The organism is Phaeobacter sp. JH20_29 (genome assembly GCF_048056175.1).
GTDB lineage: Bacteria > Pseudomonadota > Alphaproteobacteria > Rhodobacterales > Rhodobacteraceae > Phaeobacter > Phaeobacter bryozoorum.
On the sequence record NZ_JAYMWO010000011.1, the window covers coordinates 224979 to 267927 of the forward strand.

Below are 42949 nucleotides of genomic sequence, written 5' to 3' on the forward strand. Positions count from 1 at the left end.
CTGAGGTGATCCCGGTCACCTCGGGGCGTGGAACGCTGAAAGATGCCATGAATGACGCGCTGCGCGACTGGGTGACCAACGTCCACGACACCTTTTACTGCATCGGGACGGTGGCTGGCCCACACCCCTATCCGGCGATGGTGCGCGACTTCCAGGCCGTGATCGGCAAAGAGGTCCGCTGGCAGCTCGCGGAGCAGGAGGGGGAGGGTCGCCTGCCTGACACTGTGATTGCGGCCATCGGTGGCGGATCGAACGCCATGGGCCTGTTCTACCCCTTCCTTGATGACAAATCGGTCAACATCATCGGGGTCGAGGCCGGCGGCATGGGTGTTGACGAGAAGATGCAGCATTGCGCATCTCTAACTGGCGGTCGCCCGGGGGTGCTTCACGGCAACCGAACCTACCTGTTGCAGGACGACGACGGGCAGATCCTTGAGGGCTTTTCGATCTCTGCCGGACTGGACTACCCGGGGATCGGGCCGGAACACGCCTGGCTGAATGATATCGGCCGCGCCAACTACGTCTCCATCACCGATAAGGAGGCGCTGGAAGCGTTTCAGCTGTCCTGTGCGCTGGAGGGGATCATCCCGGCGCTTGAGCCAAGCCATGCACTGGCGCATGTGATGAAGATCGCACCGGATCTGCCAAAGGACCATATCATCGTGATGAACATGTGTGGTCGTGGCGACAAGGATATCTTTACCGTCGCCCGTCACCTCGGCTTTGACATGTCTGACACCGAAGGCCGCGACAGCGACTGAACCTGCCACAATGCGCGAATAATCAAGAAAAAGGCGCCTCGCATCGCGGGCGCCTTTATTCGTGGCTCTAGGCTCGCAGGCGGTCCGCTGCGCCTAATAGGTTTCCCCTGATGCAGCATGGTTTTTCAGCACGCTGAGCGGAACGATCTCCAAAGCACGCTTATGTGTCGCCGCAAGGTTGACCTGTGGTGCGCAACCTTCGTCAGCCGCCTGAAGGAAACGCGCGGCACAAAGGCACCAGCTGTCCCCGGCCTTCAGCCCGGCAAAGCCGAATTCGGGGCGCGGTGTGGAGAGGTCATTGCCGACGTATTTGGAATAGGCCAGAAACTCATCCGTCATCACCGCGCAGACCGTATGGCTGCCCTGATCCTGCGCGCAGGTGTTGCAATGGCCGTCACGAAAGAACCCGGTCATCGGAGCGGTGGAACAGGAGGCCAGGGCTCTCCCGAATACGTTTATGCTGTCGTCTTGGTCCATGGTCGGATCCTAAAGAGATTTGGCAAGGGCCCGCAGTATTTTGACGTTTTCATCAGCGACACCGGGATCACGGAACCGCCGATCAGCGCTGGTTACCACAATCACCACCTCGCGGGCCTGATTGATATAGATATACTGCCCGTAGACCCCTCTGGCCAGAAATTCGCCCGGTACGGCATTCTTGGGGATCCACCATTGAAACCCATACCCGATACGACCGGCCTTTGTCGGCGCCGATGGCCGGGTGGAGGCGGTGATCCAGGCCTGCGGAACCACCTGCATGCCGTTGTAGCGGCCGTTCTGGGCAATCATCTGACCAAAGCGTGCATAGTCGCGCGTGGTCTGGTTGATCCCTCCCAGCACAAAGGCAACGCCCTCGCCATCCGTCAGATAATAGCCCGCCTGTTCCAGGCCGAGATGCCGCAGTATTTTCTCTGACAGAAGGTCCGGGACGGTGCGGCCCGTTGCCCCGCGGATGACCATTCCCAGCACATGGGTGTCGATGGAGACATACTGCCAGGCCTCGCCCGGGGCTCCGATTGTTTCGGTCAGGCCGGCGGCGAACTCATCCAGCGTGCCGCCAAGCGCCAGCGTGCGCCCCATACGGTTGATGTCGGAGTTATAGTCCAGATAATCCTCGTTGAACTTAACTCCGCTGGCCATATTCAACACATTGCGGATGCTGGCCCGCTCATAGGCACTGCCCTTCAGCTCGGGCGCATACTCGATGACAAGATCATCGAGCGAGCGGATCTTATCCTCCTGCAACAGAATGCCCAGCAGCGCCGAGAGGTAGCTCTTGGCCATCGACCAGGAAATCCGCAGATCACCCGGTTCGGTCCCCTGATAGTAGCTTTCGTGACGAAGCTGACCGCCCTTCAGTACCAAGAGAGACGTAACCGTCCGCTCATTGATCCAGTCTTGGGCGCCGGCTGGCAGCGTCATTTCAACGCCGCGCGGCAGGGGGCTGACCGCAGTGTCGCCACGATCAAGGGGGACCGTCAGGAATGCCGCCTCCATATTTGAGAAATTAGAAACGATACGATCTGCATCAAACAGCGTGTTCACGGCCATCAGACGGCTCAGCGACTCTCGCTGCCAATAGGCAAGGGCGGCCGCGCAGATCAGTAAGGTTATGAGAAAATAGGAAAATAGCTTTAAATATCGACGCATAAAAATCCTCCTCGGGCGCGGCTGAGCCTAGCCAGCCGGAGCCTGCCCGCGCAAACAGGACGCAACGGAAACTTTGATTACTTGAACTTGTTCAGCAGCCGCTCCATGGCGGATGGCTGGGGTTGATTGCCGGTGTCAGTTCTATCGGCTTGTGAAGGCTGGGAGGGCTGCGACTTGGCCGTGTCTCCGGATTTTGCCGCTTTTTCCGAAGGTACGGCAGCTTTCTGTCCCTTTGGCGCCGGCCCGGCGCTCGAGCTGCGCGGTGGAGCCACGCGCAGGGCAACGGCATTCATGAATTTTCCGCCATCTCCCGCCGCCAAATGGGCGGCGCCGTCGGAGATACCGCGCATTAGATCATCGAGCCAGACCTCATCTGCCTTCGCGAAATCGCGTAGCACATATCCTGCAACGGCGTCCTTGTGACCCGGGTGACCGATACCGAGCCGCACGCGACCGTAATCTGCACCGATATGAGAATGGATCGAGCGCAGCCCATTATGGCCTGCATGGCCGCCGCCCTGTTTCACCCGCGCCTTCCCCGGTGCAAGGTCCAGCTCATCGTGCAGGACAATCACATCGACGGGGGCGAGTTTATAGAACCGCATAGCTTCGCCGACGGACTGACCGGACAGGTTCATAAAGGTCTGCGGTTTCAGCAGCAGGACCTTGGTTCCGCCAAGCACACCTTCACTGATCTGGGCCTGGAACTTTGATTTCCAGGGCGAAAACCCGTGGTCGCTTGCAATCTGATCCAGCGCCATAAAGCCGATATTGTGCCGGTTGCCTGCATATTTCGCGCCGGGGTTTCCGAGGCCAACAAAAAGTTTCATGGACAATTCTACGATGTGTTTGGTGTGGGGCTCTATCTCATCAGGCTACATGGCGCGTTTGCGAACAAAAATCCAGCCCCTGACGCGATTCGACATCCGTTTGAAAGGTGGCGACCTGCCAAGACTGCCGCCCATATCTACAAAAAAAAAGCGAGGCCAAAGATGGCCTCGCTTCGTCGTTCCGGACCTTTCGGTCGGAGCTTATTCTTCTGCGGCCACTTCGGCTTCGTCTTCAGACGCTTCGTTGTCAGCGGACTTCAGGCCCGACGGAGCGGAGATGTTGGCTACAACGAAATCGCGGTCGATGGTCGGCTTTGCGCCTTCCGGCAGTTTGATTGAGGAGATGGTGACGGTGTCGCCAACATTCAGACCGTCAAGATCAACAACCAGCTTCTCGGGGATGTCGCCAGCGGTCACAACCAGCTCAACCTCGGGACGGACGGCGGTCAGAACGCCGCCACGCTTGATGCCGGGGGCTTTGTCTTCGTTGATGAACTCCACGGGAACGAAGAGATTCACCTTCGAGGTGCGACGCAGACGCATCAGGTCGAAGTGTGTCGGCAGGTCCTTGACAACGTCACGCTGAACGTCGCGGCAGATCACGCGCACGTCTTCCTGGCCTTCCACTTTCAGGTTCCACAGGGTGGACTTGAAGCGGCCGGCTTTCAGTTTTTTCAGCAGTTCGTTGAAGGGGATCTGGATCGACATCGGTTCGGCATCGCCACCGAAAACAACACCAGGAACCATGCCAGCACGACGTGCTGCACGAGCGGCGCCCTTGCCCGACCCCGTACGTTCTTGGCAAACAAGATCAGGAATCTGACCAGCCATGATAATTCTCCAATTTGATAATGGGGGTGCCTCCAAGGCTGTCACCCCGCGTGAAGCCGTGCGCATAGACCGGATTGGCTGATATTGCAAGTCGCAAACCGGAAATACGGCTGTCGCCGCGCCGTATGTTACTGCCAGCGCCCGCCGAAATCTTCGGGGATCAGCAGGTTGTGACGACCCAGATTGGCGACAGATTTCTCACCGCATAGCGCCATTGTTGTATCCAGCTCCTTGTGCAGCACCTCCAGTGCCCGGGTGACGCCGGCCTGTCCCATAGCGCCGAGCCCGTAAACAAAGGCGCGCCCGATCATGGTTCCCGTCGCGCCAAGGGCAAGTGCCTTCAGGATATCCTGACCGGAGCGAATGCCGCTGTCCAAATGAACCTCGATCTGATCGCCTACAGCCTCTATGATTGCAGGAAGCATCTGAATGGAGCTCAGTGCGCCATCCAGCTGGCGGCCACCATGATTGGAGACCACGATCGCGTCGGCACCAACTTTTGCTGCCATCCTGGCATCTTCTACATCTAGAATTCCCTTCAGGATGACCTTGCCATCCCAAAGCTCGATCAGCTTGGCAATCTTGCCCCAGTCGAGCGAGGGGTCGAACTGTTCCGCTGTCCAGGCACCCAGTGACGAGGCGTCCGAAATACCGTCCACATGGCCGACGATATTGCCGAAGTTACGCCGTTTGGCGCCCAGCATCTGCAGGCCCCAGGTCCATTTGGTCATCAGGTTGGCGATGGTCTTCGGGGTCAGCTTCGGCGGTGCGGAAAGGCCGTTTTTCAGATCCTTGTGCCGCTGGCCAAGAATTTGGAGGTCCAACGTGATTACCAGTGCGGAGCATTTGGCGTCTTTTGCACGCCGGATCAGACGACGGACATAATCCTCGTCCTTCATCGTATAAAGCTGAAACCAAAAGGGTTTTGTCGTAGCCTCGGCCACGTCCTCGATCGAGTTGATGGACATTGTCGACAGCGTGAACGGCACGCCGAAAGCCTCGGCAGCGCGGGCTGCTTTTATCTCGCCATCGGCATGTTGCATACCGGTCAGACCAACCGGCGCGAGGGCAACAGGCATCGACACTTCCTGCCCGATCATCCGGCTTGCGGTGCTGCGGCCAGCCATATCGACCGCCACCCGTTGGCGCAGTCGAATCTTTTCAAAATCGCTGGTGTTGTCGCGAAAGGTCTGCTCGGTCCAGCTGCCACTTTCTGCATAATCATAGAACATGCGCGGGACACGCCGTTCATAGATGCGTTTCAGATCGTCGATATTGGTAATGACTGGCACGGTGTCATCCTCGCCCTTGTTTGGTAATAATTTATTACCAATCCATCGGGTGAGATGCAATGCAGGATGCTCGCGCGCGGATGTGAACGGCAAAAAAGCCGCACCCGATGGGATGCGGCCTGATGATTGTTGGCGGCGATCAGCTGATTGCGATCAGGCAGCGTGTGCCCCGTCAGAGAGAGACTTTACGAAACTGAGGACCTCGGCGACGGATTTGCCTGCGCCAATCTGGCCGACAATGGCAGAGCCGACCACCGCGCCATCGGCGACGGAGGCGATGGCCTTTGATTTTTCAGGCGTATTGATGCCAAAGCCGACGATAACAGGCAGATCGGTATTGGCTTTGATCCGCGCCACTTCCGGTCCGACATTGGTCGCTTCGGCTTCGGCTGCACCTGTGATCCCGGTGATCGAGACGTAATAGACAAAACCGGAGGTGTTTTGCAGGACGCGGGGCAGGCGCTTGTCGTCGGTGGTAGGAGTGGCCAGTCGAATGAAATTCAGCCCTGCCTCCTGCGCGGGGAGGCACAATTCGCTGTCTTCTTCCGGCGGCAGGTCAACCACGATCAACCCGTCGATGCCGGCTGCCTTGGCGTCTTTGAGGAACTTATCAACGCCCCGGCTATAGATAGGGTTGTAGTATCCCATCATCACAATGGGTGTGGTGTCGTCTTCGGCGCGGAACGCACGCGCCAGCTCAAGTGTGCGCTCAAGGGTCATACCGGCTTCCAGCGCGCGCTGTCCGGCCAGCTGAATGGTCGGGCCATCGGCCATCGGATCGGTAAAGGGTAGGCCCAGTTCGATCACATCGACGCCCGCCGCGGGCAGCCCCTTTACCAGTTCAAGCGAGGTGTCGAAGTCAGGGTCACCCGCCATGACATAGGCGACAAAGGCCTTTTTGCTGGCAGCTTTCAGTTCGGCGAATTTGGCATCAATGCGGGTCATGATCGGGCCTTTTGAATGTGTCCGCTTCGGTGTGCCGAATGTTGCGGCGGAAATCAATCCCGCTCGCCTTATTGCCACGCTGCTCCTCCGCCAGGCGGGCGCCTGCCTCTAGCCTTTGAAGGGGACGTGCCAGCGCAGCAGTAGCGAATTTACCCCGGGGTTGATATCGGCTGTGGATGCGTTTGATTTATGGGTCAGCGCCAGCGACAGCGATTTGCCATTTGCGAATTCCTTGCCAAGGGCGATTGCGCTGCGAATTTCAAATGTTGAGCCCAGATCGTTGAGCCGGACACTCTCGGCGTAGGCACCGGGCATTACGCTGGTTTCAATGAACCAGCCGCGCTGGAGATGCCACGTGCCGACCGCACCTGCGCCGATGAACAGATCGCCAGTGGTTTGCACATCAAGTGCCGCACCAAAGGCTGCGTCGAAGTTGCCACGCTGCCAGAACGCATCATGCTGGTACTCCACCGAGATCAATGCGCTATCCTCTGCCCCTTCACGGGAAAAGCTTGAATATCCTGCACCAAAGATCCAGTCGGCGGCAGCCGAAGGGAGGGCGCTGGCAAGCGTCAGGGCGCAGGCGAGGGGCGTCGCGATAACGAAGGTGCGTAATGTCATTGTCAATAGTCTCGTTTTGGTCAGCCTAGCTGAAATGAGCCGTTAAATCATAAGAATGTCCACCTTCTGGCGGGGCAAAGGGATCACATTCCGATCAAAGGAACGCGAGTGTCGCCAATTGGTTGCACCTTGTTTTGAAATTTTCCTTGTTCAGAACCTCCGCATCTGGACTGGGTCTTCACGGCTCTTTGCACCAGCCTCGACCGGGGCGCTTGGCGGAGGGGGCGGGAGATGCGCGCTTGCGTCACTTCGAAATGCTGCCTAGAAGCACCTCCCAAGTGGCATCAGGAGGCCGAAATGGGCTTTAAAATGGGAATCGTGGGTCTGCCGAACGTCGGCAAGTCGACCCTGTTCAACGCATTGACGAAAACCGCATCGGCGCAGGCGGCGAACTTTCCGTTTTGCACGATCGAACCGAATGTCGGTGAAGTCGGCGTGCCCGATGCCCGGCTGGACAAGCTGGCGGCCATTGCGGGCTCTAAACAGATCATCCCGACGCGGATGACATTTGTTGATATCGCAGGCCTGGTCAAAGGCGCTTCGCAGGGCGAGGGTCTGGGCAACCAGTTTCTCGCCAACATCCGCGAAACCGATGCCATCGCCCATGTGCTGCGCTGCTTTGAAGATGGCGATGTGACCCATGTTGAAGGGCGCGTTGACCCGGTTGCCGATGCCGAGGTGATCGAGACTGAACTGATGCTGGCCGACCTAGAAAGCATTGAAAAACGCCGCGCCAATCTGGTGCGTAAGCTGAAGGGCAACGACAAGGAAGCTCAGCAGCAGGACCGCCTTCTGGCGGCGGCACAGGCGATGTTGGAAGATGGCAAACCCGCGCGCCTGGTCGAGGTCGATGCAGAGGATGCCAAGGCCTGGAAAATGCTGCAACTGCTGACAACCAAGCCAGTGCTTTATGTCTGCAACGTCGGCGAGTCGGAATCGGTCGAGGGCAACGAGCATTCGGCCAAAGTGGCGGACATGGCTGCGGCTCAGGGCAACAGCCATGTGATCATCTCGGCCCAGATCGAAGAAGAAATCAGCCAGCTGGAGCCGGAGGAAGCAGAGATGTTCCTCTCCGAAATGGGGCTTGCCGAGGCTGGTCTCGACCGGCTGATCCGTGCAGGCTATCAGCTGTTGCACCTGGAGACCTATTTCACCGTCGGCCCCAAGGAAGCACGCGCCTGGACGATCCGGTCCGGTACTGCGGCACCGCAGGCGGCGGGCGTCATCCACGGCGATTTCGAGAAAGGTTTCATCCGCGCTGAAACCATCGCCTATGACGATTTCATCGCCCATAACGGCGAACAGGGTGCCAAGGAAGCGGGCAAGATGCGCGCCGAGGGCAAAAGCTACATCGTCAAGGATGGCGATGTGCTGCACTTCCTGTTCAACACCTGATCTTTCTGCTCTCCGCGACAATATTGGTGCCCGTCTCCCAGTGAAGGCGGGCATTTTCTTGATACAGCTGTTGTCTATTCCTGAAAGTGGCAGGCTTGAGTTGCCGCTAACGGAAATGCTAAACCCGCACGATTAATTAGTCGGAAGGATAAAAATGACAAAGCTGATCATCGACACGGATCCCGGTATCGACGATGCCATGGCGATTTTCTACGCGGCCGCGGCCCCGGATATCGAGCTACTCGGGCTGACGACAATCTTTGGCAATGTGACCACCAAAACGGCCACCCGTAACGCGTTGCGTTTGCTGGAAGCTGCGGGTCTGGACCTGCCTGTCGCCCATGGCGCCGAGACCCCGCTGGTGCTGCCGCCGTTTACGCCCTCTGCCCATGTGCATGGCGCCGAAGGGTTTGGCGACATTCCGGCCAAGACGCCGAAAGGGCAAGCTCTGGAGGAGGATGCAGCTGACTTCCTGATCCGCATGGCGCGCGAGCACAAGGGTGAGCTGGTGATCTGTCCGATTGGTCCGCTGACCAATATCGCCCATGCGATTCAGCGCGACGCCGAGTTTGCAAAAAATGTGAAACGGATCGTGATCATGGGTGGCTCGCTGGAAGAGGGCGGCAATATCACCCCCCACGCCGAAGCCAACATCTATCACGACCCCCACGCGGCCGACGTCGTCTTCGGTTCCGGCGCGCAGGTCGAGATGGTCGGTCTGGATGTCACGCATCGCATTCTGTGCACCGCCGAGGATTTCTCCGCCATTGCCGCGCAATCCCCGGAGCTGGGTGGGATGTTGCAGGAAATGTCGGTCTTCTACCTGCATTTCTATGAAACCGTCGGCAAGTTTGACGGCTGCTCGCTTCATGATCCGGCCGCAGTCATTGCCTGCACGCATCCTGAGTTGTTCACGGCGCGCTCGGTTGCAATGGAGGTGTCCTGCGACGGTGAAACGTCAGGCGAAACCCGCCTTGCCACAGACAGCGACCGCAAGCCGATCGACGTCTACATGGCAGTTGACGCCGATGCGGTGAAAACTCTGTTCCTGAAGCGGCTTGCCATCCTGCCCTGAAGCGGTACTCGACGATGGTTTCCTTCGTCCGAACAGCGTCTCACATCGCCCCGCTGCAGCACGCCTGCGGCGGGGCGATTGCTGTTTTTGTCCCCCTGGTCAAGGGCTGCAATTTTTTTGCCGAAAACAGCATTTCGCCCTTGTTCTTGGCTTGGTTGCGCTGATAGACGGGTCAGCGGAGACGTGGCCGAGTGGTCGAAGGCGCTCCCCTGCTAAGGGAGTAGGCCCGGAAGGGTCTCGTGGGTTCGAATCCCATCGTCTCCGCCACCCATTCTTGATTTCATTGGATAATTTGGCGTTATTGGCTTCTTACCCGCCAATAAGCCCGCCAAACTGATTGCCCTTGGATGCAACACGTTGCGACAGTCACCAGCGGCAAGCAGTCGTGGTTGCATCACAGCCTCATGAATGAGAAAGCCCCGCGCTGGGCGGGGCGTATCTTGGGGGATTGTGGAAGGTCTCGCGCGCAGTCGGTTCAGCTCAGAACTTGTTCGGCGTGTTCTAGGACTGCGCTGTTGTAGTCTGGAACGGCCCAGTCGAAGTACGCCGCTATTTTCACGCGGATCGCTTGTCCCTTGGCGGTGGTGCATCCGGTGGCGAAAATTGCACTCTCCACCTTGTCGCGCTCGGCCAGTATTGGGTCGGACAAGTCTTCAAACTCACCATGGGAAACGTCGCTGCTGAACAGGCGGCTTTCAAGGGTTTTGTATTTCTCGGTGATGCTCTGCCATGTTCCATACAGTTCGCAGATATCGACCTCTGCCTTGCTCGCGTCTGCCATCTTTTTGAGGCCTGCAGTGATGCTGGCGAACATGTTGCCGTCCAGCCCATCGAACATCCCGCCTTTCAAATCTTCACCGACAAGGTTGTTCTCAAGCGCAAACTCAATCTGAGCGGCCATCCCGGCGGGCGTCGTGGCCGGTGTCGCCATCAAACGGCGCTCGATGGCGTCTTGTTCTTCGGTGAGCTGCTTTTCTTCGGCGCTGCCCTCTACCGTTTTGTTCCATCGCGCGGTGTTCTCACGCCATTGTGTGAGCCATTCGGGGTGCAGATCTTTGTTGTTCTCGGACATTGGCGAAATCCTTTCGCTTTGTGCTGTCATTATCTGACAGGCGTCGTGCTTCCTGACGCCCTGGGGTTATCCGGTGTAGGCCGGGGCGAGTGACCGCGCGCCGCTGATTGAGTGTTTGTGGTCGGTGGTCATTGCGTTACATTTTTTGTGCTGATAGCATATTTATACTACTGACAGCATGTGCTGTAACACTTAAAATGTGCTAATGGCACAATGAGAGGGCAATATGACACCTGAGCAGTTCAAAATGGCAAAGGCCGCACTGGGTTTGAGTAATCCAGAGCTTGCGGAAGCAACCGGCTTGCATCGCAACACTTTGAATAAAGTGGACAAGGGCGAGGGGAAGGAGACCACTATCCAGCACTTGCGATTGTCCCTTCAGGCCCAAGGTGTCCAGTTTTTGGAAAGTGGACAGGTCGCCTCTGGTCTAGGGGTGGCTCTTGTTCCTGCTGGTGAGACTTGAGGGTTGCTCGTGATTTTTCAACCGCAGCCTTTTGCTCTGTGATACGCCTCGATAACTTGCGAAGCTCATTTCCTTAAATGTCAGATTTTCGAAGGGGCAACAGATGAGGTTTTCCGTACGGGCGCTGATTGCGCCCGCATTACTTGGAGTTTGTGCAACTCCAGTTGCCGCAGTTACACTAGAACAGATCCTGAGAGCTTGCGCCTGGGAGGATGGAAGCGAAATTAAGGCTTACTGTTTTGGCTATATCCAAGGTGCTATCGATAGCGCCACGGCAGAGCGCATACGGGGCGCCACTTCCGCCACTGAAGGCGGGCCGCAAACAAGAAAAGAGCTGGAGGCCGCAATAGGGCTGTGTATTCCAGATGAAGTAACAGATGCCGATCTTGCACTTCTAGTTGTATCTGAACTTTCCCGCCCTGACGGTAATGTATCGGGCTTCCCTTCAGCTATCTTATTGGATGCAATTGAAAAGGAATATCCTTGCGCGGCGGAACAATAGTATCGCCAAAGAGTGGTTAGAAACTCCCGCGAAATAGATCCCAGCATTTCGGTTCAAAGTCCTAGGGCGTGATAGTTTCGCGCTGCGGTTTCGTGATGATGATAAGTTCCCGACCGGGGGAGTGTCGCGGCCAATCGCAGGTTGGTTCTGAGGCTGCATGTGTTTGGCCGACGAAGACCGGTTAGGCTGGTGGTGGGCGCAAGCTGATCTACCCCTACCGGCAAACCGGCAAGAACCGGCAAGAAGGTTGGTGGCTGATGATGTCGGATACTTCCTGCCGGTAGAGGGTGAACGTTTCGTTCACCCTAGGGCCTGCGCAAAATTGAGCATCCTATAGAGTGCCTCAAGAAAAGCGCTGCATTGATCCGCCAGTGCAGGCGTTGGCGGGCATCAATTGGGCGAACGCGCCGGGTATGGTGGAAAACCGGGGTAGGTGGGTCGAAACTTGGAGGCATCTGCAAGAAAAACGCAGATAGCCAATTTCCTAACCGTGTCCGAGCTGCGCCCGTCACTGTGTTCCGAACACAGTGAGGAGCAACGCACATATACCACCAAGCACGGAACCGAAGCGAAACCATCAGATCAAGTGTTTTCGTCAATAAAATATGGCATATTCGTTGTTTGATATGGGGTGTTATGATACCGTTACACGCAGGAGAATTGCCCGATGTTGGACCCAAACGAAGTAGGAATAACCGAGAACGTCAAAGCGTTTAGGCTGGCCCTTCGCGCGTCAGTCCGCTGGCAACTTGCCCTTTTGAAAGCAACACATCCAGAACCCGGAGCGATGCAATGACACTCGACACCCGCTTGCCCCTGATGGCCCAACAGCCGGATATCGTGAATGCGCTGTCTCAGTCTTCGATGGCGGCACAGCAGACCAACCAAGTGCGGGGCCAGAACGCGCTGCGCAACCTGTTCCAGACGCAGGGCGCGGATATCGCCGCCGGTCAGCCGCAGGCGCTGAATGCACTGGCCCAGCTGGACCCGATGCAGGCGGTCCAGATGCAGAGCGCACAGCAGAACATGCAGTCACGCGCGCAGATGATGGAGCAGCGCCGGATTGCCTTCAAGAGAGAGGGCGAGGCTTATGCGGCTTCGCTGGATGCCCGGACACGGGCCGCAGAGGCTGCGCGGGTGGAGCAAGGCTTGCAGCAGGGGATGCTTCTATACAAGCGAGGGGATCTGAACGGGATCAACCAGCTTTTTGAGACTGTTGGCGAGCCGCCGATTGAAAGCCTTGATGAATTCCCCGTTGTTGCCGCTCAATATGAGGGCCTCCTAGGGCAGCTGAAAGCGGTTCAGGAACTGACCGCCCCGCCGAAGCCCGCCGACGAATACGGGCGATACGCCGCAGAGGAGCGGGCCGCAGGTCGCCAGCCTCTCGACCGGATCCAGTATGCGCAGGCCAAGAGGGGCAGCGGGTTTTCCTTCACGGCACCAGATGGAAGCGTATTCTCGATGGGCGGTGCGACCAGCCCACAGGGGGCAGGAGTGACCGTGGACGGTGATGGTGGGCTGGTATCAAACCCTGAATACCAGTCCATGCCTGAGGGGGTCGATTTCTCGGATGCCACGGGTGCACCGGGGTTCATTTCTCAGCTGGGCAATACAATCAGCGATGCGCTTGGTACTGGCCTTATCGCGCCCAACAATGAGCGTGCCACGCAGGCAATGGAAAACCTGTCCACCAATACCATGGTTACATTGGCGGATGGCGTGGCCGGGAAGCCGTCAAACTTCCTACTGCAAGAGTTCCAGAAGCTATCCAGCACGCCAAACAGTGTCTGGCAGGGGGAGGGGCGCACACGTGAACGGCTCAACCAAACCCGGTCCATGCTGGAACAGGCAATCATGATGAACCAGGACGTTGCCAATACATCCGAAACCGCGACGATGCGAAGCAAAGCGCGGGCCAACATCGCCCGTTTATCGCGTCTGCTTTCAGACTATGACGTTGTGATTGACAGTTTCGGCAAGCGTGAGACTGGCGGCGCGGGATCGACCACGCAGAGCGGCATTTCGTGGAGCGTGGTAGAATGACGACACTCAGCATTGAGGGCCGCAAGGTTCAGGTCTCCGACGATTTTCTAAGCCTATCTCCGGCGGATCAGGAAAAGACTGTCGAAGAAATCGCGTCCAGCCTGAGAATTGCCCCCGCCGGTCAGAGCGGGCCAAGGCACCCCATCATGTCGCAGGTTAACAAGGGCATTGCTGAGGCAGTCGGTGGGCTTGCTGATTTCGTGAACCCATTCGATGAACCGCACGCCTTAAACCCATTCTCTGAGGGCACAGGCAGCGCCACGGCAGGGCTGGAACGCCTGATGCAGGGCGCAGGTGTTGAGGTGGCACAGCAAGACCCCAAGGGAGCAGCTGAGGGCTTTGCACGCGGGGCAGGACATGCGGCGGGCAGTTTGTTGCCAGTGGCCAAGGGTCTGCAAGCTCTGCGGGGGGCAGGTGGCGCGGTTGGGCGCTTCGCGGATGACGCCTATCGTGCGCTCACAACGCAAGCGGCTCCGGCGGCTGAGGTCTTCGCGGGAGGTCTGAGTAGTGCCGCTGAGGAAGTGGCCGATGAGGCCGGAGCACCTGAGTGGGTCCAGAACACTGCGGCCATTGCCGCCCCTATGTCGATCCCGGCGGGTGCGGCACTGGTCAAGGGAGCCGCACGAATTTCGCCAGCGGCGGCGCTCACCCGGCGGGCGGCGGCTGAACTTGCCCCTTATACAAACTCAGGCGCGCGCGCTGTAGCCTCGGATCGGCTTCAAAGCTTGGCCGGGGGGCGAGACCGTGCAGAGGCACTGGCCCAAGGCATTACCTCGGATAACCCGCTGAGCCTGACGCCGGCACAACAGACCGGAGACGCCAATATGCTGGCCGTCGAACGTCTGGCCGCTGATCAAAACCCCAACTTGCGCGCTGCTCTTGAAACCCGGCGTGCTGATAGTTCGGGCGCGGCACAGGCTGCGGTTCAAGGTATGGGCGGCGATGCGGCTGACGCGCAGACCTTTTTCCGGCTGCGGCGTCAGAGCTTCAAAGACCAGCTACAGGCCCAGGCAGACGGTGCAATGGCGACATCGGAAAGCCGTCTGCGAGGCATTCAGAACCAGAACCCTGATGGCGAAAATGGTGTTCAAATCACTCGGAATATCAAGCGTGCGCTTGACGATGCCATGTTGCAGGAACGGGAACTATGGGCCGCAATCCCACGCGACGCGGCTGTTGGCACGGGTGCCGCCCGCGCCAAGGCGGAGGCACTGGTTGCCGAGGTGGCCTATGCCCAGCGGAACGATGTCCCACGCGCCATTCGTGACCTTCTGGAAAGCCCGGAGGTCTATGGCGACACCGCGACCGTGCGCGAGATGCACGGGCTTTACTCAGAGCTTCGACGTGTGGCCCGGTCTGCCATGGCAGGGAATGACCAGAACAAGAATACCGCCCGCATGGCAAATGACGTAGCGGATGCAATCCTTGATGACTTAGGAGCGAAGGCTGGCACCACATCAATTGGCCGACAGATCAACGAGGCCCGCGCGTTCTCCGCGGCGCTGCATGAAACCTTTGACAGGGGCGCGCCCGGACGGTTGCTTAAGCGCACACATGATGGCGATGCCTCGATTGACCCTGAATTGGCCTTGAAGCGGACAGTGGGGCGGGGCGGTACAGAGGCAGCAGTCTCATCGCGCCAGATTGAAGCCGCAGGCGGGGCAAGGCCCGTCATTGAGGATTACATCTCCGGGCAGTTCAAGGGGTCTGCTGTGTCCAGCCGGGATGGTGCTGTCACGTTATCGGGTGCGCGTCATTACATGGCTCGAAACAAGGAATTGCTTGCGCGATACCCGGAATTGCGTTCTGAAATTGAGGGTGCGGTTCAACAACGCGAGACAGCCGAGCAGCTTTCCCAGCGTATCACCCGCCGGATGGCGGCTTTGGAAGACCAGAAACGGAGCGCAGTTGCGCGGTTTACCGGGGAGACGGCGGAAAGTGCCATCAAGTCGATCATCGACGCGAAGAACCCAATCCAGGCAGCGCGGCGGGTTGCAAACGAGGCCCGCAAAGACCCGTCTGGGGCGGCTCTGGACGGTGTTAAGGGTGCTATTGCTTCTCACTTGATTGGAGTGGCCCGGACAACGCGCGGCGCGCAGACCATGCTTGATGCGACTTCACTGAACCGGGTGCTGTCAGACCCCAAGACAGCCCGCGCAATCGGGCAGGTGTTCACTCAGGCTGAAATGTCCCGTCTGCGCTTTGTGGCGCGAGAGCTGGCGAAATCTCAGGCCACAACAAGCGCGACCATCGGTAATGAGCTGTCGGGGGCAAAGGCCAATCGCCTGATTGAGATAGTGGCCCGGATCGGCGCGGCCCGCCACGGTGCCAGTTTGGGCGGGGGTGGCGGTGCCAGCCTTCAGACAGCACAGATGGCCTCCGGCCGCATGAAAGATCTGCTCAATCACCTAGCACAGGACAAGGCATCTCAGATGATTGCGGATGCTGTGACCGACCCTGACCTGTTCAAGGCGCTCTTGACGCACGGAGGGTCCGCCCAGGCTACCGAACGAGCCATCCCCAAGCTGCTGCCCTATCTGGTGGGCGGCATCGCAGCAGCAGGGCAGTGATGCCCTGCTACTCGCACCATACCGAGGGCTGACGGTATCCGGTAACGATCCAATCCTTGCGGATGGGCGTCCTCTAGTTTCCCCCGAATATAAAATCCCCGGCGTCCATTGCTCCAAGGTCAACACCTCTAAGTGTAATGCTCTGGTAGCTGCTCCAAGTAACGAGAACATCGCTGCCATTCTGAGACACAATTTCGCTAAATAGTAGCTGCTCTGTTAATCGAGATCCGAGCGCCGAAAGATCAATCAGATCACCGTTCAGAAGAGGATCGAACCCTACAATTGTGTCATGTCCAAAGTTTCCACTGAAGACAAAGGTGTCGCTACCTCCGCCGCCAAAAAGCTTATCGTTACCTGAACCGCCATCCAGTGTATCTCGGCCCCGCCCACCTTTTAGTATGTCGTTGTTTCCACCTCCTTGCAGATAGTCAGCGCCGGTTTGACCAAACAGCCGATCATTCCATGAGCCACCAGCTAGATAGTCAGAGCCGCGCCCACCAAGCAACCGGTCAGATCCTGCTCCAGCAATAAGCGTATCTTGCCCCCACCCACCAATAAGCGTGTCATCGCCGTTACCGGATATCAGTTCATCATGACCACGCCGTCCCTTGTAGTGCTTATCACCGGAGACCCCGCCGATGGTATGGACATAATCACCGGTTTGCGTTCCAATGAAGACGTCGTTCCCGTCCTTTAGGTTGAACCGGAAACGATCAAAAAGATCTTCGCGTTCAATTTCCAAGGCAACTACACCACTAAGGTCAAAGTAGTCGTCGCCTAATGATCCATGCAGTGCGTCAGCGCGCAACACTTCAATCGATATTGTGTTATCCAGGATAAGTTGTCCGTGAGCGGCAGCAGCATGCAGCGTATCAGTTCCTTGGCCACCTGCCAGCTGGAACAGAGTAGCATCCTTATTGATACCCAGATCCAGAAAATCGTCCCCATCACCGCCAGACAACGATCCTGAATCAGCGGATCGGGCATTTAAGAAGTCATTGCCACCACCTGCTATAATTGTGTCCGAGCCAGCATTTGCATAGATGACTTCTGCGAAGTCTGATCCCCAGAAGCGGTCGTCTCCACTTCCCAGAGCAATCACCAAGTCTACATCGACGAGAGGTTTATTTGCAAAATAGCGATATTCCTCCTGATCCATTTGTTGAATGTCTCGAAGGTCGATCCAATCGTTTCCTTGATCCCCGGAGATACGTGCACCTTCAATCGCTTCAATCGAGGCTCGGGCAGCTGAAAAGACCGATATTGTGACGCCCGTCTGAGTGTAGGTGAGCGTGTCAAAGCCATCACCCCCCGAAAGCAGATTATCTCTTCCTAGAAAAGACCCGGATCTTAGTTCAAATCGGTCATTTCCATCGCCGCCGAAAGCATCCGAATTAGCAAAGGTGCCTACGAGCGTATCATCGCCCATACCGCCATTAATGGTATTTCCAGTGCTAAACCGCGTCAGGAGTGAAAAAGTGATGTGGTCGTCGCCCTGGCCCCCGTCAACTTCGGAAGCCCCCCAACCTCCGACGATGGTATCGCTTCCATCGCCCCCCGAAGCAAATCCGCCTCCTGTTCCAATAGAGAGCCAGTCGTCCCCGGCACCGCCATACAAGCTATCTTCGGTTTGGCCAGCAATCGAGGCAAATCCACCATCAAGCGTATCGTTCCCGCTTAGGCCACGTATTTCATCGTCACCTGCGGTTCCGGTTATCCTGTCCCCACCAGCAGTACCAAGAAAACGAGCCATATTAGTCCCCTATCGTATACTTGTAATTGTACGCGACGACACGCCCAGACATGTCGTCATTGTTACTCCGATAGGGAATTAGGGCATCTGTCAACCGCCGACGAGACTTAGTGGCTTGTCTAGTTTGCCTTGCTATCATCGAATAGATGGACTGATCTGCGTATCCAGAACTATGGCGCTGTATGAGGTTATGGAAAGCCAGATAGTTGACTGAGAAACAAGTTTATAAAAGGAAATCAACTTACCCGGTCTCTGAGGCGCTGTCGCGCGGCCTTTTTCCGGCAACTCTCACCGCAATATAGGGCATCGGTAAGGCGGAAATCTGGTAGCTCATTTCCGCACCAACGGCACACCCAAGAGCCGGTTGATACCCGGCGGGCCAGTGTGGTTGCCCGCTGCAAACGGTGCATGAAGTTATCCGACCAAAGGTATCGCTCAAACGTGGCACAGACGCGACCATCTACGACCTCAATCCATACGCTTCCGGGCGTCGGTCCCGGCATTTGACCCTCCTGCGGCAAGTTAAATCAAAATCTGCTTGGCATACAGGATCATAACCCGTCTATGTGTTGAGAAGTAGGGGCGTTCGACCTCCTGAAAAAACCTGATATTTACTTGCGCAATCTGTGAGGTGGCATTCGTCGTTTTGACCGTCTGACCTGTTGAAAAATGTTGAAATCGATACCGGCGTTTGAGGTGGTCAGATATTAAGGTTTTTTAAGGTTGAGAACATGTTTTTGGGAGGAATAGGTTTGAGAAAGTTTGTTATCCTCGCGGCGCTTTTTGTAGCTTCGCAGGGCAGCGCTGGGGCAATCACCGGAAACGATTTGCATGAAATCTGCACAGATGGTGGTGCGGTAGGAAATTCCGCGTGCAGCTTCTACATCATCGGCGCTTGGGAGGGCTTAAACTATGGGGTTTCTATCCCGTTCATGATGGCCAATCAGGGCACATCCACCGCAGCGGTGAACCAGTATCGATCCAGTATTTTCGGGGTGTGTGGTGATGAGATGGCCAGCAATTCTCAGATTGTCGATGTGGTCGGAAACTATCTCAGAAACACTCCCGAAATGAGGCATTTCCCGGCCAGAGGGCTGATCCTAAACGCGATGAGCCAAGCGTTCCCCTGCGCGCAGTAAGTCGCCACGCTTGGCGCGCGCAGGGTCTGCATGGGATGATTACCGAGGGCGGAAAGGTTTTTCGGAAGTCTGTTCGCGCGACCCTAATTTTACCCTAAGGTCGAGGTGCTGCATAAGCGATATCGTTTATGCCGCCCCATCACCTAAGCAGCAGACCGGGCCAACCGCCTGCGCCAATTGCCAACCGTTTGCGGGCTGACCTCGGCGCGCCGCGCAATCTCTCGGTCCGAAAGGTCTGGCTCGCTTTTTAGAAGTGTGCGTACACGTGCGGACTTGTCGCTGGTGCTACGGCGTCCAGTTTGGACGGATGCCATCAGCGCGGAGAAATCACCCTCTAGGGCGTCGATCAGCTCAATATCCCTGTCCATGTCGCGGGCGTATCCCAGATTTGCCACCTCTCTCATCCATGCAAGTCGGGCTTTGACACCCTCAGCGCTGGGCGTGCGCAGGTTGTCCAGAAGGTGCGTCAGGGCATCGTGCCAGACCTCAGCCCATTGTTCAGTCGTGAAGTCCGGGCAGAAGGCGCAGCGGTCATCCTGCAAGGTTTCCCACGCCTGATATTCCGCCCATGCCTCTTGTACGGTCTCAGGGACGCGCACAGCGCCGCGCACGGCCTCCCACATGGCGGGGGTGAGTTTGCCGCCTGAATACCCCCGATAGCCCCACAGGTTGTTTGCAGGGTCGCTCAGAGGCTCCAAGGCCACCCGGAGGGCTTCCTCAATCGCGGTTGGCGCGAAAACGGCGTCCTCGCTGCCATATTGGCGCAGCAGTTCCTGGCATCGGGCCAGCCGCTTTCGCTCTTTCTCGGCGCGCTCTGCGGTTGCGCGGGCCTTGTAGCCCGGCTCCCGGCTCTCCATCCAGTCATCGAAACCGGCGAACAAGTCCCGGACAGTCGGCCCACTGGGCGCAGTGTCCAATGTGAACAGGGCTTGCACCAATGTCATTCCAGCCTGCGCGGCCAGCCGTTCAGCCTTCACCTTTGCCGCCGCCTGTTCGCCGTCGGTTGTGCCCCGGTCCATCAGTTCCCGCACCTTGCGCAGCTTGTCTGTGTCCAATTTGGACGCACCCGTAGTCATGCTGCGCCCCCGTCCGATTGAGGCCCATCGAATGAGGGCCGGGATCGCCATTCATCAAGGCTGATGACGTTGCTTTGAGCGGCTATCACGGATCGGGCCTCTTGCTCTTGTTTCGTAACCGGCAAACCGGCAGAAAGTCCTGACCTTGAGCCTTCCCAGACCTTTTTGCCGGTTCTTGCCGGTTTGCCGGTAGAGAGGTTAAGTCTCCGCCAGCCCTTGCAGCTATCTCCAACCAACGGCTCATGATTGACCCTCCAAACGTGGATTGACCGTGTAGGAAACCGATGGCCGACCACCGGTCCCGTCTTTGATTTCGCGCAGCCAGTCGGCATCCATAAGCACATTGAGGGCGGCCTTTACTTCGCCAGCCGTAGCCAATCCGTTCCGCTCTCGGTGCTGAATGTCACGCACCTTGAAAAGCCGCAGGCCTTCGCGCTGAATTATCTCTGCAATCACCTTTGCGCCGCGCACCTCTGGCGGCGTCTTTACCGCCCCGTATGCCCGGTGCGCGTGTGGGCGCAGATGCTCCCCGACAAAGTGGCAGGCGCGCCCAACGTGGTCGGCATTGATGCTGGTCACGGGTTCCCCATCTGGATCAGCCGCCCAGTCAAGGTGGGCCAGAACGTTCGCCACGCGCACCACCAGTCCTGGCATCTTGCCGATGTGGCTTTTGAACAGGCCAGAGGCATCGGCTTCCCACGTCCTGCACTGTTCCCGGAACGCTTGTAGCGCGGTAGCGGCCTCATCCGTGAAATGGACAAAGAACGGGCGGCGGTTGCCTTGTTCATCAGTTGCATACGAAAGCCCCCTAAGTGCCTTGATGGCACCAATCGCCCGCGCCTCATCCAGTAGACTGGCGGGGCGGCACAGAGGAACGCTATCTGGGAATACGGTCATGAACCGGGCAAGCAAGCCGTCATCATCGCATTTGACCAACAGCGCAGACAGCTTGTCAGGCTGCGTCCCGCCGACAATGGCAACGCTCAGATGGTCAACGATTATCGGCTCTGGGCTGTTCTTGCGGTCGATCGTGTAGCTGCGCCCTCCGTATGCCTCCAACCAAAAGGGGCGGTCGCCACCGCCGTTGTATCGGTCCATGCTCGAAAGCCAGCCTGACAGCTCATCACGGGCCAGCAACAGCCCCCGCCACGTCCGAGACAACAGATCAGCCACTTTTTCGGTGGTAATATCGGTGATGCAGATCCGTTCACGCACTGGCGGCGGGCCAGCGTCTGCATCATCCGGCTTTGCAGGTGGTTCTCCACCGTCGGCCAGTGTGGCCTTTGCGTCTGCCTTCCATTGCGCCAAAGAAAATGCGGACAGCTCGTTTTCGGCTTCCCATTCTTGGCGTGCGCGGCGGTATTCGTCGGACAGGTCGCGTTCAAGTTCTTTGACCGGATCCAACACCGCATCAAGGGCCGGAGATTTCCCGGCTGATGGATCACCTACCAGCATAGCCCAGAGAACCGGCGGCTCTTTCCAGCCTTCCCAAGGCACGGCCCATCTCGAATTACCCAGCGCCGCGCTGGCGGTTGCCAATAGGGAGACGGCAACATAATCCACCGGCGCATTCTTGGTCTCAGCCGCTGATTTCATCCAGTCAGCCCAGGGGCCGAATACCTGCGCAAACTCATAGCTCCCCATGATGGGTGCCGGTGGTCTTACAGGTTGGCCGATGGTCATATCGGGTTCGGGCCAGTCTGCCTTTGCGTCGAAGGGAACGATTGTATTCATATCGAACCGCCTTCCTGAAGTACGTCGTTCCAGTCCTTGCCATCGGGCGCGGTCATAAGGCCGACATCCCAGCCAAGGCTTGCAGCGCGGCTTGCGAGAACCTGCGCGGCTTCTGTGCCGGCATCATCGCCATCGGACGCGATGACCAGCTTTCCCGGTCGATCCGGTAGGCGCAGCCCCTTGATGCCGCTGGTGGACAGGGCAGCCCAAACGGAAGTCGCGTAGCCAGTCGTCATTTGTGCCACGCTTAGGCCGGTCTCTATGCCTTCTGTAATGTAGAGGGGGCCAGCACCAGCAGAGAGCGGCACAGCGCCACCACAGCACGGCCCCAGCATCATCTTTGCGGATCTGGTGACCCGCTCCCCTTTCTTTGTGAAAAACGTTCTGTGTACGCCACCAGTGGGCTGCACGTCGGCAACCATGGCGCAAGCCCATGACGCGCTGGGGGCATGGTAGAGGTCGGGCACGAAACGCAGATACTCAGGCAGAGGTATAGTGATACCGCGCCCGCGAAGGTATGTCTCTCCCTTGGTCCCTTCGATTGGTTTTGCGTGGTCCCAAAGGCTGCGCGCCTTGGTCAGCTTTTCCGCCTGATATTCGGCCTGCTTGCGCTCGTGTTCCCGTTGGGCATCAAAATCAATCTGCACATGGCTGAGCGGAGCGCCTGCGGCCTCGGCAATCTCCACGAAAGAGCAGTGAGATTTGAAGCAATGCAACAGCAGTTTGCCGCTGCCAGTGGTGACCGATAGTGCATTCTGGTCGCGGCGGCGTTCGGGTTGGCACACGGGGCAGGGCGCTAGGCCACGACCGTTGCGCCAGTACCCACCGAGATTGCGGGTTAGGGTTTCTGCGTCCATCAATGGCCTCCCCAGATAAGCGAGGCCATAGCCTGCGCGCTGCTTTCAGAAAGGCCGTGAAGGCGGCGGAGGTAGAGGACACGGAGCCGGTTCAAGTCGCACGCCCTCCCTCTTGCGGGGGGATTGGTCGGATCTGGCAATCCAGAAACCAGCGCTTGTGACGCCCAGGGTGTTCGCCGCCGTGGGCTTCCCATTCGTCGCGGATTGGGATGCCATGACCCTCTTTCGCGTCGAACATGTAGGCCGCCCAACGTGGGCCTAGGGCTTCCCGCCCCGTGCGACCAGCGCCGCCTGCCTTGCGCAGTTCTTCGATTGCCCAGCGTACACGCCCGCTAATATGGACGATGTGCTTGCTGCCGGTCGATGTCGTGATTTCGTATGGGGCCTTTGCCCATCTATTCGTTGCCATGCTCTGCCTCTTGTTTCGTTGAAACTCGGCGGCAAAGGGCGTAATCTGTGATAGCCAATCTGCAACGATGACCACTACAGCCCGCGCCCCGATGCCTCCGGGGGGCGGGTATTCTTATGCTGCGCTGTCGTGCTTCGCAGCTTCCCATGCTTGCAGATCCGCCAACTTCCAGCGGGTACAGCCCGGTGTCAAAATGACTGGTTCGGGGAAGCTAGGATCGGTCTTTGCCCAACGCCACGGCGTTGATCGGTGGACCCCATAACGGGCAGAAACTTGCATATCGGAAAGGTAGGTGTGAGCCATGCTATGCACTCCAATCGGTTGCGACTGGTTGCAGCATGGGCCACCTTACTTAGTGAGGTGAATGCGTAAAATCAATGACTTAGGCGGGTTTCATTTTCGGAGTGTACCGGCTGGGCACTTGGTCATTTTCGGGTGAAGTGCCTAGTCATTTACGCGGGAAATACGTAACCGCCTAGGCGGTTTTTGCCGGTAGGAGGGCGAGATACCTAGCCTGAATATCCTTCCCGGCTTCTCCGCGCTTCATTTCTCCTAGGTACTCCTCCATCTGGCCGCGCCCTTGAGACCAAAGTTTGGGGTCGGCTTCGATAGCCCCCACCAGTCCCAGTTCCGCCAGGGGTGTTATCCCTAGCTTGATGATGTCAGGATTTCGCCGGGCTGTGGCTTCCATTCCTATCAAGAGGGACAGAATACGTCTGTTGCGTGCTTTGGCAGATGATTGACTGCCTTTTTTTCCAGCTTTCTGGCGCATCTCAATTGCTTTCAGGGCCTCTAACTCGATCCCGGATGTGATGCACTCTAGGTCGCGCCAAAGGTATCCTGCCTTGAATTCATCTCCGGTAATGTACCAGTTAAACTGATATGCGGCTGCAATGAATGCTGGGGACGAATGGGGCAGGTTCAGAAGGCAGTACTCGTAAGTGACAGCCGCCTCCCAATTTTCGCCATGCTTTGCCTTGAGTTCGCCCACTCGTTGCTTTCCGACAGAAGCCAATACGGCCTTAGTCAGCTTGAGGCCGTCCGTTATTCCTGCTGCCTCAAGGGTATTGAAAGCTAGGGGGGAATCCTCATCTCCTGCATTGCCGCCCGCCGGGGTGTAGCCTCCATCCATTGCTGCGAGCAGGAACTTCCGTCTTTTGCTTTCCAGTCCTGGCCATTTATTTTCGTGCTCACCAGACATTTCTTTCCCGACAATATAGGTACCCTTGATCCGCTCAACTTCCGCTAAGGACTTGCAGTAGGTCGAATGTGAAGCCTCAGGTAGCAAGCCCTCTTGAGTTGTTACGCGCACCCACCAGATTTCTCCCGAGTATTCCTCGCCAATCATATGCGCACCCGGATAAAACGGGTCGCCCGGCTTCAAATGGCTGACACTAACACCCTTCACTATCGTTTTGCGCGCCGCTTCTTTTGGTCCCGTCATCCAATCCTCACAATCTCTGCCCCGGCCCGGTTCTTACCAGTCAGGTATTCGGCCCATGCCGCCATCATCAGGCGGCGCTTTTCTATCATGTCCCCGCGTCGATAGGCGGCTTCCACTGCGCTGCCAACTTTGTGAGCCAGCGCGACTTCCGCCATGTCGCCGGGGAAATGCGTGCGCTCTGCCACCCAATCGCGGAAAGTGCTGCGCAGGCCATGCGGAACCGCTGCGCGCTTGCTCACACGGTCAATGAACCCCAGTCCGCCAGCCTCTATATCTGCCTTGTGTAGGCGCTTCATCGCGGCGCTTAGCGTCATATCGGACATTTCGCCACCGCGCGGGGCTGGGAACACTAGCGGGTTGTCCTCAAAGCGCGGCAGGGCTTCCAGCAATGCCCTAGCGTCTGGCGACAACGGCACCCGGTGTTCCCTGTCCATCTTCATGCGCTGAGCGGGGATTGCCCAAATCGTAGCATCAAGGTCAATTTCTTCCCAGCGTGCGCCGCGTACCTCTTGCGAGCGGGCTGCGGTTAGGGCCGAAAACTCCAGCGCGCGCGCTCCCATGCCATCGCGCTTGCGGAGTGCCGAAAGCCATTTTGGCGCGTCGTCGATTTGAAGGGCAGGTTGGTTCGCCTGCTTTGCCACTTTTGACGCAGCAGGGAGTAGCTCTTTCAGGTTTCCTGCCCATCGTGCAGGGTTGTCGCCGCCTCTATGACCGGCAACGGTCGCCCAAGATAGAACCGCTTCGATCCGCCCTCGCAAGCGTGACGCGGTTTCGGTTTTTGTTTGCCACATGGGTTCCAACACGCGGAGAACATCCTGCACCGTGATTTCGTCAACCAGCATTTCGCCGAGTTCAGGTTCAGCATAGGTACGCAGAGTGTTTTCCCACTGCTGACGGTGCTTTGCGTTCCTGAAGGCATCCAGCTTGGCCGCAAGCGCTTTGCTCGTTGCATCGGCGAATGTCATCCCTCGGCGTTGAGCCGCGGTGAGAGCCGCGCGGGCGGCTTTGCGTTGCTCTACGGGATCGATACCTTGCCGGATCTGGTCTTTAGCCTCGCGCGCGCGCTCCCTTGCCTGGGCAAGCGTCACATCAGGGAAGCCGCCCAATCCTATCTCACGACGTTTAGCGCCGACAGTGACCCGCAAAAGCCAAGTGCGCCCACCGTTCGGGGTAATCTGCATCAGGAGACCGGAAACACCGCCAACCGCAAACGTGGCATTGCCACCCGTTCCGGGGTGCTGCAATCTCCTGACATCGAGGGCCGAAAGCTCTTTTGCAACGCGTGGCATACTATACCTGTCAAAATACCCGCCTAAAAGTATGAGACACGATGCGACAGATTGCGACCCATGGCAACGGCGAAGCCTGATATTTTTGATAAATATATGAGAAATAGAACGGCATGCGCTGTCACGCGACGGAACGATGGCGGGCATCGTCTCCGCCATCTTCCTCAATATTGTCGTATTCTGTTTCTCTTAATGTTGGGGTGGAATAGGGCGCCCACGATGGATTTCCATCCGGCTGATGAGCCGCACATATTGGGGATCGCTCTGCCCTGAGGGCCGTGAATGTGGTCCTCTTGACCACCTTCGCTTTCGCGTCGGGCGCCGGTATCGCAGGTGCAGGCCGCGCGAAACGGTCTGGATCAGCCTGTGTCTTGGATCGAGCGGCGGGCTGCCACTATCTCGATCAAGGCGCCATGCTCCAAGCGGACAACGTCGGCAATCGCGCCGGAATCCTCTCTGTGTCCGTGAAGCAATCCGCTTACCGGTCGCGCTCGGCTGTAAGCACATGGCCATGGATGCAAATAGTCGTTCACCGAGGCCTTCGCCAACCGACTTGGCGGCCGGTCGCCCGATATGGTTTTGCGGCGATAAGCAAGCCGAGTAAATTCATTATGGTCACCGCGCCACGCTGAGATCGGCCTCCGCTCTGCCGCCGTCTATCGGGCTCTGTCATCTAGAGGTGCTTCAGGCCTATCAAATGACGCGCGTCAACCGCCTGTATTCCCACACAAGTGTCATATTGCGACCGTGCCGATGATACTGCGGATTCTTTAGCAGGGGCCGGTAGGGGAACCGATGTCGGAAAGCAGGTCAAATACCGGGATGAGCTTTTGAAACGTCGCAGTGCTACGTTCGACGAGATCTGGCTCCGTGACAAAGGCTGTGTCGGTGATGTCGATCCATGCGGCAAACCCCTTGCGTCGCAGTGCAACCTCGTTCGGATGATCCTTATCAAAACCTTTGGGGACCCGTTTCAGGTCCGGCTCACCGATGCGGATACCTGAGACACGCAGTCCGTCCGTCAATGCGATCAACTCGGCCCCTTTAGGACCCGCCATCGCCCTGCGGAAATTGGCGAGTGCTTCGTTGTCGTATTTAAACACGCCACAGCCCAGCGTCAGCTTCTCAGGCGAGAGACCGAAGAACCACATGGGCGGCTGCGCTGTTGTTCTTTCTGGTCTCAAGGCGACGTGGATATGAGCGTTGTAGGGCGTCTTGACCTTGGAGAAGCGGACGTCGCGATGGATACGGAAGATCTTGCTGCTATGCGGTTGACCGGTCAGCGCACCAAGTGCGCTCTCCATGTGAGCTGCAAAGACCTTGGTGGGATCTTTGATGCAGTGTTCATATGTCGTTTTATGTGCCGTGAACCAGTCTTTGGTGTTGTTCGCCTTCAGATCGCGCAGGAATTGCAGCGCATCGGGGCTGTAGCTGTCGAATGTATTCATGATTGTCCCTCAATTTTTGGCGGGCAGGGCTGCTGCATGTGCCAGGCATTGCTGCAGCCAGCGCTTCATTGCGGGGTCCGGGCAATCGGCCTCATCTACCAGGATGAAGCCACCCAGCTTGCGCTTGCCGTGGATGACGACGCGGGCGGTCGGGTCTGCAAGGGCGGCCGCTTCGTTCTCCTTGCCGATACGGAACATAAACCGCCCGACACCATCTTTGTGCCGTCGCGCACCGCAAAGCATATTGCCGTTCAGGAAAAAACACACACCGCCCATCATCCGCTTTTCAGTGATCCCCACATGCGCGGCGAGTGCGCCGCGCATGTGTTGGCTAAGGCCTTCGTCATAAGGCATCAGGCAGCCCCAAATAGTTGCCACAGGATGGCGATGGCGAGCATGAACATCGCCAAGGTTGTCAGCGCGGCACCGACGGCGCGCCCTTTGCTATCCGCCGATGCAAGCAGGCCAAAGTAGTGGATGAGCCGCGCCAGGATGAGCACGGCACCGCATAGGGCCACCAGCCAAGCTGCGGTTCCGGCGATTTCAGCACCGGCGAGGGCCAGAAGCGCAAGCGGGACATATTCGACAAAGTTGCCATGGGCCCGGATCCGGCGCAGCAGCACATCATCGTCACCATGCAGCAGCAGGATGCCGGTTTTGGCCCGGCGCACCCCGACCGAAATCGCCATCGGGATGCTGAGAAGGACGAAAATCGCCGTTACGGCCAGCGCGATCTGTGGTGTTTGTTCCATCTGAGCGCGTCCTTAGGCCGGGTTCTGGGCATAGGTGATCACTGCAAAGCGGGCGCCCTGCGGATCTGTGAGCGTTGCCATGCGACCGACACCGGGCATATCCATGGGGGCTTGCAGGACGGTTGCGCCTTTGGCCTTTGCGGTGGCCACGCAGCTGTCCACATCGGCAACGGTAAAGAAAATCGTCCAACTTCCGCTCTCCTCGGGCATGGGAGAAAAACCGCCAATCGCCGTTTCGCCCACCGCAATCGCCGAGTAGCTGGACCCGTCCTGCATCGGCATATTGTTGATCGTCCAGCCTAGCACCTCCTGATAAAAGGTTTTGGCCTTCTCCTGATCCGGCCCGGAGTGCCCGATCCAGCCGGCGTTTCCAATTGCTGTCATCTCAAGAATGCTCATATGTCTTCTCCCTGTTTGCCTGCCCGAATGCAGGTCTGACCCAAGGACGCATGACCACTCCCAATCCCTACACGTCGGGCAGTTCTTTTTTGCTGAGCGCGATTTTTCCTTGAACGGCGGCGCGTTCCGGTGCTGTCGGGTTGAGTGAAAGCGCTGCTTCAAACGCCTTGATGGCCGCTGGATGATTGCCGGTGTCCTGCAACAGTCGGCCTCTCATGGCATGAAACCAGCGGTATTGCGACAGATCGTCAGCCAGCGGCTCCAACGCGGCCAACGCGTAGGCAGGGCCTTCAATCCGTGCCTCCGCTGCGATGAGGTTGAGACGCACAACGGGCGAAGGCTGCAGGGCATAGAGCGCGGCGTAATGCGCAGCGATCAGTGACCAATCGGTCTCTTCTGCGGAGGGCGCGCGGGCATGGACCGCAGCAATCGCGGCCTGAATGATGTAAACCCCCCGATGATTGATCCTCTGGGCCTTTTGTAGCAGCGCCGTCGCCTCGGCGATTTGGGAGAGATCCCATCGGCTGCGGTTCTGATCCTCCAACGGGACGAGCTGGCCATCAGCATCCATGCGCGCGTCGCGCCGCGAATGTTGAAACAGCAGGAGCGACAGAAGCGCCGCCTGCTCGCCCATGGCCGGGAACAGGTTTGCCAGCAGACGAGCGAGGCGGATTGCCTCTTCGCAGACTGTGAGCTTGATCTGGGTCTCACCACCAGAAGCCGACCAGCCCTCGTTGAACATCAGGTAGACCATCAGCGAGACCTCACCCAGCCGCGCGCCCCGCTCCTGCGGGCTGGGCGTTTCAAAGGCGACGGTGCCACTGGCAATTTTCTTCTTCGCGCGGGTGATCCGTTGTTCCATGGCCTTCGGTTTGATCAGGAAGCCGCGTGCAATTTCCGCAACGCTGAGCCCGGCGACGATCCGCAGCGCGATGGCAATCTGATCGCGCCGTTCCAGCTCCGGGTGGCAACAGATGAACAACAGGCGCAGGACGTCATCGCGCAGTTCATCGGGATCAGGGGGTGCCTCTGTCATGGGTTGAAACTCTGCACAGTGCCGCGCAAGGATGGCATGGTGCCGCTGGGACTTGCGCAGCGCGTCGAGCCCCGCGTTGCGGGCGGTGGCCAGCAGCCAGGCCAAAGGATCACGGGGTGCGCCGATGTCCGTCCAGACCTTGAGGGCTTTGAGACAGGCCTCTGCAAAGGCGTCCTCCGCGATGTCTATATCGCGGAAGTAGCGGGTCAGCGCGGCCAGCGCCTGCGGACGCTGTCTGGTGATTGTTGCTTCTAGCCAGTCCGACACATGCCTATTCCGATGAAATCGCACCTCCAGCCCAGGCCACGGGCCGCACTTCTAGCCGAACCACCGGGGATGAGATCATCTTGGCATGGGTTAGAGCATCGTTCAGGTTTTCAAAGTCGGCGGCGTAAAATCCCAGGAAACTCTCTTTGGTCTCGGCATAGGGCCCATCGACAATCAACGGAGGCTGATCGACCGCCGGTGCAGGGTCAAGCATCACTGCCGAGGTTGGCGGCATCAGCTTGATCGAGATGAACTCCCCTCGTTTCTTCAGCGCCTCCTGCAACGCGCCATGTCCGGCCAGTACTTCGTCCTGCCGTTCTTTGGGGAGTGTTTCAAAAAGCCCGGCTTCTCCGTAGATTGTAATTGCATAGATCATGGTTTTCTCCAGTGCACTGATCACATGCTGCAAGAACGCGCGGGCCAATGCAAATCCGACAATACCTGCGTGGATTTCTGAAAAAAGATGATTGCTGGTCGCGCGGCTGGATCGCGAACCCTTGTAATCGCCCATGACGCTGCGCTTGCGCGGCGGGTATTCTAGCAGGTCTGCGTCCTATTGGTTCTTTGCAACGCTTGAGCGTGGCATCCCCTCCCAATGCAACAGCGCAATGGAGATGAGGCATGTTGCGGGCGCCACGCATACGAGATTGGGTAATTGCCAAATGCAAAGCTGCTGCAATCTGTGTCCTCGGCTATGGTCTCTCTGAATAGGTTGTGAAGCGATCAAAAATGAACCCGTCACGACCACAGTCACAAAGACCTCGTCGGAGGGTCAGTCTCCCGACACCATTTTGCCCGCTCGAATTGTCGCCGTCACTTTCAAATCCAGAAGGTTCTCTGAGGCCGCAATCGGATTGCCTGAGAGAACTGCAAGATCGGCGCTTTTTCCCGGCTCTATTGATCCACGAATATCTTCCTGGAAGACCTGCCAGGCCGCGTCTATCGTTTGTGCCCGCAGGGCCGAGAGGGCGCTGATTTTCTGGCTTTCCCCGAGCACCCGCCCGCTTGATGTGGTGCGGTTGACGGCGCAATGGGCCAGATGCAGCGGCCTGGTTGGCGTTACGGAGGCGTCATTATGCAGGGTGTAGCGGACCCCAAATCGCTCGGCCGACGCGGCGGGGGACAGGCGGCTGGCGCGCTCGGGGCCGAGAAACGTACTGTAATGGCGATCGCCCCAGAAATGGATATGGGCCGAGAAGAAGCTGACCGTGATGCCAAGCTCAGCCATACGGCTAAGCTGGTCGTCGCGCAGGGTCTGGCCGTGAATGATCGTGTGGCGGTGATCCGCGCGCGGGGTGTCGGCCAAGGCGGCGGCCACGGCATCGATGAACATGTCGGCCCCGGCATCACCGTTGCAGTGGCAATGGATCTGGTGGCCGAGGTCATGCAGTTTCCTGACTTCGCGGCGGTGTTCCTCAGCGGCCACATAGGGCATCCCGCAGGAATGTTTCGGGTCAATTGGCCGGTGATAGGGCGCAGAGAGATAGGCGGTCTGAAGCTGGAATGCCCCATCGGTAAATAGCTTGCGGGGGCCAAGGGTGAAATGCCGATTGCCGGGCCAGTCGAGAGTGTCCCAAAGCCCCGGTTCAAGCTCTCCAATGGGCAGCAGCATCAGGTCGATACCGGGATCTTTGTCTGGCCCGAGCGAGGCAAAATGCTCCAGCATTACCCGCGAGGTCCAGGCGTTCTGCGCATAGGTCACGCCATGGGCGAGGTAATCGTCGCGGCAGACCGCGAAACCCTGCCAGAATCTTTCGCGATTGATCAGGAAATCAGTATCGCCCATTTCGCCCATGGCAGACAGGCCTTCGATGAGACCTGTCAGCGCGCCGTCATCCCGGCGGCCATAGCGGCCGCCCAGTGGGTCCGGCGTATCGCGTGAGATGCCGCGCATTTCAAGGGCGGCAGAGTTCGCGACGCCATTGTGGCCCGAGGCATGAAGCACCCAGATGGGATGATCTGTGGACACGTCGTCCAGTTCAGCCCGGGTCGGCATCCGACCCTCGGCGATTGCGGTGTTGTCAAAAAGAACCCCCATGACCCATTCGCCTTTTGGGGTGTCGGCTGCCTTGGCACGCAGGCGGTGCAGCGCCGTTGCCATATCGATGCAGTCGCCACGTGGCGGTGACGCAAGATCGACACGGAAAAGCGCAATGAACCCCGGATCGGGAAAGTGCCCATGCGGGTCGATAAAGGCCGGGATAAGCGTCTGGCCCTGCAGGTCATGGAGCCGCGTGCCGCCGGGCATCTGGGCGCGTAGGACGGTTTCGTCGCCGACGGCACGGATCAATCCGCCTTCGGTCAGCACCGCCTCGGGCTGAGAGTTTTCGGCGTCCATCGTCAGGATGGTGCCGTTGGAATAAAGCGTGGCTGTCATTGCGGGCTCGCTACGAGAGTGGCGCGAGGCAGCGCAGGCCATGGCCTGCGGTCACCTCCCATCTGGGTGTTTGGGTGCAAATGTCCTGGGCAAAGGGGCAGCGCGCGCGGAACTCGCATCCCTTTGGTCGGTTCAGCAGACTCGGCGGTTCGCCCTTCAGCGCGATGCGTTCCAGCCGGGCGTCAGGGTCAGGTTCCGGGTTCGCGCTGAGAAGGCAGCGGGTGTAGGGATGGCGCGGGCTTTCGAATATTGCTTCGGTGGTGCCTTCTTCCACCAGCCGCCCCAGATACATGATCCCCATACGGTCGGCCACATGGCGCACGACGCTGAGGTTATGGGTGATGATCACCATGGCCAGCCCCAGCCGTTCGCGCAGTTCATTGAGCAGGTTCAGCAACTCGCCCTGCACGGAGACGTCCAATCCCGCTGTCGGTTCGTCGGCCAGGATCAACCTGGGTTCCAGCGCCAGTGCGCGGGCCACCCCGACACGCCGTGCCTGACCGCCGGACAATTGATAGGGATAGCGGTCGGCAAAATGCGCAGGCAGGTTGACCATCTCCAGCAGGCGCTTGGCCTCGGCGTGCTGATCGCGGCTCTTCATGCCCTGAATCCTGTAGGGTTCCGTGATCAGACTGCCGATGGTCAGCCGCGGAGACAGGCTTCCGACCGGATCCTGAAACATCATGGCGATGTCCTTGCGCAGGGGGCGCAGCTGCCGTTCGGGCAGGCCGCGGATTTCCCTGCCGTCGAATTTGACCGAACCGGCCTGCGCCGGGGCCAGCCCGGCAATTGCGCGAATGACGGTTGTCTTGCCCGATCCGCTTTCGCCGACAAGCGCGTAGGTTTCGCCCGGGGCCACGTCAAAGCTGACGCCAGCCAGCACATTGACCTGACCATAGCTGGTTTGAAGGTTATCAACAGACAGAAGGCTCACGCCGTCATCTCCTCATGGTTCAGCCAACAGGCAGCCAGATGGCCGTCGTCTCCCAGTCGCTCAAGTGGCGGCACGTCTGCCGCGCAGCGGGCGATTGCCTGATCGCACCGGTCGCGAAAAATGCAGCCGCCGGGCAGGTTCGCCAGATCGGGGACTTCGCCCGGAATGGTCGGCAGGACACGGGCGCGGGTCTTGATGTGGCCCGGATCACATTCGATCAGGCGGCGGGTGTAGGGATGTTTCGGGTTGTGAAAGATCTCGCGCACATCGCCGCTTTCGACGACTGCGCCCGCATACATCACCACCACCCTGTCACAGAGTTCCGCAATCACGCCCAGATGATGCGAGATGAATAGGATCGCGCAGTTCATTTCGCGCTGAAGCTCCTGCAAGCGTTCGATAATCTGTACTTCAAGCGTGGCATCCAGTGCCGTTGTGGGTTCATCGGCGATCAGCAGGTCAGGCTCGGACATCAGCGCCATGGCAATGGCGATCCGCTGGCGCATCCCGCCGGAGAATTCATGCGGGAACTGGTTCAGCCGCGCGTCGGGATCGGGAATGCCCACAGCCCCCAGCATTTTCGCGGCGGTTGCGCGTTTTGCGGCCTTGGACGCGGAGGACCGGTGCTGGATATCGACCATCTGCTGACCGACGGTCAGCACCGGGTTGTGGGTCTGCATCGGGTCCTGGAAGACGATTGAGATATCGTCGCCGCGCAGGGCGCGCATCTGACGCTCGTTGGCCTGCAACAGGTCCTGCCCCTTGAACCGTACCGCGCCCTGACGGAACCGCGTGTTCGGTGCCGTCAACCGCAGGATCGACGAGATCAGCGTCGACTTTCCGCAGCCGCTTTCGCCGACGATCCCGACGATTTCCCCTTTGCGGACGTCAAAGGTGATATCGCGCAAGGCTTTCAGGTCGCCGCGTTCGGTTTTATAGTCGACGCTGAGATGGTCGATCTCCAACAAGGTTTCGGTCATCGGTTCTTTCTCAATTTCGGGTCAACCACGTCGCGCAGGGATTCGCCGAGGAAGGTGAAGCCCAGCGTTGCGATGATGATCGGCAGGCCGCCTCCGACCACCAACCACGGCGTTTGCCGGATCAGGGCATAGCCATCTTTCAACAATGCACCCCAGCTGGGTGTCGGCGGTTTTACCCCTAGACCGAGGAACGACAGACCGGCCTCAAGCGCGATCACCGTGGGGATGTCCATGGCAGCCAGAACCGCCAGGACGCCAATGATATTGGGCAGCAAATGGACACTCAGAATACGGGCCATGCTGGCCCCCATCGAGCGTTCGGCCAGTATGAACTCCGAATTGCGCAATGTGAGCGTCTGCGTGCGCGCCACACGGCCATAGGTCGGGATCGAGGTCGCCATGACCACAAAAACCACAGTTTGCAGGCTGGGACCCACCAGCGCGACGACGGCCAGCGCGAACATCACGGTTGGGAATGACCGTATGGTGTCAAACAGAAGCATCAGCAGATTGTCGAGCCATTTTGGTCCGTAGCCCGCGATCATTCCCAGTGTCAGACCGATCACCATGGCACCAAAGACCGCAGGCAAGGCGACCTTCAGCGCCACCTGTCCGCCCATGATCACGCGGCTGAAGGTATCTCGGCCCAGCTGGTCGGTGCCCAGCCAATGGCTGGCCGATGGGCCTTGCATACGGTCCTGAATATTCATGGCAATCGGATCGTAGGGCACAATCCATGGCGCGAAGATGGCGCTGAACACGATGGCCCCGACAATGATCAGCCCCATCAGGCCCAGCGGGTTCCCGGCGACGCCTTTGAGAATAATGCCGAGTTCGGAGCGCGGTTTACCCATGGTCGAGGCCGTCATGTCGAGGTCCTCGCGCGCGGGTCCAGCCAGGCGTTGACGAGGTCCGCAACGGCGGTCGAGATAACGAACAGCCCCGTCGAGATGAGCACCGAGCCCATGACGATCGGGTAGTTGCGGGTGGTGATGCTATCGATCACCAATTTGCCCAGACCGGGCCGGGCAAAGACGATCTCGGCAAAAACGGCAGCACTGAGCAGAAAGCCCATCCCGACGCCGATCACGGTGACGACCGGCAGAACGGCGATCCGCAAGGCGTAGACCATGACGATCCGTCGCTCGGAGAGACCAAAGGCGCGGGCGGTCCGGATGTGGTGTTCACCAAGCACTTCCAGCATCGAAGCACGTACAAGCCGCGCGATATACCCGACCCAACTCAGCCCGATTGCAAACGCGGGCAAGACCAGATGATCCAGCCGGTCCCAGAACCCGTCACCGACACCAATCGCCGGGAACCACTGGAGCTGCACGGCAAACAGCAAAAGCGACAAAAGCGCCACGACAAATGCGGGGGCCGCGACGAAACTCACCGACAGCACCGCGACGCTTCGGTCGATCAGGGTGTTGGGATGGGCCGCGGCATAGGCGCCAAGCCCTATGCCGAGGGCGGCAGACCAGAGGATCGACGCAAAGATCAGCTCAAGCGTGAAGGGAAGCTGTTGAAAGACAATCTGGGTGACCGAGCGGCCCGAAAACACGTCGGTGCCCAGATCGCCCTGCATCATGTTGCTGTAAAAGATCACCAGTTGCCGCCAAATCGGCTGATCCAGCGCCAGTTCGGCGGTGAGCCGGGCCTGAAGCTCCGGGGTCGCTCGCGGACCAAGCATGATCTGCACCGGATCGCCGGGGACTGCACGGATCATCAGGAACATGAGTGTTACCGCAACAAAGAGGATCAGCGCCGCAAGCGCAAACCGCCTCAGAGCAAAGTTGAACATCGATCGGGCCTTTCTGGGCGGGGTAATCACGTGCGGCCGCCCGAGGGCAGCCACACGCAGAGACGTAGGGAGGTTACGCCTTGCCGAAGTATCTGAGCAGCGAAAGCCCATCCGGGCGCAGGGCCGGAACAACACGCGAGGAATGCACGACCGGCGTTGCTTCATGGGTGATAAAGCGATAGGCGCCGCTTTCTTCCATCAGGTCCTGCGCTCGCTGATACATTGCAGCGCGTTCTGCATTGTCGGTTTCCGCAGATGCGGCGGCGTGGAGTTTGTCGAATTCGTCGTTGCGGAAACGTTCCCAGTTCCAGATGCCTGCCTGTTCAGTGGTGAACCAGGCCGTTGCATAGGAGGGATCAGGCGCCATCGAGAAGCGGTTCAGCACCAGTTGCAGATCTTCGTTTTCGCCGCTCGCCCAGAACGCACCGGATTCCAGAACGTTGATTTCCAGCGTGATCCCGATTTGCGCCAGCATCGCCTGAATGACCTGAGCCATCGTCGTGTAGGTCGTCTTGTTCAGGATATCGAGCGTGAGCGAGACATTTGTCTCGCCGGATTCCGCAAGCAGTGCCATTGCCTTTTCAATGTTGGCCTGCGGCGCCACAAGACCCTGAGCACGGTTTCCTGCCAGACCCGGTGCGATGATGCCTGTCGACGGGTCCGCCGCGCCAAAGTAGGAGGCCTCCAGGATTGTCGGCACGTCGATGGCATGCTGGATCGCCTGCCGCAGTTTCTGGTTCTGTAGTTTCGGATGATCCAGATTCATCCCCAGCCAGACATAGAACAGCGAGGGGTTTTCGACGAGGGTCCCGCCGTTTGGAACGCCGCCACGGTAGCGCGCGACCGATCCTAGCGAGACGCGGGTCAGGTCCAGCTCGCCTGCCTCGAATGCGATCTCGGCGGTGTTTTCATCGTCGATCGGGTAGACTTCAATCGTATCCCAGGCCGGTGCGTCCCCTTTCCAGTTGGGGTTGCGCTGCAACACTGTCTTTTCCTTGGGGCTCCAGCTCGCGCGCAGATAGGGGCCGCTTTCGGCGACCGGGTCGGAGCCGATCCGCCCGCCAGCGGCCTCAACCGCGGCCTTGGACACGATGTTGCCGGTGATATAGGGCAAGGCAATAGACCAGAGCGGCGCGAAGGGCTCGTTCAGCACGATGGTGCCTTCGCGCTCGCCAGTGACCTCAACATGGCTGAGCGGTCCCATATCCGGCTTGTTCGGGCTTTCGGTGGCCTCGGCCACGATCCGTTCGAAGCTGAATTTGACATCCTCGGCTGTCATCGCGCCATGGCCGTTGGTAAAGCCGATGTCATCGCGCAGGGCGAATTTGATATGGGTCGGGTCCACCTGTTCGATCATCGACGCCGCATCAAGTTGCCAGCCCCATTCGGAGCCGGGCTTGTACTGGATCAGCTTGTTGTAAATTGCGGCGTGGATCTCCTCTTCCACAACGCCGACACTATGCGCGGGATCCATGTTCGGAGCGTCGCCATAGGCGCGGACGCGCAGGACGCCATCATCCTGGGCAAAAGCGGTCCCCGCCCAGCCCATAGGCATTGCGGCGGCCGCACCAAGCGCTGTCGCGCCTTTTAGGAAGTTTCGGCGTCCTGTTGGTGCCTTCATCCATTCGATCTTCATTGTGATCTCCCCGTTGGGTTGTTCAGAGAAGCCCGCGCGGAATGGTCCGCGACCATTCTTTTGACAGGACTTCGGTTTCATCGGGCCCTTCCGTGGCCCGCAAACTGCGGTGCAGGTAGAAATGCGTCTCGTCGCAGGACATGCGCGAATGCGTGTCGATCCGAACCTGCCAGTCGTCGCGGCGGAACTCGAACCGCCAGTCGGCCACCATCTTGGCGCTGGCGGGATCATCGGGATGGATGGAATAATGCGTCGCTACATGGCTGCCGCTGATAAGGCCGTGATAGGGATCGCGCGACATGCCGAAATCGTCAAATGCGTCGAGCGTTGTCCGTCCTTCATCGTCGGTTCCACGCCGTGACGTGCTCGACGGATCACGCAGGACATCCGCAGCCAATGTCGGAAATTTGTCTGGCGGTCCGGGGTTGGCAGGCTCCGGTTCACCAGCCACGCGGCGCTGAGGCAGTGTCAACTGGCTGCCCGCGCAGTCCAGCGTGATCGTCACAGGTTTGGGCGAGGGCCAGACGATCGGCCAGTAGGATGTCGACAGCGCCAGACGGAGGCGATGCCCCGCGCGCAGCCGATGGGCACAGGCGTTCAGTTCGAACTCAACCTCGTAGCGTTCGCCCGGCACCAAAGCGTCCGGGGTTTCGTGGCTTTTGTGATGGGTCAGGTTGAAGGGCCGATAGGTGATGCGTTGCGACACGCCATCCGGCGCGACATCACAGAGCCGGGCCACCACCTGGGCAACCGGTTGATCAACACGAAACGCCAGCTTCAGACGCGGGCGTCCAACGATCTCAAGCGGCGCGTCCAGCGAAATGTCAAAGCAGGTGGAGTGCCTGTCGTCCTCGACCTGATCGCCCGGCAGCTCGTTGTCGATCCGCATCCCCGGGCAGAAATAGCCGCTGGCGGACCCGACGCTGGCAGGATTGGCAATATCGACCTCCCCGGCTTTGGCTGCTGGGCACAGCGCACCATCGCCGAGAAAATAAATGCGCTCCTGAATGGTGTTCGATGGCCAGCTTTCCTCTGACACCCACCGACCCCTGCGCGGCTTGTTCTTGCCGGACGGGTTGTCATGTTCCTGCACGAATGTTCGCAAGGCAGGCAGTGTTTCAGCCCCGTTCAACTCGCCTTTCAGCCACCGGTCGAACCATCCGATGATCTCCGAGTGGGCGTCTGCGGCCTCGATCTTTGAGATATGCGGATAGCGGTGCTCCCAGGGGCCGATCAGCGCCTTGGTCGGCGAAGTCAGGTTCTCAACCAGGGTAAGGGGCGTGTTGACATAAGCGTCCGCCCAGCCTGTGATTGCCAGAACCGGCACCTCGATCCGTGACCAGTCTTCGCAAACCGATCCGTGTTTCCAGAACTCATCGCGTGTGGGATGCGCCAGCCAGTCGGCGGCAAGATCAGGCAGCAGCTCCATCCGCGCGATCCAGTCATCGCGCCAGTCGGGCCGCAGGTCGGGGTCAGCAGGGCGAGACAGATAGGCAAACATCTGTGCTGCCCAATTGGCGTTATCGCTGAGCAGGCAGCCGCCCATGTAGTGAATGTCATCGGCATAGCGGTCAGCCGTCGAGGCCATGGTGACAACCGCCTTCAATTCCGGCGGTCGGCGATACGCAAGCTGCAAGCCGTTGAAGCCACCCCAGCTGATCCCGATCATTCCGACGTGGCCATCACACCAGTCCTGGCCTGCGATCCATTTCAGAACCTCTTCGCCATCGCAGAGCTCCTGTTCGGAATATTCATCGTCAAAACGGCCCTGGCTGTCGCCGGTCCCGGCAATGTCGACCCGCACACAGGCATAGCCATGGGCGGCAAACACCCGATGTGTGGTTTCATCACGCGCTGCGGTTCCGTCCCGCTTGCGATAGGGGAGATACTCCAGGATCGCCGGCGCAGCCCCCGGCAGAGCGGGAAGCCAGACCCGTGCCGCCAGTTTTCGCCCGTCCGGAAGAGGGATCCACTCATTCTCTAGTGTTCTGATTTCGTTTTGCACGCCGATCACCGTTTGCGACTCACAAGCGAAAATTGGAACGAAAATCAAAAACCACCTAGTAAGCGACTGTACGCAGGTTTAAGCTTTTGTAAGCATCAATGCGTCTATGTGCGAAGGACTTGTCGCATGTCGGAAAACTTTTCGCGGAACCTGCGATCCCTCTGCGCTGACTACGGCAGCATTGCGCAGGTCTGCCGCGATATCGGCTTGAACCGTCAGCAATTCAATCGATACCTCAATGGCGGTGGAATGCCCTCGGCGCACAACCTTCGGCGCATCGCCCGGCATTTCAATATCAGCGAACAGGACCTCGACTTGGATCACCCGGCCTTCTTGGGCAGGATGAACAGATTGACGGCGCCCTCCCGCAAAAGCCCGGCGCGCGTGCTGTCCAGAATTTTCGAGAACCAGGCCGGTCCGCTGCGTCGGTATCTGGGGTTCTATCACGGCCATTTCACAACGCCGACCTGGGAAGGCAAGATCATGCGCACGCTGATCTGGCTGCGTGAACAGGACGGCTATATCGTTTCGCATACCTTCGAACGTGCCTTGAGCGATGATCAAAGCATCGTTCAACGGACGAAATATACCGGGCTTGCAGCCTATAAGGGCAATCGCATCTACCTGTTGGAAAGCGCAAACAGCGAGGATGGGTTCTTGTCGGAGTCCATTCTGTTTCCTGCGCATCGCCAACAGGTCAGATATCTGAACGGGATGACAATGGGCGTCGCCACCAAACCGCGTATGGCCCCATACTCGTCGCCGACCGTCTGGAAACGGCTATCTGAAAGCACCTCGGTCCGGGACGCTCTGAAGCAAACAGGTATCTTTCGCTTCAACGACACAAGGATCGACGTAATCGTGCGCAACCAGCTGGCGGACGCGCAGGACTGAATAGGACTGCGATTTCACCGTGTCTCTTCCGGGTGAGGACCAACTGGCAGAGAGCCGCTAACCGGCTGTCACCTGTCGACGTTTTCGACACAAAAACTGCGGTTGGTTATCGGGTGAAACCTTAGTTGGCTGCCAGTTTCGCGCCCCCTGTGGCTGTGAGTCCAATCGGGTGGGGTGCCCGCCAGCCGCCTGCCTTGAAGAAGTCCAAGGCGCCCGTTGAGTTTTTGCAGTTCATTGCGTGACAGAACGGTTGCGGCTCGCGCCCCGTAGGCTTGTTCGACAGGCATCTGATCCAATTCAGGGAGTAGGGCGTATAGTTCTAGGCGAGTTACGGCCGACATCATCTTCATAGCCATCGGCCCAGGATAGAAGCTTTCGCTCGGGATATCATTGGAAATCAGCGTCGCATGTTTGTCGAGCATAAGATGGATATACGTGACGCTCTGACGACCCCGCGCAAAAGAAGCCAATGTAGTTTCTTCAGCCAGATGCTTGGCTCGCACATAGTAGGACGCATTCGTGAGCTGATCTGTCAGCAGGACGCAGTGCTGCGGCGACTCCACCAGCGCACGTGCATTGCCCAGCACGCCCGGCCTGATCCGGACCGGCGTGAGGTTCTGCGGTAGAGACGCAGTTTTAACTGCGACTTCCGACAGGGCCAGCCAGCGTATCGGCATCGGGCCGTATTCAAGAGTTGTGACCAGATCGCCGGGCTTCAGCGTTTCTATCTTGGTTTCGCCGCTTGGGGTTGCGATCATCGTACCGGGCGTGAAACACGGGATGCCCATCGAATTGAGTTTCTGGGCGTTGTCCACCTGCGAACGCTGAACGCCAACCAGCGTCACCGACTCGCCGTTGACAAAGGTCAGCACCGCATCACCTGTCCCGTCGCCATTGGTGTCGCTGACGACAACATCCCAGGCATTGACCGGATTGCCATCTGCATCGACCAGATTCGAGACATCGAATTGGTCTACCGTGGTGCCATCGCCGCTGTCGGTCATGTCGAAATTCGTCACGATATCCGACCCGGCAAGATCGGACACTCCCAGGGTATCCCTGTCGCTATCGGCACCAAGGTCAATAACGTCGTCCCCGGTGCCACCCTCAATCGTGTCGGCACCGGTGCCGCCGGTGATTGTATCGGCACCCGCGCCGCCGTCGATCACGTCATTATTGTTGCCGCCGTCGAGGGAGTCCGCGCCATCTCCGCCTTGAAGGGTATCCTGACCATCACCACCAGCGATACTATCGTTTCCATCGCCGCCGGTGAGGCTGTCTTTGCCCAGACCGCCGTCGATGGTGTCATCGCCCAAGCCACCGTCTATTGTGTCATCCGATAGGTTCAGGCCTGAGTCGATGATCACGTCGTTGCCGTCACCGCCCAGAATCAGATCGCTTTGGTTGCCGCCGTCAATCGTGTCCGCCCCGGCACCACCCGAGATAGTGTCGGCACCGAGTCCACCAAGAAGGCTGTCATTGCCCACGCCACCGTCGATGGTATCCTCGCCATCGCCACCGTCGATTGTATCGTTCCCGGATCCGCCGGTCACGGTGTCGTTGCCGCCGCCTGCGATAATCTCGATCCCGCCTGCGTCGTTGGTGGCGTCCACCACATCGGCTGAGTCGCCCAGGATTACGCGCTCGATTTCGGAGAAGGTGAGCGTGCTGGTGCCGTCGCTGATCGTGCCCGCGCCGGTACCGGTAAAGGTTACCGTGACCGGAACGGTGACGGCCGACAGATCAAGCGTGTCGTAATCCGTGCCGGTGGTGACCCCTTCGCCGCCGATGATCGTGTCCGCGCCAAAGTTGTCCTCGATGACAAACGTGTCAGCATCGTCGCCACCCGACATACTGTCGGCGCCAGTGCCACCGACCAGCCTGTCATTGTCAGCACCGCCTTCAAGCGTATCGTCGCCGTCGTTGCCTTCGAGCGTGTCATTGCCGCCGGTGGCAACGATGCTGTCATTGCCCGCACCACCGACCAGGCTGTCATCGCCGTCGGAGTTCATCAACGTGTCATTGCCGGAGCCACCGATCAGGGTATCGTTGCCAAGGCCGGTTGTGAGGAAGTCGTCGCCATCACCGCCGTCGATCAGATCATCCCCGTCGCCGCCCGCAATCGTGTCGTTGCCGGAGCCGCCGGTCACCGTATCGTTCCCGCCGCCTGCGACAATCTCGATCCCGCTTGACTCGCTGGAGGCATCCACAACTTCGGCTGAGGCGCCCAGGATCAGCCGCTCGATCTGCGAGAAGCTGAGCGTGCTTGTCCCGTCGCTGATCGTGCCCGCGCCGGAGCCGGTGAAGGTCACGGTGACCGGGATAGTGACGGCGGACAGGTCGATGGTGTCGTAATCCGTGCCGGTGGTGACCCCTTCGCCGCCGATGATCGTGTCCGCTCCAAAGCCGTCCTCGATCACAAACGTGTCGGCATCGTCCCCGCCCGACAGGCTATCAGCGCCAGTACCGCCCGAAATCGTGTCAGCGCCCGCGCCGCCGTCCAGCAGGTTATTTGCGCCGTCACCTGTCAGGCTGTCATTGGCGGTGCCGCCGAGAATGTTTTCGATCCCGCTAAAGGTGTTGCCATGCTGGTCCGTGCCGGTCGTGAGGTTGATGTTGAAGTTGACCCACGACAATGCGGTATTGGCGATGTCGTAGGTATCGGT

The 42949-nt window shown here is 58.8% G+C and carries 38 protein-coding genes and 1 tRNA gene (1 of these 39 running past the window's edge); 10 read left to right on the forward strand and 29 right to left on the reverse strand.

The features are described from left to right. On the forward strand, positions 1-761 hold the 3' portion of the coding sequence (gene trpB, locus VWZ85_RS08605; RefSeq protein ID WP_416587828.1) for a tryptophan synthase subunit beta. The gene continues 493 nt to the left of window position 1, outside the view; only the last 761 of its 1254 coding nucleotides appear in the window; the start codon falls outside the window, past its left edge; it ends in the stop codon at positions 759-761. Positions 762-854: 93 nt separating this feature from the next. On the opposite strand, the gene VWZ85_RS08610 is transcribed toward trpB, so the two are convergent. The 7 genes from VWZ85_RS08610 to VWZ85_RS08640 all read right to left on the reverse strand — a co-directional run bounded on the left by VWZ85_RS08610 (position 855) and on the right by VWZ85_RS08640 (position 6930). Further along, on the reverse strand, positions 855-1238 hold the full coding sequence (locus VWZ85_RS08610; protein WP_416545461.1) for a DUF2237 family protein: 384 nt from the start codon (positions 1236-1238) through the stop codon (positions 855-857). A 9-nt stretch (positions 1239-1247) separates the two neighbouring features. Continuing rightward, positions 1248-2411: a serine hydrolase domain-containing protein gene (locus VWZ85_RS08615; RefSeq protein ID WP_416587829.1), complete on the reverse strand. Its 1164-nt coding sequence runs from the start codon at positions 2409-2411 to the stop codon at positions 1248-1250. Between the two features lie 77 nt (positions 2412-2488). Beyond that, complete coding sequence (gene pth / locus VWZ85_RS08620) at positions 2489-3241, reverse strand: aminoacyl-tRNA hydrolase (RefSeq protein ID WP_416587831.1); 753 nt, start codon at positions 3239-3241, stop codon at positions 2489-2491. Positions 3242-3442: 201 nt separating this feature from the next. Beyond that, complete coding sequence (locus tag VWZ85_RS08625) at positions 3443-4072, reverse strand: 50S ribosomal protein L25/general stress protein Ctc (RefSeq protein ID WP_340544454.1); 630 nt, start codon at positions 4070-4072, stop codon at positions 3443-3445. 128 nt (positions 4073-4200) lie between these two features. Further along, positions 4201-5364: an alpha-hydroxy acid oxidase gene (locus VWZ85_RS08630; RefSeq protein ID WP_416587834.1), complete on the reverse strand. Its 1164-nt coding sequence runs from the start codon at positions 5362-5364 to the stop codon at positions 4201-4203. A gap of 153 nt (positions 5365-5517) precedes the next feature. After that, a complete protein-coding gene (trpA, locus tag VWZ85_RS08635; protein WP_340544456.1) occupies positions 5518-6309 on the reverse strand; it encodes a tryptophan synthase subunit alpha in 792 nt (263 codons plus the stop codon). A gap of 108 nt (positions 6310-6417) precedes the next feature. After that, positions 6418-6930, reverse strand: coding sequence for an acyloxyacyl hydrolase (locus VWZ85_RS08640; protein WP_416540661.1), 513 nt, complete (start codon positions 6928-6930; stop codon positions 6418-6420). A gap of 297 nt (positions 6931-7227) precedes the next feature. Here VWZ85_RS08640 and ychF point away from each other — a divergent pair, with 297 nt between their 5' ends. The 3 genes from ychF to VWZ85_RS08655 all read left to right on the forward strand — a co-directional run bounded on the left by ychF (position 7228) and on the right by VWZ85_RS08655 (position 9667). Further along, on the forward strand, positions 7228-8325 hold the full coding sequence (ychF, locus tag VWZ85_RS08645; RefSeq protein ID WP_416537256.1) for a redox-regulated ATPase YchF: 1098 nt from the start codon (positions 7228-7230) through the stop codon (positions 8323-8325). A 154-nt stretch (positions 8326-8479) separates the two neighbouring features. Further along, entirely contained in the window at positions 8480-9400 is a 921-nt protein-coding gene (locus VWZ85_RS08650; protein WP_340544460.1) for a nucleoside hydrolase, read from the forward strand. A 177-nt stretch (positions 9401-9577) separates the two neighbouring features. Beyond that, positions 9578-9667, forward strand: a tRNA-Ser gene (locus VWZ85_RS08655). Between the two features lie 208 nt (positions 9668-9875). On the opposite strand, the gene VWZ85_RS08660 is transcribed toward VWZ85_RS08655, so the two are convergent. Next, the gene (locus VWZ85_RS08660; protein WP_416587837.1) at positions 9876-10472 is read right to left on the reverse strand and encodes a hypothetical protein; all 597 of its coding nucleotides are present in this window, start codon (positions 10470-10472) and stop codon (positions 9876-9878) included. Positions 10473-10698: 226 nt separating this feature from the next. Between VWZ85_RS08660 and VWZ85_RS08665 the strand changes: the two genes are divergently transcribed. The 4 genes from VWZ85_RS08665 (at position 10699) to VWZ85_RS08680 (ending at position 16050) form a co-directional block, all read left to right on the forward strand. After that, positions 10699-10935, forward strand: a complete 237-nt coding sequence (locus tag VWZ85_RS08665) for a transcriptional regulator (RefSeq protein ID WP_416587839.1) — start codon at positions 10699-10701, stop codon at positions 10933-10935. Positions 10936-11038: 103 nt separating this feature from the next. Continuing rightward, the gene (locus VWZ85_RS08670) at positions 11039-11437 is read left to right on the forward strand and encodes a Rap1a/Tai family immunity protein (RefSeq protein WP_340544813.1); all 399 of its coding nucleotides are present in this window, start codon (positions 11039-11041) and stop codon (positions 11435-11437) included. 792 nt (positions 11438-12229) lie between these two features. After that, positions 12230-13480: a hypothetical protein gene (locus VWZ85_RS08675; protein ID WP_416587840.1), complete on the forward strand. Its 1251-nt coding sequence runs from the start codon at positions 12230-12232 to the stop codon at positions 13478-13480. Further along, on the forward strand, positions 13477-16050 hold the full coding sequence (locus tag VWZ85_RS08680) for a hypothetical protein (protein ID WP_416587842.1): 2574 nt from the start codon (positions 13477-13479) through the stop codon (positions 16048-16050). Before VWZ85_RS08675 ends, VWZ85_RS08680 begins: the two co-directional genes overlap by 4 nt. Positions 16051-16123: 73 nt before the next feature. Here the strand turns inward: VWZ85_RS08680 and VWZ85_RS08685 are convergent, their stop codons facing one another. Continuing rightward, positions 16124-17803: a calcium-binding protein gene (locus VWZ85_RS08685; RefSeq protein WP_340544817.1), complete on the reverse strand. Its 1680-nt coding sequence runs from the start codon at positions 17801-17803 to the stop codon at positions 16124-16126. 731 nt (positions 17804-18534) lie between these two features. Between VWZ85_RS08685 and VWZ85_RS08690 the strand changes: the two genes are divergently transcribed. After that, positions 18535-18942, forward strand: coding sequence for a Rap1a/Tai family immunity protein (locus tag VWZ85_RS08690; RefSeq protein WP_416587843.1), 408 nt, complete (start codon positions 18535-18537; stop codon positions 18940-18942). A 143-nt stretch (positions 18943-19085) separates the two neighbouring features. Here VWZ85_RS08690 and VWZ85_RS08695 read toward each other — a convergent pair whose 3' ends face one another. From VWZ85_RS08695 to VWZ85_RS08785, 19 genes are all read right to left on the reverse strand, one after another. Beyond that, complete coding sequence (locus VWZ85_RS08695) at positions 19086-20018, reverse strand: hypothetical protein (protein ID WP_416587845.1); 933 nt, start codon at positions 20016-20018, stop codon at positions 19086-19088. 240 nt (positions 20019-20258) lie between these two features. Then, entirely contained in the window at positions 20259-21752 is a 1494-nt protein-coding gene (locus VWZ85_RS08700) for a YfjI family protein (RefSeq protein WP_416587846.1), read from the reverse strand. Continuing rightward, positions 21749-22609: a toprim domain-containing protein gene (locus VWZ85_RS08705; protein WP_416587847.1), complete on the reverse strand. Its 861-nt coding sequence runs from the start codon at positions 22607-22609 to the stop codon at positions 21749-21751. Before VWZ85_RS08705 ends, VWZ85_RS08700 begins: the two co-directional genes overlap by 4 nt. A 91-nt stretch (positions 22610-22700) precedes the next feature. Then, positions 22701-23018, reverse strand: coding sequence for a winged helix domain-containing protein (locus tag VWZ85_RS08710; RefSeq protein ID WP_416587849.1), 318 nt, complete (start codon positions 23016-23018; stop codon positions 22701-22703). 475 nt (positions 23019-23493) lie between these two features. Then, complete coding sequence (locus tag VWZ85_RS08715) at positions 23494-24462, reverse strand: hypothetical protein (RefSeq protein ID WP_416587851.1); 969 nt, start codon at positions 24460-24462, stop codon at positions 23494-23496. Beyond that, entirely contained in the window at positions 24459-25751 is a 1293-nt protein-coding gene (locus VWZ85_RS08720; RefSeq protein ID WP_416587854.1) for a tyrosine-type recombinase/integrase, read from the reverse strand. Before VWZ85_RS08720 ends, VWZ85_RS08715 begins: the two co-directional genes overlap by 4 nt. A 770-nt stretch (positions 25752-26521) precedes the next feature. Continuing rightward, on the reverse strand, positions 26522-27199 hold the full coding sequence (locus tag VWZ85_RS08725; protein WP_416540660.1) for a DUF2461 domain-containing protein: 678 nt from the start codon (positions 27197-27199) through the stop codon (positions 26522-26524). A 9-nt stretch (positions 27200-27208) separates the two neighbouring features. Continuing rightward, complete coding sequence (locus VWZ85_RS08730; RefSeq protein WP_416540659.1) at positions 27209-27553, reverse strand: TfoX/Sxy family protein; 345 nt, start codon at positions 27551-27553, stop codon at positions 27209-27211. Then, positions 27553-27951, reverse strand: coding sequence for an MAPEG family protein (locus VWZ85_RS08735; RefSeq protein WP_340544464.1), 399 nt, complete (start codon positions 27949-27951; stop codon positions 27553-27555). The genes VWZ85_RS08730 and VWZ85_RS08735 overlap by 1 nt, the downstream gene beginning before the upstream one ends. A gap of 12 nt (positions 27952-27963) precedes the next feature. Beyond that, positions 27964-28350, reverse strand: a complete 387-nt coding sequence (locus VWZ85_RS08740; protein WP_340544466.1) for a VOC family protein — start codon at positions 28348-28350, stop codon at positions 27964-27966. Positions 28351-28417: 67 nt separating this feature from the next. Next, on the reverse strand, positions 28418-29653 hold the full coding sequence (locus VWZ85_RS08745) for an RNA polymerase sigma factor (RefSeq protein WP_416537261.1): 1236 nt from the start codon (positions 29651-29653) through the stop codon (positions 28418-28420). Between the two features lie 4 nt (positions 29654-29657). Next, a complete protein-coding gene (locus tag VWZ85_RS08750) occupies positions 29658-30029 on the reverse strand; it encodes a YciI family protein (protein WP_416587857.1) in 372 nt (123 codons plus the stop codon). 396 nt (positions 30030-30425) lie between these two features. Next, positions 30426-32030, reverse strand: a complete 1605-nt coding sequence (locus VWZ85_RS08755; RefSeq protein WP_416587860.1) for an amidohydrolase — start codon at positions 32028-32030, stop codon at positions 30426-30428. A gap of 10 nt (positions 32031-32040) precedes the next feature. After that, positions 32041-32964, reverse strand: a complete 924-nt coding sequence (locus tag VWZ85_RS08760) for an oligopeptide/dipeptide ABC transporter ATP-binding protein (protein ID WP_416587862.1) — start codon at positions 32962-32964, stop codon at positions 32041-32043. Beyond that, positions 32961-33944, reverse strand: coding sequence for an ABC transporter ATP-binding protein (locus VWZ85_RS08765; protein ID WP_416587864.1), 984 nt, complete (start codon positions 33942-33944; stop codon positions 32961-32963). The genes VWZ85_RS08760 and VWZ85_RS08765 overlap by 4 nt, the downstream gene beginning before the upstream one ends. Further along, on the reverse strand, positions 33941-34798 hold the full coding sequence (locus VWZ85_RS08770) for an ABC transporter permease (RefSeq protein WP_416587877.1): 858 nt from the start codon (positions 34796-34798) through the stop codon (positions 33941-33943). Before VWZ85_RS08770 ends, VWZ85_RS08765 begins: the two co-directional genes overlap by 4 nt. A gap of 11 nt (positions 34799-34809) precedes the next feature. Continuing rightward, positions 34810-35748, reverse strand: coding sequence for an ABC transporter permease (locus VWZ85_RS08775; RefSeq protein ID WP_416536542.1), 939 nt, complete (start codon positions 35746-35748; stop codon positions 34810-34812). 73 nt (positions 35749-35821) lie between these two features. Next, a complete protein-coding gene (locus VWZ85_RS08780; RefSeq protein ID WP_416540654.1) occupies positions 35822-37384 on the reverse strand; it encodes an ABC transporter substrate-binding protein in 1563 nt (520 codons plus the stop codon). 22 nt (positions 37385-37406) lie between these two features. Then, on the reverse strand, positions 37407-39389 hold the full coding sequence (locus VWZ85_RS08785; RefSeq protein ID WP_416587867.1) for a CocE/NonD family hydrolase: 1983 nt from the start codon (positions 39387-39389) through the stop codon (positions 37407-37409). A 126-nt stretch (positions 39390-39515) separates the two neighbouring features. Here VWZ85_RS08785 and VWZ85_RS08790 point away from each other — a divergent pair, with 126 nt between their 5' ends. Next, positions 39516-40283: a helix-turn-helix transcriptional regulator gene (locus VWZ85_RS08790; RefSeq protein WP_340544476.1), complete on the forward strand. Its 768-nt coding sequence runs from the start codon at positions 39516-39518 to the stop codon at positions 40281-40283. A 68-nt stretch (positions 40284-40351) separates the two neighbouring features. Here VWZ85_RS08790 and VWZ85_RS08795 read toward each other — a convergent pair. Next, a partial coding sequence (locus VWZ85_RS08795; RefSeq protein WP_416587869.1) for a Hint domain-containing protein occupies positions 40352-42949 on the reverse strand: 2598 nt, incomplete at its 5' end.

What these genes read in the sequence shown, in the direction of transcription:
- VWZ85_RS08705 (WP_416587847.1), bottom strand. Translation starts at nt 22,609, where the DNA reads ATGGACGCAGAAACCCTAACCCGCAATCTCGGTGGGTACTGGCGCAAC.
- VWZ85_RS08685 (WP_340544817.1), bottom strand. Translation starts at nt 17,803, where the DNA reads ATGGCTCGTTTTCTTGGTACTGCTGGTGGGGACAGGATAACCGGAACC.
- VWZ85_RS08665 (WP_416587839.1), top strand. Translation starts at nt 10,699, where the DNA reads ATGACACCTGAGCAGTTCAAAATGGCAAAGGCCGCACTGGGTTTGAGT.
- VWZ85_RS08770 (WP_416587877.1), bottom strand. Translation starts at nt 34,798, where the DNA reads ATGGGTAAACCGCGCTCCGAACTCGGCATTATTCTCAAAGGCGTCGCC.
- trpA (WP_340544456.1), bottom strand. Translation starts at nt 6,309, where the DNA reads ATGACCCGCATTGATGCCAAATTCGCCGAACTGAAAGCTGCCAGCAAA.
- VWZ85_RS08775 (WP_416536542.1), bottom strand. Translation starts at nt 35,748, where the DNA reads ATGTTCAACTTTGCTCTGAGGCGGTTTGCGCTTGCGGCGCTGATCCTC.
- VWZ85_RS08790 (WP_340544476.1), top strand. Translation starts at nt 39,516, where the DNA reads ATGTCGGAAAACTTTTCGCGGAACCTGCGATCCCTCTGCGCTGACTAC.
- VWZ85_RS08780 (WP_416540654.1), bottom strand. Translation starts at nt 37,384, where the DNA reads ATGAAGATCGAATGGATGAAGGCACCAACAGGACGCCGAAACTTCCTA.
- VWZ85_RS08675 (WP_416587840.1), top strand. Translation starts at nt 12,230, where the DNA reads ATGACACTCGACACCCGCTTGCCCCTGATGGCCCAACAGCCGGATATC.
- VWZ85_RS08650 (WP_340544460.1), top strand. Translation starts at nt 8,480, where the DNA reads ATGACAAAGCTGATCATCGACACGGATCCCGGTATCGACGATGCCATG.
- VWZ85_RS08700 (WP_416587846.1), bottom strand. Translation starts at nt 21,752, where the DNA reads ATGAATACAATCGTTCCCTTCGACGCAAAGGCAGACTGGCCCGAACCC.
- VWZ85_RS08610 (WP_416545461.1), bottom strand. Translation starts at nt 1,238, where the DNA reads ATGGACCAAGACGACAGCATAAACGTATTCGGGAGAGCCCTGGCCTCC.
- VWZ85_RS08660 (WP_416587837.1), bottom strand. Translation starts at nt 10,472, where the DNA reads ATGTCCGAGAACAACAAAGATCTGCACCCCGAATGGCTCACACAATGG.
- VWZ85_RS08695 (WP_416587845.1), bottom strand. Translation starts at nt 20,018, where the DNA reads ATGACTACGGGTGCGTCCAAATTGGACACAGACAAGCTGCGCAAGGTG.
- VWZ85_RS08615 (WP_416587829.1), bottom strand. Translation starts at nt 2,411, where the DNA reads ATGCGTCGATATTTAAAGCTATTTTCCTATTTTCTCATAACCTTACTG.
- VWZ85_RS08690 (WP_416587843.1), top strand. Translation starts at nt 18,535, where the DNA reads ATGTTTTTGGGAGGAATAGGTTTGAGAAAGTTTGTTATCCTCGCGGCG.
- VWZ85_RS08670 (WP_340544813.1), top strand. Translation starts at nt 11,039, where the DNA reads ATGAGGTTTTCCGTACGGGCGCTGATTGCGCCCGCATTACTTGGAGTT.
- VWZ85_RS08765 (WP_416587864.1), bottom strand. Translation starts at nt 33,944, where the DNA reads ATGACCGAAACCTTGTTGGAGATCGACCATCTCAGCGTCGACTATAAA.
- VWZ85_RS08720 (WP_416587854.1), bottom strand. Translation starts at nt 25,751, where the DNA reads ATGCCACGCGTTGCAAAAGAGCTTTCGGCCCTCGATGTCAGGAGATTG.
- VWZ85_RS08625 (WP_340544454.1), bottom strand. Translation starts at nt 4,072, where the DNA reads ATGGCTGGTCAGATTCCTGATCTTGTTTGCCAAGAACGTACGGGGTCG.
- pth (WP_416587831.1), bottom strand. Translation starts at nt 3,241, where the DNA reads ATGAAACTTTTTGTTGGCCTCGGAAACCCCGGCGCGAAATATGCAGGC.
- VWZ85_RS08710 (WP_416587849.1), bottom strand. Translation starts at nt 23,018, where the DNA reads ATGGCAACGAATAGATGGGCAAAGGCCCCATACGAAATCACGACATCG.
- VWZ85_RS08640 (WP_416540661.1), bottom strand. Translation starts at nt 6,930, where the DNA reads ATGACATTACGCACCTTCGTTATCGCGACGCCCCTCGCCTGCGCCCTG.
- VWZ85_RS08740 (WP_340544466.1), bottom strand. Translation starts at nt 28,350, where the DNA reads ATGAGCATTCTTGAGATGACAGCAATTGGAAACGCCGGCTGGATCGGG.
- VWZ85_RS08730 (WP_416540659.1), bottom strand. Translation starts at nt 27,553, where the DNA reads ATGCCTTATGACGAAGGCCTTAGCCAACACATGCGCGGCGCACTCGCC.
- ychF (WP_416537256.1), top strand. Translation starts at nt 7,228, where the DNA reads ATGGGCTTTAAAATGGGAATCGTGGGTCTGCCGAACGTCGGCAAGTCG.
- VWZ85_RS08715 (WP_416587851.1), bottom strand. Translation starts at nt 24,462, where the DNA reads ATGACGGGACCAAAAGAAGCGGCGCGCAAAACGATAGTGAAGGGTGTT.
- VWZ85_RS08735 (WP_340544464.1), bottom strand. Translation starts at nt 27,951, where the DNA reads ATGGAACAAACACCACAGATCGCGCTGGCCGTAACGGCGATTTTCGTC.
- VWZ85_RS08750 (WP_416587857.1), bottom strand. Translation starts at nt 30,029, where the DNA reads ATGATCTATGCAATTACAATCTACGGAGAAGCCGGGCTTTTTGAAACA.
- VWZ85_RS08755 (WP_416587860.1), bottom strand. Translation starts at nt 32,030, where the DNA reads ATGACAGCCACGCTTTATTCCAACGGCACCATCCTGACGATGGACGCC.
- VWZ85_RS08680 (WP_416587842.1), top strand. Translation starts at nt 13,477, where the DNA reads ATGACGACACTCAGCATTGAGGGCCGCAAGGTTCAGGTCTCCGACGAT.
- VWZ85_RS08725 (WP_416540660.1), bottom strand. Translation starts at nt 27,199, where the DNA reads ATGAATACATTCGACAGCTACAGCCCCGATGCGCTGCAATTCCTGCGC.